Source organism: Yersinia entomophaga (genome assembly GCF_001656035.1).
Classification (GTDB): Bacteria; Pseudomonadota; Gammaproteobacteria; order Enterobacterales; family Enterobacteriaceae; genus Yersinia; species Yersinia entomophaga.
Map to the genome: position 1 here is coordinate 1,471,352 of NZ_CP010029.1, position 57,671 is coordinate 1,529,022.

Consider the following 57,671-nt stretch of genomic DNA (forward strand, 5'->3'; position numbering starts at 1 on the left):
ATTCGTTATAGGTTATTTGCCCGTTATTCTGGCCGCGAATGATTTCCCCGGCGCCGTGACAAACGTGCACTTTACCTTCGGTTAAGCGCGTCAATACGCTCAAACCGTGGTTAAAGGCATCAATTTGCGTGGCAATAATGGCCTGAGGATCGGCAGCCAGCGGTTGGGTATCCATCGCCGTGACAAAAATAGCGCGTGGCTTTGTGCCCGGCTGCGGAGTTTTACTGAATGGACGAGTGCGTAGCGCAGTCCACAGACCTGAGGCCAGCAAATTTTGCTGAACCTGCTCCGCGCTCAGCTGGTTGAGCTCGGCGGCGTCGTAACGATTGAAGGAAACGCTGTCGTCTCCCTCTATTTCAATCACGACAGATTGCAGCACACGCCGTTCACCGCGATTAATCGCAGAAATCTTGCCTGCTGCTGGAGAGGTGAAAAACACGCCGGGGTTCTTTTTATCTTCAAAAAGCGCCTGGCCTTTTTTGACCCTCTCCCCTTCTTGCACCAACATTGAAGGACGCATGCCCACATACTCTTCACCGAGCAGTGCAACATGATGAATAACCGGACCTTCCTGTATGACCTGAGCCGGAGCCCCGGCAATAGGTAGGTCGAGTCCTTTTTTTATTTTAATCATAAGGTTTGCACGATTCTGTCAGGTGTATCAAATGCTGTACGTCATCCAGAGGAGCACAGCAACGCGATGATTAGTTATTTTTAACAGTTCAGTTAATATAATGAGGTATTAACCGGCAGCGCAATTAGCGTGCATTTTACTTGCAGGCATTTACTGATTTAAATAACAACATTAATTTCTGCTAATGTGACAGCGTTGGAAGATACAAAAATTGCGTTTCATTGCTCAACAAAACAACTCAATATCTTTAACACCAATATGCCTTCAGTAGCCGAGGATTTTAGCATTTTAGCCTGTTGCTGTCTGATAAAAGCAGTGACCTGGCTCAAGCAAACGACATTATATTGATCAAGAATCGCCTCTGCACTCGGTAAAAACGTAAGGTTAATTCGCTTTTACCGATCACAGTTTCTTTTTTATACAAATCTATTATTGATAAAAATATTCTGACTGATAATCTGCAAACCTATACTAACAAAAGCAGTGGCTCACCGATCGGCAGATACGATCGGTTCCCAGTAAGAGAAGTAGGAATAATTAATGGGCAAAATCGCTCTGTTACTTGCGATGATCATTTGTTTGCCTGCGGTATCCTTAACCAGCTCAGCCAGTGAGCCCGTTGCGGTTACCAATGCGCTTAAACAGCAATTACTCGGTTCTCCGGTCTATATCCAAATATTTAAAGAAGAGCGAACGTTGGAATTATATGCCCGTTTACAGGGCGAATATCGATTGGTACGAAGTTATCAGATTTGTAATTTCTCTGGCGGTCTTGGCCCCAAACGCCGCGAGGGAGATTTTAAAAGCCCGGAGGGATTTTACAGCATAGATACGCGTCATTTAAAACCCGATAGTAAGTTTTATCGGGCGATCAATATCGGCTTCCCAAATGACTTTGATAAGTCTCAGGGATACTCGGGGAAATATCTGATGATCCACGGTGATTGTAAATCCATTGGCTGTTACGCCATGACCGACAATTACATGGATGAGATATTTAACTACGTGCAAACCGCATTTATGAATGGCCAGAGCAAAGTGGATATTAGTATTTATCCGTTCCGTATGACCGAGCAAAATATGCAGCGCCATCGTAACTCGTCAGATATTAACTTCTGGCGTCAATTACAACCAGGTTATGCCTACTTTGCAAAAAATCGTATGCCGCCTTTGGTCGGTGTCATTAACGGACAATATGTGATTAATCGTCCGTTAATGTCCAGTGCGCCAGCCTCAGAGTACGCGCTCACCAAAACAGAATAGAGCAAACTCGCCTGGCGCTATTTTGTGCCAGGTTTCATTGCCGGTCAGCGGCTGAGTGGCAATGACGCTGACCACATCATTGGGTGTGGTTTGCTGCTGAAAATCTATCTCCACATCCTGATCCAGCAAAGTGGCTTTACCGAAAGGTGCCCGACGCGTAATCCAATAAAGATTGGTTGAGCAATAGGCCATCACAAAACGCCCATCCGATAACAGCATATTAAATACGCCCTTGGCGCGCAGTTGCTCAGACAATGTCGCAATAAAGCGAAATACCGCAGGCCAGTTACCCGGTGTGCGCGGATACCGCTTGGCCAATTGATTTAACAGCCAGCAAAACGCATATTCGCTGTCAGTCTGGCCTATGGGGCGGAAAGTGCCGGTCTCCAACTGACGATACCCTTTCAATTGTCCGTTATGCGCATAAGTCCAATTGCGCCCCCACATTTCCCGAGTAAAAGGATGGGTATTTTCCAACGCCACTTCGCCACGGTTTGCCTGACGAATATGGGAAATCACCGCGCAAGACTTGATCGGGTAATCCTGGACCAGGCGGGCTATCGGGGAGTTAAAGCTGGGTTGCGGGTCTTTAAAGGTACGGCAACCGTGACCTTCATAAAACGTTATACCCCAACCGTCTTTATGCGGCCCTGTGCCCCCTCCGCGCTGAACCAGCCCGGTAAAACTGAAACAGATATCAGTGGGCACATTCGCGCTCATCCCGAGCAATTCGCACATCACCAACCTCCTCTACTGCCTGTGCAGTAGCAATAAAAAGCCAAAACCAATCAGGGCGAAGAAACCGGAGGTAAAGCGTGCGATAAGGAGGCCATGATAGCCTCCGGTGCAGAGCGGTGAACACCCCGAGGCGCGGGAAACTCCACGGCGACCTCAGGTTATTCCATACCAGCCAGTTATTAGGCCTTAACCATCTCTTTTTCAATCAGCTGAATCAAGATATGAATCGCTTTGATATGTATTTCCTGAATACGATCGGCGTAACCGAAATGAGGCACCCGAATTTCGATATCTGCAGTACCCGCCATTTTACCGCCGTCTTTGCCAGTCAGGGTGATCACTTTCATCCCTTTGGCTCTTGCAGCTTCGATCGCCTTAATGATGTTGCCAGAATTTCCTGAAGTGGAAATGCCCAGTAAAACATCACCTTCACGGCCTACGGCTTCCACATAGCGGGAGAAAACATAGTCGTAACCAAAATCATTACTGACGCAAGACATATGGCTGACATCAGAGATGGCGATCGCCGGATAGCCAGGGCGGTTTTCACGATAGCGGCCAGTTAATTCTTCGGCAAAATGCATAGCATCGCAATGGGAGCCGCCGTTACCGCAGGAAAGCACTTTCCCACCGGCTTTAAATGAGTCAGCCAGCAAGATAGCTGCCCGCTGAATGGCGTCGATATTGGCATCATCACTCAGGAAATTAGCCAAAGTATCAGCCGCTTCATTAAGTTCACTTCGAATTAAATCGTGGTACATGGGAGCCTCTTTATATGTCCTGTGGCATCAATAATCTTCCGCAGGCAGTGTACCGGATAGCGCAAACTGCGAGAAGCGCCGTGATGAACTGTTGCAACGGCTTTTGACCTTAAATGCTACGAATTTGTGAACCAAGTTGTAATTGATATGTAATGGCATTGATAAAAACAATGAGATGAACTAAAACCAATACATCACTCAACAGGTCAGACCTCCTACAACTCAGGAGCTTCATTATGATGGTTCTTAGCATTGTTGCCTTGCTGGTTCTTATTGGTGTGTTGTTCTATCACCGGGTGAACCTACACCTTAGTAGTCTGCTTCTTCTGGTATACACCGCCGCCTTGGGTGCGCTGCAAGTATGGTCATTCTGGGCGTTGCTTCCTTTGGTGATTGTGTTGCTGCCACTGAACTTAACGCCGCTGCGCCGCTCTCTGTTCTCAGCTCCTGCGCTGCGTACCTTCAGTAAAATCATGCCAGCCATGTCACGCACCGAAAAAGAAGCGATCGATGCGGGAACCACCTGGTGGGAAGGTGATTTATTCCAAGGCAAGCCAGACTGGAAAAAACTACATAACTATCCAAAACCACAGCTAACCGCTGAAGAACAAGCCTTTATTGATGGTCCAGTGGAAGAAGCCTGTCGTTTAGCAAATGATTTTCAGATTACGCATGAACTGGCTGATTTGCCGCCGGAGCTGTGGGCCTATCTGAAAGAACACCGCTTCTTCGCCATGATCATTAAGAAAGAATACGGCGGGCTGGAATTCTCCGCTTATGCTCAAGCGCGCGTATTGCAGAAGTTATCCGGTGTTTCCGGCATTCTCGCCATTACCGTGGGCGTTCCTAACTCCCTCGGCCCCGGCGAACTGCTGCAACATTACGGCACTACCGAACAAAAAGATCATTATCTGCCACGATTGGCGCGCGGCGAGGAAATTCCTTGCTTCGCACTGACCAGCCCCGAAGCGGGTTCCGACGCCGGTGCAATTCCGGATACCGGCACCGTTTGTATGGGTGAATGGCAAGGTAAGCAAGTGTTGGGTATGCGCCTGACCTGGAACAAACGCTATATCACGCTGGCACCGATCGCGACCGTGCTGGGTTTGGCGTTTAAACTGTCCGATCCCCAGCATTTACTCGGTGAAACCGTAGATTTGGGTATTACCTGCGCCCTGATCCCAACTAACACTCCTGGGGTAGAAATCGGTCACCGTCACTTCCCGCTGAACGTGCCATTCCAGAATGGCCCAACTCGCGGTAACGACATCTTTGTGCCGATCGATTACATCATTGGCGGGCCAAAAATGGCCGGTCAGGGCTGGCGTATGCTGGTTGAATGTCTGTCCGTCGGACGTGGTATTACCCTGCCATCCAATGCAACCGGTAGCCTGAAAAGTGTGGCAATGGGTATTGGCGCTTACGCCTACATTCGCCGTCAGTTCAAAATCTCTATCGGTAAGATGGAAGGGATCGAAGAACCTTTGGCGCGAATCGCTGGCAACGCCTACGTGATGGACGCCGCCGCCACCTTAATCACTAGCGGTATTATGCTGGGTGAAAAACCGGCGGTACTGTCTGCCATAGTGAAATATCACTGTACCCACAGGGGTCAGCGCGCAGTCATGGATGCGATGGATATTGCCGGGGGTAAAGGTATCTGTCTGGGTGAATCCAACTTCGTCGCCCGTTCTTATCAAGGCGCGCCGATTGGTATCACCGTTGAAGGTGCCAACATTCTGACGCGTAGCATGATTATCTTCGGTCAGGGGGCTATCCGTTGCCATCCGTACGTTCTGGCAGAAATGGCCGCGGCACAAAGTAACGATGTTAACGCTTTTGATAGCGCCCTGTTTGGTCACCTTGGCCACGTAGGTAGCAATAAAGTTCGTAGCTTCTGGCTGGGTCTGACCAACGGCCGTACCAGTCATGCTCCGGTAAGCGACAGCACTCGCCGCTACTATCAGCAGCTTAACCGCTTAAGTGCCAACCTGGCGCTGATGTCCGATGTTTCCATGGGCGTTCTGGGCGGCAGCCTGAAACGTCGCGAGCGTATCTCTGCTCGTTTAGGAGATATTCTGAGCCAAATGTATCTGGCTACCGCAACGCTGAAACGTTATGAGGATGAAGGCCGTCAGAAAGAAGATTTACCGCTGGTTCACTGGGGCGTGCAGGATGCGCTGTATCAGGCAGAACAAGCACTGGATGACTTACTGCGAAACTTCCCGAATCGCTTTATTGCTGGCGTGATGCGTATTGGAATCTTCCCGTTTGGCTGCGTACATCGCGCGCCGTCAGATCGCTTGGATCACCAATTGGCTCAATTGCTGCAAGTGCCTTCGGCAACCCGTTCACGTATTGGGCGCGGTCAGTACCTGACGCCGAGTGAATTCAACCCGGTCGGCTTGCTGGAAGCCGCACTGCAAGACGTTATCGCCGCAGAGCCAATCCACAAACGCCTGAGTAAAGAAGCCGGTAAGAATCTGCCGTTCACCCGTTTGGATCAGTTAGCCAAACGCGCACTGGCGGAAGGGAAAATCAGCGCGGAAGAAGCTAACGTGCTGATTAAGGCAGAAGCCAGCCGCCTGCGCTCGATTAACGTAGATGAATTTGAACCGGAGGCGCTGGCTACCCAGTCCCCGGTAAAGCAGCCAGATCGGCCACGTCAAACGGAAGCGGCGTAACTGATAGTACTCATTGATAATTCATGTGTCTAAAACAAAGTCCCGGTCTAATGCCGGGACTTTTTTATCGCTGATTTTTGATAGCGAACTAGCGCTGAACCTGAAAATAGCGAGCAGCCAAGCGCTCAATTATCCGTTTTGACGAATACGGGCAATTAATTCACCCACATTATCAATATGCACCGCTGCCAGTATTAATGTGCGCCCCAGACTCAGAGCCTGACGCTGACAGGCTAAACGCATCCCGTCATCTTCAATGCTGTCCAAATCCGCGACGTGTGCCAACCCGATGGTGCGCCTAATCAATTCGGTTCCACAGTACCCCACGGCATCATTCCACACCTGCCGGAGGAAATACTCGGCATAACCAGCAGTTTTCAACGCTTGATCCTGAGTTTTCTCTGCGCATAGCGTCAGAAAACGCGTGGCAAAAGCCTGCCAAATTTCACGAATGTCATCTAAACGCTGTTCACGGCCTGCCGCTGCGTCTCTCGGCCCGGTCAACCCCGGCAAACCGCAGTAATTTAGCAATACATTTCCTAAAGCCGTACCGATATCAAAACCAATCGGGCCATAAAAACCGAATTCTGCGTCAATAGCTTTCAATTTACCTTCGGCCACAAAAATCGAGCCACTATGGATATCACCGTGTAGCAAAGCTTCCGCTTTACTCAAAAACCGATGTTTAAGGGAAGCTACCGCCAGTTTCAGCCCGTTGTCCTGACGCAGCGCCAGCACCTCCGGCAGTAACGCGGCGTCAAAATTATTGCGTTCATGATCGTGATAAGGATCGGTAAAAAACAGATCTTCAGTGATCTGGCACAGTTCGGGATTGGTATAACGGATCACCGCCGCCTTCTTACTTTGTGCCGACTGATAAAAATCTGAGGTGTGGAATAAAGTCTGCCCCAGATATTCACCCAACTGGCTGGCCGCCTGCGGATAATGGCGGCCTTTCACCAATTCATGCCGCCAGATGTGATGATCGGAAAGATCCTCCTGCACCATCACCGCCAACTCCGCGTCATGGTGCAGTATTTTAACCGTGTGTTCAGGGCAGAACTGGCTGTGAGTTAGCAGGGTTTCCGCTTCGATGCGCGCTCGATCCAAGGTCAAAGGCCAAGATTCTCCTACGCAACGAACGTAAGGCAATGCCTGTTTCACCACCACCCGGCTTCGCCCCGTTTCATCACGGATCTTAAACACCAGATTCAGATTGCCGTCGCCAATTTCATCCGCCGAAACCAACGTGTGCGGTTCAGCAATCCGGCCATATTGACGCGCATATGCAACGGCATCAGCAGCAGTAAACGTGTGATAACCTGACATCTCCCACCCCTTCTCAATTCTCTGGTCGCCCACGGCGCATTAATTATTTAGGCGTAAAAACATGTAGACGTCTATACATCTGTAAAGCATGTTGGCAGAATAAGAACCCAGATGCAATAACGCAACATGGATTTAACTGACGATGCCGACGCTTAACACCACCAGCCTGAAAATACGCGATAACCAGCTTTGGATTCTCGATCAGCAAGCCCTGCCCCAACGCCAAATCTGGCGTTTGGCTGATGACGTAGAATCTTTGGTCGAACATATTCTGACGTTACGCGTACGCGGTGCGCCGCTGATTGGTCTCTCTGCCAGTCTGTTACTGGCGCTGCTGGCGGAGCGAGGTTTATCTCAGGCGCAGTTGGAGCAAGCGCTCATCACGCTAAGAGAATCACGGCCAACGGCAGTTAACCTGATGAATAATCTGGCACGGATGCAGCAAGCGTTACTGCGGCCAGATTGGGTAAATTCCATGATGAAAGAGGCGCTACGTTTGCTGGACGAGGATCGGATTCTGTGCGATAGCATTGCCAATCACGGCGCAGCGTTGGTTAAATCCGGTAGCAGACTTCTTACCCACTGTAATACCGGCGGCTTAGCCACTGTGGGCGTGGGAACGGCAATAGGCGTAATATTACGCGCTCATCAGCAGGGAAAAATAGATAACGTTTGGGTCGATGAAACCCGGCCATTACTACAAGGTGGGCGTTTAACCGCGTGGGAGTTGGGCGAGTTGGGTATTCCCTATCGGTTAATTTGTGATTCCATGGCTGCGACCTTAATGGCTCAGGGCCAGGTAGACTCCATTTGGGTCGGCGCAGATCGTATTGCCGCTAACGGCGACGTAGCGAATAAAATCGGCACCTACAGCCTGGCGGTACTGGCACATTATCACCATATTCCGTTTTATGTTGCGGCACCTCACACCACCGTGGATCCGCAATGTCCAAACGGAGCCGCCATTCCTATCGAACAGCGCGCAACTAGCGAAGTCACCGGCGTATCCGGCAGCTTTGGCGAATGTCACTGGGCACCTCAAGACGCGCAGGTGTATAACCCGGCCTTTGACGTCACGCCGGCAACCCTGATCAGCGGTTGGGTTCTGGACAGCGGCGTAATCACGCCACAGCAGGTTCAGGCCGGATTTTTCCAGCCTGAATAATGTAAATGCACAAGCGACCTTACTGAGCCGCCTGCATTTACATTAATCTAAACGAGGATAAGCATCGGCTATCTTATCGCCGGTAAAATGCGCCACCCAACCTTCCGGGTTATCAAATACCCGAATAGCGGTGAAATTCGGTGCCGATCCCATATCAAACCAGTGACGTGTATCCGCCGGAACGGAAATCAAATCGTTTTTTTCGCAGAGAATCTGAAAGATTTTCCCCTCTAAATGCAGACAAAACAGCCCCGCGCCTTCGACAAAGAAACGCACTTCGTCTTCGCCGTGAGTATGTTCGGATAAAAACTTCTGTCGCAGAGTTTCTCGCTGAGCGTTATCCGGACGCATACTGATCACATCCCAACTTTGATAGCCTTTTTCTGCCACCAGCCGGTCTATTTCATGTTGATACGCCGCAATTACTGCTTCCGGCGACGGATTTCCCCCCAACGCCCGATCCGCACGCCAACGCTCAAAACGCACGCCAATACTTGCCAACTGCTTCTGAATAGCCGTTGCATCAGTGCTTTGCCAGATAGGCTGTTCCGGCTGCTCATCGCTGAAAATAGTCAAGGCACTCATGATGCAAACTCCTCTAAAACGATCTGATCGAAACAGTTAACCTGCCGATGATGGCTTTCTGCATCCGGCAAATCGCGAATCAGCTGGCAAGTCTGCCAACCAGCCTGCTGAGCGGCGTCCAGCTCCTGACGAATATCGGATAAAAACAGGATATCGTGCGGTGCAACGGCTAAGTGCTCAGTAATATTCTGATAAGCGGAGACTTCGCGCTTCGCGCCAACGCGAGTATCAAAATACCCGCTGAATAACGGCTGTAAATCTCCCGCATCACTATAGCCAAACAGCAGTTGTTGCGCCTCAACTGAACCAGAGGAATAAACATATAGCTTTACCCCTTGATGCTGCCAATTAGCCAGCTGCGGAGCCACGTCCGGGTAAAGGTGACCGCGAAAATCTCCGTTTTGATAACCAGTACGCCAGATAATGCCTTGCAGAGCTTTTAGCGCGGTAGACTTACGATCCTCATCCATAAAACCGAATAGTACGCTAATAAGGGTTTCTATATCCGCATCCGGCTGACCAATTTCACGGCGTAAATCTGCCAGCAGAACGGTCACGTCTTCTTCGCTGGCGTGCTGACGCAAAAAATCCGCTAATCGGGCGCGAGCGTAAGGAAAAAGTACCTGATGCACAAAGCGAATATCGCTGGTCGTACCTTCAATATCAGTAACAATAGCCTGAATCATTTGACCTCCAGCAGGCGGCGTTGTAATTCGCACTGGAACAGGAATTCTAATCCTTCCAGATGACGGCGCGCTTCTGCCACTGAGTTCCCCCAGCAATAAAGCCCGTGACCTCGTACCAGAAAACCGTAGCGTAACGGTGCCAACGCTGCGCGGCCTGCCACTCGCTCAGCCAATGCGCTAATATCCTGATCGTTATCAAAAATAGGAATAACCACGGTATCCAAATGGGATTTCTGACCCGACAGGGACTTCTGCATTTCATAACCCTGTAAAACCAATCCATCACTTTTTTCCACGCGAGAAAGTACCGTGGCGTTCACCGAATGAGTGTGTAAAACCACGCTAACATCAGGATATAACCGATACAGCAAAGTATGCAGGCCGGTTTCCGCCGAAGGCGTACGCCCGCTGGGCACGTGATTGGTGGCAATATCTACGCTCAGGAAATCTTTCGCCGTGAGGCGACCTTTATCTTTGCCAGATTCACTGACCAACGCGTATTCACTGTCGGCACGCAGTGACATATTACCGCCAGTCGCCGGACACCAGCCTTTGCCGCCAATCCAGTGGCAGGCCGCAAGTAACGCCTCAAGTTGTGTCTGTTTTGCCATTTCCCTACCTCTGCAATTGTTATTTTCGCCGTGCAACAGGGGAATATTCCACGCTGCCCCCCTATGAGCTGACATTAACACAAAAAATCATTTAGCCGTTTAAACATCTAAGCGTCTTGATTGCCAAATCTTAACATCGTGTTATATTGACAGCAACATCAGCGCCAGGAGTTTCAGCCCAGAATGAGCACTTTATCATTGATTCCAGACAGTAAATTACCTGCCCAAGGCACCACCATCTTTACGCAAATGAGTGCGCTGGCGCACCAGCATCAGGCAATCAATCTGTCTCAGGGATTCCCTGATTTTGCTGGCCCGGAATATCTAAAGCAGCGTCTGGCTTATCATGTTAATCAGGGAGCGAATCAATATGCTCCAATGACTGGCGTTGCAGCGCTGCGAGAAGCAATTGCAGATAAAACCGCCGCCGTTTACGGCTGGCGTCCTCATGCTGATAGTGAAGTGACGGTGACCACCGGTGCCAGCGAAGCGCTGTTTGCTGCTATTACCGCTCTGGTGCGCACCGGCGATGAAGTTATTTGCTTTGATCCCAGCTACGACAGCTATGCGCCAGCCATTAAACTGGCGGGTGGCGAAGTCAAACGCATCGCCCTGCAGCCTCCGGCGTTCAATACTCACTGGGCTGAATTCTCCGATTTGCTGACCGAACGCACGCGGTTGGTGATCGTTAACACTCCGCACAATCCGTCAGCAACCCTATGGCGCGCGGCTGATTTTGAGCAATTATGGCAAGCCATTGCCGATCGCAATATTTACGTCATTAGCGATGAAGTATATGAACATATTTGTTTCGCCGCTGAAGGCCACGCTAGCGTGCTGGCTCACCCTCAATTGCGTCAGCGGGCCGTTGCCGTATCTTCATTCGGTAAAACCTTTCACATGACCGGTTGGAAAGTCGGTTATTGCATAGCGCCCGCCGCCATCAGCGCGGAAGTGCGTAAGATCCACCAATACCTGACCTTTTCCGTTTGTACGCCAATTCAATTGGCCCTGGCCGATATGCTGAACGCCGAGCCTGAGCACTGGCAGCAACTGCCCGATTTCTACCGCGCTCGTCGGGATCGCTTCGTACAGGCGCTGGCCGCCAGCCGCCTCAAAATATTACCCAGTGAAGGAACCTACTTCCTACTGGTCGATTACAGCGCCGTTTCCGATTTGAACGACGTAGATTTTTGCCTGTGGCTGACGGAAAAAATCGGCGTTGCGGCTATTCCGTTGTCAGTATTCTGTGAGGCTCCTTTTCCTCATCAATTGATTCGGCTGTGCTTCGCTAAGCAGGAAGCCACGCTGGACGCCGCAGCGGAGCGCCTATGTCAACTTTAAAACTGACTCTACTACAACAACCGTTAGTCTGGCTGGATGCCGAAGCGAATTTACGCCATTTTGCGAAGCTGCTCGAAGATATCCACCAGCGAGATGTCATTATTCTGCCGGAGATGTTTGTCAGCGGCTTCGCCATGAACGCCGCCGAGTTCGCGCTACCGGAGGCGGAAATCCTCGATTGGCTCCGCCATTGGGCAGGGAAAACCAATGCATTACTCGGTGGAAGCGTAGCGCTGCAAACGCCAGAAGGCGCGGTGAACCGCTTTCTGCTGGTTAAACCCAGTGGCGAAATACATTTTTATGATAAGCGCCATCTGTTCCGCATTGCCGGTGAGCACCATCATTATCAGGCTGGAAAACGACGTAAAGTGGTGGAGTGGCGTGGCTGGCGTATTTTGCCGCAGATCTGCTACGACCTGCGCTTCCCCGTCTGGTCGCGTAACCAGCAAGACTATGATTTAGCAATTTATGTTGCCAACTGGCCAGCAGCGCGAGCCAAACATTGGCAAAAGCTATTGCCTGCCAGAGCCATTGAAAATCAGGTATTTGTCGCAGGATGTAATCGGGTAGGTGAAGATGATAACGGCCATAGTTATCAGGGAGATAGCGTGATTATCGATCCGCAGGGCGAGATTCTGAGCAGCGCGCCTTTGCATGAAAGAGCCAGACTGGACGCCACACTCTCTCTGGCAGCGCTAAGCGACTATCGCGAGCGTTTTCCTGCCTGGCGCGATGCCGATGATTTTCTACTGCACCACTGATATTGAGTCGAAATAGCTACCGAAAAATAGCGATGTTAAAGCGCGTCTCTCACGGCGCGTTTTTTATTAGCTTCATCGTTGGAATAGACAGAAAACAGTGGTTGGGATGACGAAAACGACAAAGCCCTGAGTTATTGCTAACTCAGGGCTTCTGAATATTGGCGGTGCGGACGGGACTCGAACCCGCGACCCCCGGCGTGACAGGCCGGTATTCTAACCGACTGAACTACCGCACCGCGCTGTTGTTCCGGTTAAGAACGGGTTGAATATTACGGTTACCCCGCTATTTCGTCAACACTTTTTCCTGAAAAATAAACCGGTTGCACAGATTTTCACCCAAACGATGAATTATCCCGCATTGACTGCCGTTTCATCTTCAGCAGAAGCCCGCCACAGGCAGCTTCCACCTTTCTTCTGAACCAAATCCAAACGCTGGTTATGAGCTTCCAATTCTTCATCACTGGCGTAAATAATTTTCAGCCCGCTGGCCGGACGGACGATACGTTGAATATCATCGGTAGAATCTGATTGATTCTGATCCCCTTCCATTGAGAAAGACAGCGAGGTTTGCCCGCCGGTCATCGCCAGATAGACTTCAGCCAAAATCTCGGCATCGAGCAATGCGCCGTGCAGCGTTCGCTTAGTATTGTCTATCAGATAACGGTCACATAACGCATCGAGATTGTTCCTCTTACCGGGGAACAGACGGCGCGCCAATAAAAGACTATCGGTTATGGTACAGAAGGTATCCGTATTCGGAATTCCCTGCTGTAGCATTCGAAATTCATAGTCCATAAAGCCGATATCGAACGCCGCGTTATGAATAACCAGCTCGGCTCCGCGAATAAACTCGAGGAATTCCGGGGCGATATCGGCAAAAGTTGGCTTATCTGCGAGAAACTCATCGCTAATACCGTGGACACCGTAAGCTTCTGGATCAACCAGACGATCCGGTTTGACATAGACGTGGAAATTCCGTCCAGTTAACCGGCGGTTGATCACTTCAACAGCACCGATCTCAATAATACGATGGCCTTCATAGTGAACGCCCAGCTTATTCATACCGGTGGTTTCAGTATCGAGAACTATCTGTCTGGTAGGTGTTGGGATCATATTGCAGTGCTCATAGCGCTCGTTTATGTCAGACTTAAGGTTTAAAACTCATTAGGAAGAGTCTACCAGAGATGACCAAACAGGTAGAAATTTTCACCGACGGATCTTGCCTAGGCAATCCGGGTCCCGGTGGTTATGGCGCGATTTTGCGTTACAAACAGCACGAAAAAACTTTCAGTGAAGGCTATCGTCTCACTACCAATAACCGTATGGAATTGATGGCAGCCATCGTTGCTCTAGAAGCATTGACATCACCCTGTGAAGTCACGCTCAGTACCGACAGTCAATATGTGCGTCAGGGCATTACTCAGTGGATTCATAACTGGAAAAAACGCGGCTGGAAAACGGCCGACCGCAAGCCGGTCCGCAATGTGGATTTGTGGAAACGGTTGGACGCGGCAATTTCGGATCATAAAGTGCAGTGGGAGTGGGTTAAAGGCCACGCAGGGCACCCGGAAAACGAACGTTGCGACGTATTGGCGCGCGATGCAGCCAACGCTCCCACTCAGGAAGATACCGGCTATAATCCGGACTAATTCCGAGTCTTAAGGGCGATTACGGTAACTTTTCGTTGCGCCCACGGTTCGGCTTAACCAGGGTTTTCGCGATCCCATTTTCATTGGGTTGAACGTCAGTGGAATCGTGCGTTTTCTGGCCACAATCAGACTGATGCAACCTAATGCATGTAGATGGGTGCTGATAAAGCGCCCGCCTTGTTTATGCCACGGCAGTACGTGGAAACTGGATTCATGCATCACTTCATAGTTCAGCAGGCTGAGCCAATCCAGTAAACGCATTTGCGTAAACATTCTGCTCGCGTAAGGTTGGCGTCGACGTATCACCGGCAGTAATTTTCCAACCCCAAGTAAACTCAACGGATTGAAAGTGCTGATTACCAGCCAACCATCGTTGATCAACACGCGATCCGCCTCGCGTAAAATTCGATGAGGATCGGTTGAATAAGCCAGCGTATGAGATAACAGACAGGCGTCCACCGATTTTTCAGCAAAAGGAAGCTGGTAAGGACTGGCCAGTACCTGCATATTGCTGCCCTTATCCCCAACGTTAACCTGATGGGAAACAGCGCAGCTTTCACTGGCAATCTCCGCACTGAGTTGCCCAATTTTAAGCAGATGAAAACCGAAAATCTTTGGCCACCAGGGCTGTAGCTGTTGCTCAATAGCGGCCCGATAATACTCTCCCCAAGGTAGCTCGGCCCAGGAAGCTGGGGCAGGAATCTTTTGGCGTGTTTGCGCTGGTTTCATGTTTTATTATCTTCTATCAAGCTGTTGCCAACGAGAGGTATCCGATGAATCTTATCAGCATTCCTGCATTTCAAGACAATTACATTTGGCTATTGGTTAACCCGCTGCAGCGCTGCCTGATCGTCGATCCGGGAGAAGCCGCGCCGGTACTGAGCGAACTAAAAGAAAAAGGCTGGATTCCCGAAGGAATTCTGTTGACTCACCACCATCACGATCACGTCGGCGGAGTGACCGAAATACTCCAGAACTTCCCCAATATTCCGGTTTATGGCCCGCAGGAAACGGCACATAAAGGGGCTACGAATATCGTAAAAGACGGCGATAGCCTGTCTTTGTGTGGACAAATTTTCAGCGTAATTGCCGTTCCCGGACACACTCTCGGCCATATCGCATACTACAGCGCACCTTATCTTTTTTGCGGTGATACGTTATTTTCCGGCGGCTGCGGAAGGCTGTTTGAAGGTTCGCCCCAACAAATGTACGCATCAATTCAACGACTCGCACAGTTGGCCGATGAAACCTTAATTTGCAGCGCGCATGAATATACTCTTTCGAATCTTAACTTTGCCCGTGCAGTTTTACCACAAGATCGAGATATTGAAACATATCAACAACAAATCAAGCAATTAAGAGCAAAAAACCACTCAAGCTTACCCTCAAAATTGCAATTAGAGCGTAAAATTAATGTTTTTTTACGCTGTGATGACATTGATTTACAAAGGAATTTAGGTATAGACCTCCCACCTAATGACCTCTCCCTGATTTTTGCTGAATTACGTGCCCGTAAAGATAGCTTCTGAAGCTTTTAGTTGTGTTATTTGTCGAAGCAAAGTATGATTGCTCGTCTTTTAAGCAACTAACATTGACACACACATGAAGACCAAAGCGATATTTCTCGCCTCAGTCTTGCTTGTAGGGTGCCAAGCGTCCAGGCAGGACGTGCAGGTTCCCGTGCAGCATGCACAGAGTTTGTCTTCGGCAGGTCAAGAAAGTGAAGCAGGAAAGTACACGGATAGTGCCCGAGAGGGCTCCGCGCGATGGCTGGAAAGTGATACCGGCGTCGCGCAGAACGATCTGTGGAACTTCATTAGCGACGAGCTGAAGATGAAGGTTCAGGATAATGCCCTGATCCGTGAACAAAAACGAAAGTATTTAAAAAATAAGAGCTATCTCCACGATGTAACATTACGGGCAGAGCCGTACATGTACCTGATAGTCGAGCAAATTAAGCAACGTAAGATGCCGATGGAGCTGGTACTGCTACCCATAGTGGAGAGCGCTTTTGACCCACACGCTACTTCCTCCGCCAACGCCGCAGGGCTATGGCAGATAGTACCGAGTACCGGTCGAAATTATGGATTAAAGCAAAACCAATGGTATGACGGCCGCCGCGATGTGGTTGCCTCGACCAAGGCAGCGCTTGATATGATGGAACGCCTGAACAAAATGTTTAACGGTGACTGGTTATTAACCATCGCCGCTTATAACAGTGGTGAAGGCCGAGTCATGCAGGCAGTGAAAGCCAATAAAGCCAAGGGTAAACCGACCAATTTCTGGGCATTGTCGCTTCCGCGTGAAACGTCAATTTATGTCCCTAAAATGCTGGCCTTGAGTGACATTATCAAGAACAGCAAGAAATACGGTATCAAGTTACCTGAAACCAACGAAAACCGTGCATTAGCGCGTGTGGACGTCGGTCAGCAGATAGAGCTAACTCAGGCGGCTGAGATGGCAGGAATGTCGCTGACCAAGCTGAAAGCTTATAATTCAGGGTATAAGCGCAATGTAACGGCACCTAACGGCCCTCATTACATTATGTTGCCGAAAACCCATGCAGAGCAGTTTAAAGACTCACTGGCTGACACTGATATTGTTGTGTCCAAATCCACTCAAGTGGCTAATAACACAAAAACATCAGCATCAGGTTCGCAGTATAAAGTTCGCCCTGGCGACACTTTATCTACGATAGCCAAGCGACTGAATATCAAGACCAGCGATTTGCAGAGTTGGAACAACTTACGTACCTCGAGTACCTTAAAAGTTGGGCAAACCCTGCAATTGGCAAGCAATACGGCCAGCAAAAGCATCACCTATCAGGTTCGTAAAGGTGATTCATTTGCCAGTATTGCCAAGCGTCACGGTGTAAACACCAACGATGTGATGCGATGGAATTCGGTAGTCAGCAAGGCCAACAGTTTGCAACCTGGTTTAAAATTGACCCTATATGTCAACGGTCAAAAAGCGCCAGATGCGTAATGCATTAAGGTTATAACGGCTAAAAAGCACCCTTCGGGGTGCTTTTTTTATGTCTGCAATTTGTCATTAATGAAGGTTGACGCGAGCGAATTAAGGTTTGAATTCAACCAGTAAGGGATTGTGATCGGAGGCTCTGGTCACCATCACTTCGGCATCAGCAACTTTTAATTCGCGGTAAAAAACATAGTCCAACGGCCGGCCAAAAGCTCGGCTACGATTATCGGCCTGAAACTCGACTTCCTGTAAACCCTGGCTTCTGGCGAATTTCAGTAATGCTCTAATTCGCTGACGACTCCAGGCATTAAAATCGCCAGCCAGAATCACCGGGCCACGATGCATTGAGATTTGTTCACCAATGGGTTCCAACTGCTTGCTGTAAACGTCTACGCCCAAGCTAAAATTCACAGCATGAATATTGGCCACCATCAGCAATCGGCCATCATGAATGGGATAAACTGTTACCAATGCTGATTTAGCCAAGCGTAGCAGGGGTTCACGCTCTCGCAGCGGGCAGCAGTAGACTGGGTGAGCGGCAGCAAGCGTCATTACGCCAGAGGGATGCTGAGGCAGCGCAAAGGCAGGCACCTGATCGGCTGCCTGAAAATTAGACGTCGCAAATCTCACCAGTTCAGGGGTGGTTTGTGCTTCTTGCAACAGCATCAGTTGAGCATCTCTGCCAAAACCTCTCAGCACAGAGAGCCAATCTGGCCGCTGCTGCTTAAAGATATTCCATACCATAATCCGCAGACGCTCAGAAGTCGGTAATGGAACGCCCGGAGGTAGTCCCTGCCCTAGCTGACTGGCAGAGCCCGGAAAGATTTGCTCGACTGGTTGCCCTGCAACATAGCGCATGGCATAGGTTTTTTTCGGCACGCTCTTGCCCATTCCCGTTAAAAACAAACTGGCCAGATGGACCAGCCTGTAATTGAGTATTATACGCTCAGATATTCTTCAGCCAGACATTTCTTTTGCTGGCTATCAACACGTCCAATTGAGGAATACTGTCTGATAGCGCGAACGGACTCAAGTCCGAATAGGCAACGAGGATGATTTACATCATAAAAGAACACGCTTTTCGCGGGCTTAGAGCACGTATAAATTATTTGAATAACATGGTTTGGCCAATCGTTTCAGCTTCCCATGAGTTCTATCCGTGTTGATGATAAATCAGCTGGCTATCGCTGGGCGAAAATGCCGTTTATCCAACCGGCCGCTAACCCTAATCAGCGCCAACGCTCCAATCACTATCACACCGCCAACCCAGGGGGTTTGAGCTAATTCCCATTGGGAAACGATCTGTCCACCGATAAGCGATCCCAAGGCGATCCCCACGTTAAAAGCGGCGATATTCAACCCTGAAGCAATATCCACCGCATGTGGCGTATATTCCTCGGCTTTCTGTACCACATATACCTGCAAGCCAGGCACGTTGCCAAATGCAAAGATTCCCATAGCCATTAAAGTAATTAGAGCGGCAATGCTGTGGCTCGCCGTAAACTGAAAAATAAACAGTAGCGCAGCCAACGCAGTGAAAATAAAGCTCAGTGCCGGTACCGCACCGTACCGATCTGCTAATTTACCGCCCCAAATATTCCCAATCGCGACTGAAACTCCGTATGCCAGCAAGATCCAGCTCACCGCTGGCGCAGAGAAACCGGCCAATTCCTGCATCATCGGTGCCAGGAAAGTGAACATAGTGAAAACGCCGCCGTACCCCAGCGCAGTAATGGCATAAATCAGTAATAAACGCGGATGAGTTAATACCTGCAACTGCTGCTTTAAACCGGCACTGGCTTTATTGGGAATATTACTGGGAATCAAAATAACGCTGGCAACGATCGCCACTGCACCAATCAATGAGACAGCTAAAAAGGTTTCACGCCAGCCAAAATGCTGCCCGATAAAGGTACCTAGAGGCACGCCAGTGACTAAGGCTACCGTCAACCCACCAAACATAATTGCAATTGCAGATGCGGCTTTCTCTTTCGGCACCAGACCGGTTGCGATGGTAGAACCGATTGAGAAGAACACGCCGTGAGCCAGCCCGGTCAGCAGCCGAGCCACTATCAACGATTCATAACCCGGAGCCTGCCATGCCAGCACATTGCCCAGAGTAAATAGTATCATCAGACCAATCAGCAAGGTTTTCCGAGGAATACGCCCTGTTAATGCGGTCAATACTGGTGCGCCAATTGCTACGCCCAGCGCGTAAATAGAAACCAGTAAACCAGCTGATGGTACCGAAACATTTAGCTGTTCAGCAATCGTGGGCACTAGCCCAACAATCACAAACTCGGTGGTACCAATAGCAAAAGCGCTAATGGTCAATGCTAGTAAGGCTAAAGGCATCGTTGACTCCAGATAAAATAAGTATCGACTTGATAAGCCGCATTATGAGCTTCTCTCTGGATGACAAAAATGATAAAAATATCAAAATATTTTTGCTGGATTAGCAATAATGAAAGCTAACTCTGATGAGCTAATTACCTTTGTAACCGTGGTTGAATGCGGCAGTTTCAGCCGAGCTGCCGAGCAGCTTGAACAAGCTAACTCCGTGGTCAGCAGAACCGTTAAGAAGCTAGAAACCAAACTGGGCGTAACATTGCTGAATCGTACTACACGACAAATCAGCCTAACGCAGGAAGGCGAGCATTACTTTAGACGCACGCAGGCGATTTTGCGTGAAATGGCATTGGCGGAAAATGAACTGCTCGATAATCCGCTGAATCCAAGAGGACTATTGCGCATTGATGCCTCTACTCCGGTAATCTTGCATATGCTGGCACCGCTAGTGGCTAGTTTCAGAGTGCGCTATCCGTTAATGGCACTCTCATTAGTTTCCTCGGAGACATTTATCAATCTGATAGAACGTAAAGTCGATATCGCCATTCGCGTAGGCACATTGCAGGATTCAACTCTGCGCGCCAGAAAGCTGATGAATAGTTACCGCCATATTGTGGCTTCTCCTGCTTATCTACAGCGCTACGGCACTCCACGCACTGCGGCTGAACTACAGCAACATGTTTGTCTGGGATTTAACGATCTCCCAGCGCTCAACCGCTGGCCGCTATTAGCTCATGATGGCCAGTTACTGGAGATTAACTCGGATGTAAGTTCAAATAATGGGGAAACCCAGCGGCGGCTTTGTCTTGAGGGGAATGGTGTTGCCTGTTTGTCTGACTTTATGATTCAAAAAGATATTGATCGGGGAGACTTAGTTCCGATATTAAAGGATCTGACGATTCCAGTCGTCATGCCAATCAATGCGGTTTATTACAGCGATCAGGCTGTCAGTAGCCGGTTGCGCTGTTTTATTGACTTCGTCACCGAGCGATTAGCGGAAAATAGCAATGAAGCAACAACCTGACGGCAAATATGCCGTCAGATATAACAGGCTGGCATTAATCCCAATCCGGAGCCAAACCTTCAGGGCTAACCAGACGCTCATTACGATCCAAGGCAGCCATTTGTGCCATGTTTTCGTCGGTCAATTTTAATTCCTGAGCCAATAGATTACTGGCTAAATTAGCTTCTTTGGTTGAGGACGGAATAACCGAATAACCTAACTGCATCGCCCAGGCCAGAATAACCTGCGCCGGCGTAGCATTACGCAGTTTAGCCATTTGCTGAATCACTGGCTCTTGCAGAGCTTTACCGTAAGCCAGTGTCATATATGAAGTAATCGCTATACCGTGCTGGCGAGCAAACTTCACCACTTTGGCGTTCTGTAATAATGGAGATAGTTCGATTTGATTAGTAGCGATAGCTTCGGCTCCAACGGCATCAATCGCTTGCTGCATCAGATCGATAGTAAAGTTTGAAACGCCGATCTGGCGAGTCAGACCTAATTCTTTAGCCTTCAATAACTCAGCCATAAACTCAGCGACTGGAACTTCATTCTTTGGTGATGGCCAGTGGATCAGCGTGAGATCGACATAATCCGTTTTCAGTTTTTGTAAGCTTTCACGCAGAGTGGGAATCAGTTTTTCCGTAGACAGATTGGCGATCCAAATTTTGGTGGTAATAAACAACTCTTCACGCTTAACGCCACTCTCAGCAATGGCTTGCCCAACAGCGGCTTCATTTTCATAGATTTGTGCCGTATCAATTGCGCGATAGCCCAGTTTCAACGCGGTGGAAACTGAATCGATAACAACCTGATCTTGCAGGCGAAAAGTACCCAATCCAAATGCAGGGATGCTCATTTTACTTCCTCATATTTTGTCTGATCGTCATATCTATCATTAGTCATTGTTTGCCTTTCACTGCGGCGACCGATAATCCCGCTGCCGTTGAAAGATGAACTGATTATGGCCTGAGTTTTATCAACAAAAAATGTAGTATTCAGCATAATACTTTTGATAAAAAATCAAATATAGGAAAGTAATTATTGAATCTGATAGTAGCAAGCCGTACATAAAACGTTCTTAAGGCGGCTCAAAACTCTTTATCACCAAAGGCCACACCTATCAAAAGTGATATAATTCTCAGTTATCCCTTTTAAATGACCCATCGCAGTAAAAATAAACATGATTTTCGGAGCACTTAAGCGACTTATTTACGCATGTATAGTCGTTAGCCAAAAGATTCAAAGCAGAGAAAACAACCGAGCTACGGCAAGCAATTGTAAGAGGTTTATGACTAAGTGATTGGCTATAAGGTGTTGAGAATCCATTAAATGAAATCAAAAAGATAAGAATATAGGGATAGGGATAGGGATAGGGATAGAGATAGAGATAGTATTGATGATTAGTATTTACCCGCTCTGCTTATCTGAGCGAAAAATTCTAAAGATTAAAATGCAAAAAACCCTGAATCAAAGATTCAGGGTTATGCAATAAGTGGCGGAACGGACGGGGCTCGAACCCGCGACCCCCTGCGTGACAGGCAGGTATTCTAACCAACTGAACTACCGCTCCACCGATTCTGTTACTTATACTTCCGTATATATTCCCGTTAGGGCCAGCATGTCCTTGCTGTTTAGCCACCAGATGTCACTCTGATAACTTGTGTTTGATGCCTGGCAGTGTCCTACTCTCGCATGGGGAGACCCCACACTACCATCGGCGCTACGGCGTTTCACTTCTGAGTTCGGCATGGGATCAGGTGGGACCACCGCGCTATTGCCGCCAGGCAAATTCTGTTTCAATCAACCCGCCACGTGATTTACACCACACAGCCAGTCAATCCAATCTGTTAACAATGCTGAAAATCAAAACGCTCTCTAAAACACCTTCGGTGTTGTAAGGTTAAGCCTCACGGATCATTAGTACTGGTTAGCTCAATGCATCGCTGCACTTACACACCCAGCCTATCAACGTCATAGTCTTTAACGTTCCTTCAGGGGGCTTAAAGCCCCAGGGAAGACTCATCTTGAGGCAAGTTTCGCGCTTAGATGCTTTCAGCGCTTATCTTTTCCGCATTTAGCTACCGGGCAATGCCATTGGCATGACAACCCGAACACCAGTGATGCGTCCACTCCGGTCCTCTCGTACTAGGAGCAGCCCCTCTCAATCTTCCAACGCCCACGGCAGATAGGGACCGAACTGTCTCACGACGTTCTAAACCCAGCTCGCGTACCACTTTAAATGGCGAACAGCCATACCCTTGGGACCTACTTCAGCCCCAGGATGTGATGAGCCGACATCGAGGTGCCAAACACCGCCGTCGATATGAACTCTTGGGCGGTATCAGCCTGTTATCCCCGGAGTACCTTTTATCCGTTGAGCGATGGCCCTTCCATTCAGAACCACCGGATCACTAAGACCTACTTTCGTACCTGCTCGAGCCGTCACTCTCGCAGTCAAGCTAGCTTATGCCTTTGCACTAACCTCACGATGTCCGACCGTGATTAGCTAACCTTCGTGCTCCTCCGTTACTCTTTGGGAGGAGACCGCCCCAGTCAAACTACCCACCAGACACTGTCCTCACCCCAGATTATGGGGCCGAGTTAGAACATCAAACATTAAAGGGTGGTATTTCAAGGTTGGCTCCACGCAGACTGGCGTCCACGCTTCGATGCCTCCCACCTATCCTACACATCAAGGCTCAATGTTCAGTGTCAAGCTATAGTAAAGGTTCACGGGGTCTTTCCGTCTTGCCGCGGGTACACTGCATCTTCACAGCGAGTTCAATTTCACTGAGTCTCGGGTGGAGACAGCCTGGCCATCATTACGCCATTCGTGCAGGTCGGAACTTACCCGACAAGGAATTTCGCTACCTTAGGACCGTTATAGTTACGGCCGCCGTTTACTGGGGCTTCGATCAAGAGCTTCGCCTTGCGGCTGACCCCATCAATTAACCTTCCAGCACCGGGCAGGCGTCACACCGTATACGTCCACTTTCGTGTTTGCACAGTGCTGTGTTTTTATTAAACAGTTGCAGCCAGCTGGTATCTGCGACTGGCTTCAGCTCCGAGAGCAAGTCTCTTCACCTAGCGCCAGCGTGCCTTCTCCCGAAGTTACGGCACCATTTTGCCTAGTTCCTTCACCCGAGTTCTCTCAAGCGCCTGAGTATTCTCTACCTGACCACCTGTGTCGGTTTGGGGTACGATTTAATGTTACCTGATGCTTAGAGGCTTTTCCTGGAAGCTTGGCATCAACTACTTCTGCACCGTAGTGCATCGTCATCACGCCTCAGGGTTGATGGTTTTCCGGATTTACCAGGAATACCCCCCTACACGCTTAAACCGGGACAACCGTCGCCCGGCTAGCCTAGCCTTCTCCGTCCCCCCTTCGCAGTAACACCAAGTACAGGAATATTAACCTGTTTCCCATCGACTACGCTTTTCAGCCTCGCCTTAGGGGTCGACTCACCCTGCCCCGATTAACGTTGGACAGGAACCCTTGGTCTTCCGGCGTGCGGGTTTTTCACCCGCATTATCGTTACTTATGTCAGCATTCGCACTTCTGATACCTCCAGCAGTCCTCACAGACTACCTTCAACGGCTTACAGAACGCTCCCCTACCCAACAACACCTAAGTGTCGCTGCCGCAGCTTCGGTGCATGGTTTAGCCCCGTTACATCTTCCGCGCAGGCCGACTCGACCAGTGAGCTATTACGCTTTCTTTAAATGATGGCTGCTTCTAAGCCAACATCCTGGCTGTCTATGCCTTCCCACATCGTTTCCCACTTAACCATGACTTTGGGACCTTAGCTGGCGGTCTGGGTTGTTTCCCTCTTCACGACGGACGTTAGCACCCGCCGTGTGTCTCCCGTGATAACATTCTTCGGTATTCGGAGTTTGCATCGGTTTGGTAATCCGGGATGGACCCCTAGCCGAAACAGTGCTCTACCCCCGAAGATGAGTTCACGAGGCGCTACCTAAATAGCTTTCGGGGAGAACCAGCTATCTCCCGGTTTGATTGGCCTTTCACCCCCAGCCACAAGTCATCCGCTAATTTTTCAACATTAGTCGGTTCGGTCCTCCAGTTAGTGTTACCCAACCTTCAACCTGCCCATGGCTAGATCACCGGGTTTCGGGTCTATACCTTGCAACTAGACGCCCAGTTAAGACTCGGTTTCCCTACGGCTCCCCTATACGGTTAACCTTGCTACAAAATATAAGTCGCTGACCCATTATACAAAAGGTACGCAGTCACACCACGAAGGTGCTCCCACTGCTTGTACGTACACGGTTTCAGGTTCTATTTCACTCCCCTCGCCGGGGTTCTTTTCGCCTTTCCCTCACGGTACTGGTTCACTATCGGTCAGTCAGGAGTATTTAGCCTTGGAGGATGGTCCCCCCATATTCAGACAGGATGTCACGTGTCCCGCCCTACTCATCGAGTTCACAGCATGTGCATTTTTGTGTACGGGACTATCACCCTGTACCATGCGACTTTCCAGACGCTTCCACTAACACACAAACTGATTCAGACTCTGGGCTCCTCCCCGTTCGCTCGCCGCTACTAGGGGAATCTCGGTTGATTTCTTTTCCTCGGGGTACTTAGATGTTTCAGTTCCCCCGGTTCGCCTCGTTAGACTATGTATTCATCTAACGATAGTGCAACGAATTGCACTGGGTTTCCCCATTCGGGTATCGTCGGTTGTAACGCTTCATATCAGCTTACCGACGCTTTTCGCAGATTAGCACGCCCTTCATCGCCTCTGACTGCCTAGGCATCCACCGTGTACGCTTAGTCGCTTAACCTCACAACCCGAAGGTGTCTTTCGACATCATCGTGCTGCGATTATTGAGAGACTCTACCTGCAGGTGACTCCTTGTCTCGGTAAATCTACGGAGAGACAAGTTTTAGCTGCAGTGTTTCAATTTTCAGCTTGTTCCAGATTGTTAAAGAGCAATATCTTAAACACGACTCGTTAAAGTCATCTTTAAGATATTCAGTTGATAATGTCTTTCACTCATTATCGGATGGCGTCCCCAAGGGGATTCGAACCCCTGTTACCGCCGTGAAAGGGCGGTGTCCTAGGCCTCTAGACGATGGGGACACAGGAAATTCCGACTAAATCAAAAACTTAATCGTTTCTCGTGTCATCATGAGTCGAAACTCACGACATCAACAGGTGCTCTTGCTCATTACTATTATCAGACAATCTGTGTGGACACTACGCAATGCGTATCATTAGGTAAGGAGGTGATCCAACCGCAGGTTCCCCTACGGTTACCTTGTTACGACTTCACCCCAGTCATGAATCACAAAGTGGTAAGCGCCCTCCCGAAGGTTAAGCTACCTACTTCTTTTGCAACCCACTCCCATGGTGTGACGGGCGGTGTGTACAAGGCCCGGGAACGTATTCACCGTAGCATTCTGATCTACGATTACTAGCGATTCCGACTTCATGGAGTCGAGTTGCAGACTCCAATCCGGACTACGACAGACTTTATGTGGTCCGCTTGCTCTCGCGAGTTCGCTTCACTTTGTATCTGCCATTGTAGCACGTGTGTAGCCCTACTCGTAAGGGCCATGATGACTTGACGTCATCCCCACCTTCCTCCGGTTTATCACCGGCAGTCTCCCTTGAGTTCCCACCATGACGTGCTGGCAACAAAGGATAAGGGTTGCGCTCGTTGCGGGACTTAACCCAACATTTCACAACACGAGCTGACGACAGCCATGCAGCACCTGTCTCACAGTTCCCGAAGGCACCGAAGCATCTCTGCTACGTTCTGTGGATGTCAAGAGTAGGTAAGGTTCTTCGCGTTGCATCGAATTAAACCACATGCTCCACCGCTTGTGCGGGCCCCCGTCAATTCATTTGAGTTTTAACCTTGCGGCCGTACTCCCCAGGCGGTCGACTTAACGCGTTAGCTCCGGAAGCCACGCCTCAAGGGCACAACCTCCAAGTCGACATCGTTTACAGCGTGGACTACCAGGGTATCTAATCCTGTTTGCTCCCCACGCTTTCGCACCTGAGCGCCAGTCTTTGTCCAGGGGGCCGCCTTCGCCACCGGTATTCCTCCAGATCTCTACGCATTTCACCGCTACACCTGGAATTCTACCCCCCTCTACAAGACTCTAGCTTGCCAGTTTCAAATGCAGTTCCCAAGTTAAGCTCGGGGATTTCACATCTGACTTAACAAACCGCCTGCGTGCGCTTTACGCCCAGTAATTCCGATTAACGCTTGCACCCTCCGTATTACCGCGGCTGCTGGCACGGAGTTAGCCGGTGCTTCTTCTGCGAGTAACGTCAATCACTTCACGTATTAGGTGAAATGCCTTCCTCCTCGCTGAAAGTGCTTTACAACCCGAAGGCCTTCTTCACACACGCGGCATGGCTGCATCAGGCTTGCGCCCATTGTGCAATATTCCCCACTGCTGCCTCCCGTAGGAGTCTGGACCGTGTCTCAGTTCCAGTGTGGCTGGTCATCCTCTCAGACCAGCTAGGGATCGTCGCCTAGGTGAGCCATTACCCCACCTACTAGCTAATCCCATCTGGGCACATCCGATGGCGTGAGGCCCTAAGGTCCCCCACTTTGCTCTTGCGAGGTTATGCGGTATTAGCTACCGTTTCCAGTAGTTATCCCCCTCCATCAGGCAGTTTCCCAGACATTACTCACCCGTCCGCCGCTCGCCGGCAAAGTAGCAAGCTACTTTCCGCTGCCGCTCGACTTGCATGTGTTAGGCCTGCCGCCAGCGTTCAATCTGAGCCATGATCAAACTCTTCAATTTAAGATTTGTTTGATTTGCTACCGAAGTAGCGATGCTCAAAGATTACTTTCTGCAAATATGCATTCGAACCGAAGTTCAAATGTTTACTGCTTTGGTCACTCTTCAAGACTTGATATTTCTTCTGCCTGCCGAAACAGGCTTTGATATCGCCTTGCGAGTGCCCACACAGATTGTCTGATAAATTGTTAAAGAGCAGTGAGTTAGCAACCTTTCGGTGGGTAACTCGAGGTGCGCATATTACGCTTTCCTCACTCAGAGTCAACTACTTATTTCGTTGAATTTCTCTGTTCTCTTTGCCGGCCACTCAGTTACTTGATTCGCTGTGTGCCGTCTCGATGGATGCGCATTATAGGGAGTTCCGCGCAGGCCGCAACTGCTAATTTCAATTAAAATGATCGTTTGCTGCATTCCACAGCAAAACCCCGCTTTATACCTTGTTGTGCACAAACTTATCCACAGATGCAATCTGAACTGAAAATTGACGAGCATCACGCAATCGTTTTCGCTACAATTCCCCGCGTCGAAAATGCGTGTCGATATTCATAAAATATTGTCCCCGCGGATCGATTATTGGCAAAAGGATGCAAGCGGAGCTGAAATTAGGTGTGTTTTTCTACTTTTCACGCAATTCCACTCCTTTGTACCCGGCAGAAAACCCATTTCGGGACGTTATCTGAATCTGTTCCTTTCTATATAGATAGAAGTGCAAGGTAGAGATTCACGTAACGCTCTATTTATAGCGAATGAAAAACTGCGATTCCAAAGCCAAGGGATAAAACCATGCAACAACGCCGTCCAATCCGCCGTGCTCTGCTTAGTGTGTCTGATAAAGCAGGTATCATTGAATTCGCCGAAGCGCTTTCTCAGCGTGGCATCGAATTGCTCTCCACCGGCGGCACCGCGCGCCTGCTAGCCGACGCAGGCCTGCCGGTTACCGAAGTTTCTGATTACACCGGTTTCCCGGAAATGATGGATGGCCGTGTTAAAACCCTGCATCCTAAAATTCACGGCGGTATTCTCGGTCGTCGCGATCAGGACGATGCCATCATGGCAGAACATGATATTCAGCCGATCGATATGGTCGTAGTAAATCTGTATCCTTTTGCCCAAACCGTTGCTCGACCGGATTGCTCCTTAGAGGACGCCGTTGAGAATATCGATATCGGCGGCCCAACCATGGTGCGCTCCGCCGCCAAGAACCACAAAGACGTGGCCATCGTAGTGAAGAGCAGCGACTACGCGGCAATTATCACCGAGCTGGATAACAACGACGGTTCCCTGACTTACCCAACTCGCTTCAACCTTGCTATTAAGGCGTTTGAGCATACTGCCGCCTACGACAGCATGATCGCCAACTACTTTGGCTCTATGGTTCCTGCCTATCACGGCGATACCGAGCAGCCTGCTGGCCGCTTCCCACGGACCCTGAATCTTAACTATATAAAGAAACAGGATATGCGCTACGGTGAAAACAGCCACCAGCAGGCCGCCTTCTATATAGAAGAGGAAGTGAAAGAAGCTTCCGTTGCTACCGCAGAGCAACGGCAGGGCAAAGCGCTTTCTTATAACAACATAGCCGACACCGATGCCGCGCTGGAATGCGTGAAAGAATTCAGCGAGCCAGCCTGTGTCATCGTCAAACACGCAAATCCATGTGGCGTTGCTATCGGGGATTCCATTCTGGCAGCCTACAACAACGCATATAAAACCGATCCGACTTCCGCGTTCGGCGGCATTATCGCCTTTAACCGCGAACTGGATGCCGAAACCGCTCAGGCTATTATCAGCCGTCAGTTTGTCGAAGTGATTATCTCCCCAAGCGTTAGCGCGGATGCCCTGAAACTATTAGCAACCAAGCAGAATGTGCGCGTTCTCACCTGCGGTCAGTGGCAAGGACGATCTGTCGGTCTGGATTTCAAACGCGTCAACGGCGGTTTGCTGGTGCAAGATCGTGATTTAGGGATGGTGACTGAAGCGGATCTTCGCGTAGTGTCCAAACGTCAGCCAACGGCTCAGGAGCTGCGTGACGCATTATTCTGCTGGAAAGTTGCGAAGTTCGTTAAATCCAATGCCATTGTCTATGCTCGCGATAACATGACCATCGGTATAGGCGCAGGCCAGATGAGCCGCGTCTACTCCGCCAAGATCGCCGGGATCAAAGCCGCAGACGAAGGCTTGCAGGTGGCCGGTTCCGCCATGGCGTCCGATGCCTTCTTCCCGTTCCGTGACGGTATTGACGCTGCCGCCGCCGTGGGTATTACCTGTGTGATCCAACCGGGCGGTTCGATCCGCGACGACGAAGTGATTGCAGCGGCAGATGAACATGGCATTGCCATGATCTTCACCGATATGCGCCATTTCCGTCATTAATTAACCTCACGGAGTTATCCCGATGAATATTTTGATTATTGGTAACGGCGGTCGCGAACACGCTTTGGGCTGGAAAGCCGCGCAGTCACCTCTGGCGGATAAAATCTATGTGGCCCCGGGTAACGCCGGTACCGCGCTGGAACCGCGACTGGAAAACGTTGATATAGCCGCAACGGATATCGCCAGCCTGGTCGCTTTCGCTAAAAGCCACGATATCGGTCTGACCATCGTTGGCCCGGAAGCTCCGCTGGTGATTGGCGTGGTGGATGCTTTCCGGGAAGCGGGTTTGACTATCTTTGGCCCAACTCAGGCTGCGGCGCAATTGGAAGGCTCTAAAGCCTTCACCAAAGACTTCCTAGCCCGTCATGATATTCCGACGGCGTTTTACCAAAACTTCACCGAAATCGAACCGGCCTTGGCCTACGTTCGTAAGATAGGCGCACCTATCGTCATCAAAGCTGACGGTTTGGCCGCGGGTAAGGGCGTGATCGTAGCGATGACGCTCGAAGAAGCGGAAACCGCCGTTCACGACATGCTGGCAGGCAACGCTTTTGGCGATGCGGGTCATCGTATCGTGGTGGAAGAATTCCTCGATGGCGAAGAAGCCAGCTTTATCGTCATGGTCGATGGTGAAAACGTATTGCCGATGGCAACCAGTCAGGATCACAAGCGAGTTGGCGATGGCGATACCGGCCCGAATACCGGCGGTATGGGCGCTTATTCACCGGCTCCGGTAGTAACCGATGAAATTCACCAACGAGTGATGGATCAGATTATCTGGCCAACGGTGCGCGGTATGGCGGCGGAAGGCAATGTGTATACCGGTTTCCTCTATGCTGGCCTGATGATTTCTGCAGAGGGTCAACCTAAAGTGATTGAGTTCAACTGCCGCTTTGGCGATCCGGAAACTCAGCCGATCATGCTGCGGATGCGTTCTGACTTGGTCGAGCTTTGTCTGGCTGGCGCTCAAGGCAAGCTGAATCAGAAAACCTCCGATTGGGATGAACGACCGTCATTAGGCGTGGTGCTGGCTGCGGGCGGCTACCCTGCCGAATATCGTCAGGGAGATGTCATTCACGGGTTGCCACAGCAGGAAATCGCAGGTGAAAAGGTGTTCCACGCTGGAACCCGCCTAGCTGGCAATAATGACGTGGTGACCAACGGTGGCCGAGTGCTCTGCGTGACCGCTTTAGGCAAAGACGTCGCGGATGCACAGCAGCGGGCATATCAGTTGGCTTCAGACATTCATTGGGAAGGTAGTTTCTGCCGGAAAGATATCGGCTATCGCGCTATCGCTCGCGGTAAATAATCTGGTATTCCAGAGGGCGCAACGCCTGCGCCCTCTTCTTCAGTCCAGGCTACAAACATCCATTTCGATACAAGCATGCTAAATAACGCGGTATTAACGCTACAAACTGCCGGGCTCTGGCTCCCAACGACAAAAATCTTCATTTGCTACTAACAACAACTCTTGCCCTTCCGGCGCATTCAACCAGGCGACACCGAGTGGTTGCTGCGTATTACTCGCCCGTTTAGCCAGCCACGCCTGCGCATAGTCTTCAAACTTAGGCCGCTGAACGCTGCCGCTACAGCTCGTCAGCACGCCATTTTGCAAGCGACCTTGAATCAGATCCACATTACCGGCACGTAGAGTGGTACTCAGTTCCAGAATACGTTTGGCTTCAAACTGATGAAAAGCGATCTCATCCGCCGTCAGCAGCTCGCGGCGCGAGGCCAGTTGGCGCTGCATAAAACTCACCGCACCCTGTTCATCAAAACGAAGTTGGATGGTTTCTGGATTTTGGCCGATATCGTTTCGCCGAATTTGGCGCAGAATTCCGTGCTGATATTCATAGAAGGCCACGCGAGTGACACCGCCCTGGTAAGGGCTGTAAACGCTCATAATCACTTGGGGATGTTGCTGAGAATCATCCTGACGCCAGATGCGAACTACACCGCTATCGGCAATGTAACCGCTGGCACTGAACTGGGGGGAATCGGAATGGCTGCTACAGGCGCTGAGACCAATGGCAAAACCCAAGGTCATCAGCACCCGCCGCATAAACAAAAGGGGCTTTGCCACCCCTCTGCTTATTATTTTCACTGACACACTATTATTTAACAGAGTCTTTCAGTGCTTTGCCAGAAACGAACGCAGGAACGTTAGCTGCAGCAATTTTGATTTCTTTACCGGTCTGTGGGTTGCGGCCAGTGCGTTCGTTACGATGATTCACTTTGAAAGTACCGAAACCAACCAATTGTACTTGCTCGCCTTCTTTCAGAGACTCGGTAATGGCAGCCAGAGTGGACTCCAAAGCAGCTTTAGCTTGGGTTTTGGAAAGGTCCGCTTTGTCCGCGATTACGTCAATCAGTTGAGTCTTATTCATAAGTTATCCTTACAGTGTGTTTATCGTTTGCAAAGCATCGAGTGCGACGGATATGCCGAATGACAGCACTCTCCTGCATACACGCACCGATAGCCACTTTTTTTCGCCCCCCAAATGTAGAACAGACAGGGGGCAGATGTGAAGCCTTAAGGCACGACAAATCAGGCGTTAAATCACGTTTTCTTGCCTTATTGCGTTAAATTTATGCCAATGTTACTCACAGCGGCTTCCCGCAGGTCAGATCGTAACCCTTTGATCAGATCTAAATCGCGTTCTTCACAGTCGGCCAACAGGCGGAAAATCTCCCATTGGATGTCCCATTCTTCTTCAACCGCCGGTAAAACTTTCAGTTCTTCGTCGGTCATTTCTTTGCCAGCCTGAGTCATTTCCAGCATGGCAACGGTGCGAATTGACGTCTCGCTGATAGCAATAGCATGTTCCAGAGTTTCACCGCTTAAACGCGAGTGAATGGCCTCACCTAATGCAATGCAGGCATCAATGGCTGGATACACGCCGTAAATGGCGTAATCGTCAGCGGAAGGAATCGCTTCTTCGAGCTTTTCCAGTTGGCTATCGAAGTTCACTTTGGCGTCTTTTACCACCAGCGTTTCCCAGATCAAATCCAGAATACGTCGATAAACCGCCGGATCGCCAAATTCGGTTTCCAGGCAAAATTTCTGGTAATTCGGATACATACGCTCACATAAGCACGCCATGAAAGTCAGATGTTGCCAGCTTTCCAGCTTTTCGAGACGTAAATGGATTGGGTTACGTAACATGATCAGATCTCATTCTTCATTATCTGCGCGGCAGTGTACCCGAAATTAAATCATATACCTATGAGAGAAAAACCGCCTCGCTCGGTGCTAAATAAGATAATTTCAGAAATGCCAATCGTCCTTCATGTTAATCTGCCAAGGTGACTAATTGGTACAAAGCTAATTATTTACTAGAAAATAAATATACCTACACCTGCTTCGTCCCACTTCCAATCACGCCAACACGGTATCAAATCAAGCCAGATTCATAATCAGCGCAAGATGAAAACCGCCTGATCGATCACAGCAAAACATCTTCTTGCTATTAAGCAGGTCAATGCCAACGGAACCGGAGTGACCCAATGATACGAGCATTATTAAAAAATAAATGGATATTTAGTCTTCTATTCTTCGCTGAGACAGCGCTTTCTGCCGATCTTCTCGATAAGGTATTACGTGAAACTATAGTTTATCAATCTGTTATTGAGGCCTCATCGGGGAAAACATTCACAATCCGGATTAATCTGTACCAACCGGCGGGAAATGGCCCTTTTCCGCTGGTTATTCTCAATCACGGAATTGATCCTGACGGAAACCAAAATGAGCGCACGCGCTTTCACGTTGCGGCTCGCGAGTTTGTGAAACGCGGCTACGTGGTGATGGCGCCACAGCGTTTCGGATTTGGTGGTTCTGAAGGACCTTTTGACATTGTGCCCTGCCAACCTGATAGCTACGCTTCCCGTTCGCTGCAAGAACTGAATGCCACTCTAAGCCATGCCCGCCAGTTGCCCTATGTGGATAATGAGAAAATCATTATTGCCGGTCACTCCGTAGGAGGACTTATCACAATGAAGGCCGGAGAACAGGAGATGCAGGGCGTGAAAGGCCTGATTAATATGGCGGGCGGTTATAAATGGCCTGACTGCGACTGGAAAACACCCTTGAGGGCAACTATGCAGCAGGCAGGACACTCTTCCCTTCCCTCGTTATGGGTTTATACGGAAAATGACTCGTTATTCTCAATTGAGCTGGGTAGGGCCATGTTTGAGTCATATCGGGAGAATTGGTTAAAAACTAATGGTGCTCATGAAGTAATGCCACGTTTTGTTGCGTTAAAGCCCTTTGCCAATGAAGGCCATGCTTTTTTCCAGTGGCAGGATGGAGTCCAGTTCTGGTGGCCTCCCGTGGAGCTATTTTTGACCGAATTGGGTTTACCAACGGCGATTGTCACAGACATCACTGCGCCCAGCCGAACCGAAGCCAGCGGTTTCGCCAGTATCAATGACGTCGAAAGTGTTCCTTTTAGCGAACGCAATAAAGAAAGTGGACAAGAGGCTTATAAACAGTTTTTAGATGCAAAGTCGCCACGGGCTTTTGCATTGAGTGAAGATGGCGATAGCTGGGGCTGGTTTAATAGACAAAATAACGTACTGGAAGATGCGCTGGAGCTTTGTAATAACAATACGCTAAAAGCCTGTCGGATTTACGCCAACGACGGTGATGTGGTTTGGTAATATTTCACGCCGGACTGATATCTGACAACGAATCCGGCGAGTTTTTTTAACCTTTTGTCGCTATTGCCAGCCAACGCTGAAAAGCAGGTCGATTCGACGCGATAGCATCAGCCCAACGTGTTGGCTCCGGTAAACGGTAACCCCGCATACAGTTTTGAACCCAAACCAATGCGCTATCCATACTGATACGGTGCCCTGGCGAAATAAACAGCGGATTACAGCGCGGTTTACTCCGCCATACCCAGCCCAATGGTTCATCCCCATCAATCAATGGTTGCAAGGTATTGTTTTCTAAAGGGGAAAACTGACCGCACAGGCGACTTTTCGCCACGCCAATGGTTGGTACATCCGCCAGCAGGCCAAAATGGCTGGCTACGCCTAATCGACGTGGATGCGCAACACCCTGCCCGTCCACCAGCACTAAATCGGGCCGATGCTGTAACTGCGCCCAGGCCGCCATCAACGCGGGATACTCACGAAAAGAAAGCAAACCCGGAATATAGGGCAAGGAAGTGGCAACTCTGGCTATTTGATATTCCACTAACTCAAGGGAGGGATAACGTAGAATGGCGATAGCCGCTCGCGTTACCGTCCCCTGTTGCTCAAAACCGACGTCGGCACCGGCAATCCATTGTGGCACCCTGAAGTCAGGATCGTCATGGAGGATAATTTCCGCGGCTCGCTGTCGTTGTTCCTGACGCAATCCCTGAGTATCCACCCTGTTTCCTCCGCTTAGACGTGGTTTTATCGATACGTAATATTAATTTATACGCGATCTTGGTTTAAACATGATATTGGCGCGACAGGTTGTGTACCGCTTCAACGAATACGCCCGCATGCTCTGGCGGCACATCCTGATGGATACCGTGGCCCAGATTGAACACGTGGCCTTCGCCATGCCCAAAGCCAGCCAGAATCGAGCTTACCTCCTGCTGAATACGTGCTGCTGGCGCATACAACACCGAGGGATCCATATTGCCTTGTAGAGCCACTTTATCGCCCACGCGACGACGTGCTTCAGCGATATCCAGAGTCCAATCCAACCCTAATGCATCACAACCGGTTGCCGCCATTGCTTCCAGCCACTGTCCGCCTCCTTTGGTGAAGAGAGTGACTGGCACACGACGGCCGTCGTTCTCGCGGATCAAACCGGCGACAATTTTGTGCATATATTGCAGGGAGAATTCGAGGTAGTCACGGCCAGTCAATACGCCGCCCCAAGTATCAAACACCATCACCGACTGCGCACCGGCTTTAATTTGCGCATTCAGATACAAAATCACGCTATCGGCCAATTTATCCAGCAGCAGATGCAACGTAGCCGGTTCGGCATACATCATTTTTTTCAGCTTGGTAAAGGCTTTGCTGCTACCACCTTCGACCATATAGGTCGCCAGCGTCCACGGGCTACCAGAGAAACCGATCAGCGGCACTTGCCCTGCCAGCTCGCGGCGAATGGTGCGTACTGCGTTCATCACATAGCCCAGTTCTTGCTCTGGGTCCGGTATTGGCAGTTTTTCGACGTCAGCACGACAAGTAATCGGTGATTGAAAACGCGGGCCTTCGCCCGTTTCAAAATAAAGCCCCAATCCCATTGCGTCAGGAATGGTCAGAATATCGGAGAATAGGATCGCCGCGTCCAGCGGATAGCGACGCAAAGGCTGCAAAGTGACTTCACAGGCTAACTCTGCGTTCTTACACAGCGCCATAAAATCCCCGGCCTGCGCACGGGTCGCCTTGTATTCTGGCAAATAACGCCCCGCCTGCCGCATCATCCATACTGGGGTAACATCTACGGGCTGACGAAGTAAGGCGCGCAGATAACGATCGTTCTTCAACTCATTCATATGGGGCTCCCTTAATGATCTGGCGCTATTGTAGCATGCCTGATTTAGCTGTCCTGTTCGGTGCGGCACAATGCCACGGTATCTTCGATTAAACGGCGGGCTACAGTACCGGGCGGCGGCAACAGCGGCAGTTGATCGTAACGATACCAATTGGCGTTGAGCAATTCTTTTGGATCGTGGCGCAATTCGCCGCTGTCATACTCCGCCATAAAAGCAATCATCAATGAATGCGGGAACGGCCAGGGCTGCGAGGTCACGTAGTGTAGATTTTTAATACGAATATTGCTTTCTTCCATCACTTCGCGGGCGGTCGCCTGTTCCAGCGTTTCGCCCACTTCGACAAAACCTGCTAATACCGTATGAATGCCGCCACGATGACGCACATGCTGAGCCAGCAAAATTTCTTCGCCGCGCCGAATCGCTACGATTACGCAGGGCGCGATTTGCGGATAATAACGTTCACGGCAATGGTTGCACAGACAGGCCCATTCGGTGCGGCTGGCATGCATTTGATGACCGCAGTAACCGCAAAAACGGTGAGATCGGTAAAACTCCGCCAATTGCACGCCACGACCAGCCAACTGGAATAAACCGCGATCGACATCCAGTAACTGACGCACCGATCCCATTTCGCTGGACATCAGTTGGCGAATTAACCAAACCGCCTGCCCTTGCCATTCGCCGATCTGTCGGGCCGTTTTTCCCTGTAATGACCAAAGTGCCGCGCTACCGTAGGGTAATTCCCCTTTGGGCAGCCACAATTTGTTCTCATGGCTAACGATCCACCAGCCATGTTCCTCACCTGTAAGTTGTAGTTCCATATCGTTGTTGCACAACCTCGACTTCACTGGCAATCTAGAATCTGGCTTGTTACATTTTTGTAACCTACCGTTACTTTTTCTTACTCACGGAGTCAATCATGCTCAACCGACTGGAAAGCCTGACTCAACGCGTTGGCGGCAGTAATGAATTAATTGATCAATGGCTTCATGCACGCAAAGAACTGTTAGTCTCGTATTGCACCGTGATCGGTATTAAACCGCTAAAGGAAAAGCATACCCCGCTCAATCAAAAAGCGCTGGAGAACTTTTGCCATAATTTGGTGGATTACCTCTCCTCCGGCCACTTCCATATTTACGACCGAATAATCAAACAGGCAGAAGGTGCCTCTAGCCCAAAAATGGCGCTGGCAACCAAGTTCTATCCGGCGCTAAAAGATAATACTCAAACTATCATGGCTTTCCACGATCGCTATACCGACAATGAGATCGATCAGGATAGCTGCTTCGAATTCCATCAGGCATTATCGGACATCGGCGAAGCGCTTGACGCTCGTTTTACTCTGGAAGACAAATTGATCCAACTGGCCGCCGAATCCTGGGAAGCCGCTCACCCTGCGGCCACCGAAGATCCGAAGAATTAACGCCATTATTCGCGCGGATCTATTACGCAAACTTGAGCTTACACTGAGTCGCGAGCATTTGGATCACAGCCCAAATTCAAAACGACAAATAAAATAGCTTATAAGACATACTTGTAGTTTTTATTCTCTCTCCTATACTGAGGCTTCTTGTCGGAGTGCCTAGCGCAGGCTTTTTATCCAAGCAACGCGCAGGCTGAGACCGTTAATTCGGGATCCGCGGAACCTGATCGGGTTAGTACCCGCGAAGGGAACAAGAGTAATTTATCGCTATCGCACGGCTTTCACCTTTAATGGATGAGCTCCGTCGCACCTGGCTAACATCGTTACTCCCGCCAAGCTCCAGACAAGCAATTTTCCCAATAAACCACACTGGTAGGAATTTGCTATGTCTAATAATACTCATGCTTCTCCATTGGCTGCATCAGCCAAACCCAAAGCCCGTCCACGCAAAGAACAACGTGAAGATGCCCAACAGTTTATCAATACGCTACAAGGCGTTAGCTTCCCTAATTCTCAACGGATCTACCTGCAAGGCTCAAGATCGGACATTCAGGTGCCGATGCGTGAGATTCAGCTCAGCCCAACCTTAATCGGCGGCGGCAAAGACGATCCTCGCTATGAAGATAACGAAGCGATTCCAGTCTATGACACCGCGGGTCCCTACGGCGATCCTCAGGCCAAACTAGATGTTCACGCAGGATTACCGAAACTGCGCGATAGCTGGATCGCCGATCGTCAGGATACCGAAATGCTGGAGGGCGTAAGCTCCGGTTTCACTCAGCAGCGTTTAGCGGATGAAGGTTTGGATCATTTACGTTTCGAACATTTGCCACGCCCTAAAAAGGCGATTGCGGGCAAATGCGTAACCCAACTGCACTACGCCAGAGCGGGTATCGTCACGCCGGAAATGGAATTTATCGCTATTCGGGAAAACATGGGTCGTGAACGTATTCGCGGCGAAGTGTTACGCCACCAGCACCCGGGACAAGCCTTTGGTGCCCATTTACCGGAAAATATTACGCCGGAATTTGTTCGTCAGGAAGTCGCCGCTGGCCGCGCCATTATCCCCGCCAATATTAACCATCCAGAATCTGAGCCGATGATTATTGGCCGGAATTTCCTAGTAAAAGTGAATGCCAATATCGGTAATTCCGCAGTGACCTCCTCTATCGAAGAAGAAGTGGAAAAGCTGGTCTGGTCCACCCGCTGGGGCGCGGATACCGTCATGGACTTGTCCACCGGCCGCTATATTCACGAAACCCGCGAATGGATTTTGCGTAATAGCCCGGTGCCGATCGGGACTGTACCTATCTACCAGGCGCTGGAAAAAGTGAACGGCGTGGCGGAAAACCTGACCTGGGAAATGTTTCGCGACACTTTGCTGGAACAAGCCGAGCAAGGAGTGGATTACTTCACCATTCACGCAGGCGTACTGCTGCGTTACGTACCAATGACCGCCAAACGCCTGACCGGCATCGTCTCCCGCGGCGGTTCGATCATGGCCAAATGGTGTCTATCCCATCATCAGGAAAACTTCCTGTATCAGCATTTCCGCGAAATCTGCCAAATCTGCGCCGCTTACGACGTTTCATTATCACTGGGTGACGGCCTGCGCCCCGGTTCTATTCAAGATGCCAATGATGAAGCGCAATTTGCCGAATTGCATACTTTGGGCGAGTTAACCAAGATCGCCTGGGAATACGACGTGCAGGTGATGATCGAAGGTCCCGGCCACGTACCAATGCAAATGATCCGCCGCAATATGACAGAAGAACTGGAACATTGCCACGAAGCGCCATTCTATACGCTGGGGCCGCTAACCACCGATATCGCACCGGGTTACGATCATTTCACTTCCGGCATTGGTGCCGCTATGATCGGCTGGTTTGGCTGCGCCATGCTGTGTTACGTCACGCCGAAAGAACATCTGGGTCTGCCAAACAAAGAAGATGTTAAACAAGGACTTATTACCTACAAAATCGCCGCTCACGCTGCGGATCTGGCCAAGGGGCATCCCGGTGCACAAATTCGCGATAACGCTATGTCCAAAGCGCGTTTTGAATTCCGTTGGGAAGATCAGTTCAATCTAGCGTTAGATCCTGAAACCGCACGCGCTTATCACGATGAAACCCTGCCGCAGGAGTCTGGCAAAGTGGCTCACTTCTGTTCCATGTGCGGGCCGAAATTCTGTTCGATGAAGATCTCCCAGGAAGTGCGCGACTACGCGGCAGCGCAGGAGGCAGAGGCCCAAAAAATCCAGATCCAACCCTCATTGGAAACCCAGCAATCCGGCATGGAACAAATGTCCGCCGAATTCCGTTCTCGTGGCAGCGAGTTATATCACAGCGCCAGCATTCGTCAGGTAGAGGTCAATGATGAACAAGCCTGACGCACCTTTTGCTACTACCGAAAATCGGCTAGGACTTTATCCAGTGGTGGATTCACTGGAATGGATCGAGCGCATGCTGGAAGCTGGCGTTACTACGCTGCAACTGCGTATCAAAGACGCAACGGACATGCAGGTCGAGGATGATATTGCCGCCGCAATTGCCTTAGGTAAGCGCTATCAGGCTCGGCTATTCATCAACGATTACTGGCAGTTAGCCATCAAATACGGTGCTTACGGCGTTCATCTGGGACAGGAAGATCTGGAAATCGCCGATTTACCGGCCATTCAACGCGCCGGTTTACGCCTCGGCGTGTCTACTCATGATGAGCAAGAACTGGCGCTAGCGCGGGAACTGCGCCCGTCTTATATCGCTTTGGGACACATTTTCCCAACCGAAACCAAGCACATGCCGTCTTCTCCTCAGGGAGTCGCGGCGTTAACCCGTCAGGTCGCCAAAACCTCCGATTTCCCTACGGTTGCCATTGGTGGCATCACTATGGAGCGCGTGCCGCAGGTAGTCGCCAGCGGCGTGGGTAGCGTAGCTGTGGTCAGTGCCATTACTCGTGCGGAAAATTGGCAGCACACAACCGCGGAATTACTGCGTTTGGTTGAAGGTAAGGAGACAATTCATGCCTTATGAACAGTTGAACGATCAGGATTTCCTGCGCTATAGCCGCCAATTATTGTTGGAAGATATCGGCCCGGAGGGACAGCAGAAGTTCAAGCAGTCTAGCGTGCTGATTGTCGGTCTGGGCGGCCTTGGCTCTCCGGCCGCGCTGTATTTAGCCGCTGCGGGAGTTGGGAAACTGTGGCTAGCCGATGACGATACATTGGATATCAGTAACCTACAGCGGCAGGTTCTTTATTGCACCACCGATATCGGCCAGAGCAAAGCTCAGTTAGCTCAGCGTCGTTTACAGAATCTTAATCCGCAAATTGAAACTATCAGCCTTGATAGACGTTTAGCCGGTAGCGATCTGGCTGACGCCGTTGCCGCCGCTGATCTGGTGCTGGATTGCTGCGATAACATGGCAACCCGCCATCAAGTCAACGCTGCCTGCGTACAAGCTGGAAAACCCTTGATTAGCGGCAGCGCAGTCGGATTCAGCGGCCAATTACTGATTATCGAACCGCCTTACGCCAACGGCTGCTACGCCTGCCTTTATCCCGGAAAAGAAACGCAGCAAAGAAATTGTCGCACTGCTGGCGTCCTTGGCCCAGTTGTCGGCGTCATCGGCACCCTGCAAGCATTAGAAGCGATAAAAATGCTGGCGGGAATGCCATCGGCGCTGAGCGGGAAACTGCGCTTATTTGATGGAAAACAGCAAAGCTGGAGCACTCTACGCTTAAGCAAAGCCTGTCATTGCCAAATCTGTGGAGAAGCCCAGTGAAAGTCTCGATCAATGATGAACTCATCGAGTTGGAAGCTAACCTGACGGTCAATTCCATGCTAAGCCAATTGGGTTATGACCAGCCGGGCACCGCGCTGGCTATCAATCAAACCATCATTCCCCGTGATAACTGGGATCACCATTTGTTACTGAATGGCGATGACATTTTGCTGTTTCAAGCGATTGCCGGAGGCTGATATGTTGAAAATTGCTGATACCACTTTTACCTCACGTTTATTTACCGGAACGGGAAAATTTGCCACGCCAGCCTTGATGCTGGACGCATTGCGCGCCTCCGAATCGCAGTTAGTGACCATGGCGATGAAACGGGTGGATCTGAAATCAGGCAATGACGCTATTCTGGCTCCATTGCAACAGCTTGGTATTCGTTTGCTGCCTAATACTTCTGGAGCAAAAACTGCGGAAGAAGCAGTGTTTGCTGCGCGTTTGGCTCGGGAAGCGCTGGGTACGCATTGGATCAAACTGGAAGTACATCCAGACGTAAAATATCTGCTGCCAGATCCAGTAGAAACCCTGAAAGCGGCAGAGATTCTGGTCAAAGATGGCTTTGTGGTCATGCCTTACTGCGGCGCCGATCCGGTACTATGCAAACGTCTGGAAGAAGTTGGCTGTGCCGCCGTGATGCCGCTTGCTTCCCCGATTGGCTCTAATCTAGGGCTGTTAACTCGTGATTTCCTGCGGATTATTATCGAACAAGCCAAAGTACCTGTCGTAGTCGACGCTGGAATTGGCGCACCTAGCCATGCGTTGGAAGCAATGGAATTGGGTGCAGACGCGGTTCTGGTCAATACCGCCATCGCCGTTGCCCAATCGCCAGTGCGAATGGCGCAGGCATTTAAACTGGCCGTCGAAGCTGGAACGCTGGCTCGTCTGGCCGGTTTAGGCCCTCGCCAACAGCAGGCTAGCGCCACCAGCCCGCTGACCGCTTTCCTTAGCCAAAGTGAGGAACGCCATAATGCCTGAAGACTTTCGTCATCGCTGGCAGCAGTTAGATTGGGATGACATTTCACTGCGCATCAACAGTAAAACCGCCCGTGATGTAGAACGGGCGTTAAATAGCAGCAAGCCGGATCGGGAAGATCTGATGGCGTTGATTTCACCGGCGGCGTTAGCTTATCTGGAACCGATGGCACAGAAAGCTCAACAGCTTACTCGCCAACGCTTCGGTAATACCGTTGGTTTTTATGTGCCGCTGTATCTCTCTAATCTGTGCGCCAATGATTGCACCTACTGCGGTTTCTCAATGAGTAACCGGATTAAGCGTAAGACGTTGGATGAAGAGGAAATTATTCGCGAGTGCGAAGCGATTAAAGCCCTGGGATTTGAGCATCTATTGTTGGTTACCGGTGAGCATCAAACCAAAGTGGGAATGGACTATTTCAGGCAGCATTTACCCACCATTCGCGGCCGTTTCAGCTCGCTGATGATGGAGGTGCAACCGCTGGAAGAAGAAGAGTACGCCGAGCTGAAAACCTTGGGTTTGGACGCGGTGATGGTGTATCAGGAAACTTATCACACCGCCACCTACCACCAGCATCATTTACGCGGGCAGAAGCAGGATTTCCATTGGCGACTCGCCACGCCGGATCGTTTGGGTCGCGCGGGGATCGACAAGATCGGTTTGGGCGCACTGATCGGTTTGTCTCATAACTGGCGTACTGATTGCTATATGCTGGCTGAGCATTTGTTTTATCTACAACAAACTTACTGGCAAACCCGCTATTCCATCTCGTTTCCACGTTTGCGTCCATGCGCTGGCGGAATTGAGCCAGCGTCACTGATGAGCGAATCGCAGTTGGTGCAACTGATCTGTGCTTTTCGCCTGTTTGCTCCTGATGTAGAACTGTCACTCTCCACTAGGGAGTCACCGTTCTTTCGCGATCACGTTATTCCGGTGGCGATTAACAGCGTCAGCGCCGGTTCGAAAACCCAGCCGGGCGGTTATGCCGATGACGAACATCCGGAGTTGGAACAGTTTGCACCCCATGATAATCGCTCGCCACAGCAGGTGGCACAGGCTCTCATTCAAACCGGCTTACAACCGGTCTGGAAAGACTGGGATCGCTATTTGGGGCGTTCTCTCTCATCGCTCGGCTCTACACCCATAGATTAAGTGTTGTAAGGGTGTTGAATTAAATTATTGAGCGGGTAAAGCAGCTCCAGTGCTGGCAGCACTGAAGCTGGCTTTAACTCGATTCGAAAAGTCACAGCCACTTAAAAGTTGGCATTAATCACTGTGTCTATAATTTCGCCCTCTTGCGCATCAACACAATCAGACACAATGATCCCCAAATAACTTTTGGTTCTATATTTATATTCAATAGAAAACCACTTATTAATACCATCATAGTCTGTAAATCCGTTAGCTCCGATAAAAGGAGTAACCAGGTATCCACCTATACTTGTGTAATTAATATATATTTCATCATCTCTTTTACTTTTAGCCAACTCGATTAAGTCATTAATGGGCTTTCTTTTATTTATTATTGATAATACGGTATAATCAGAATATTCGTCCTGCACATGCACTTTACAATAACCATTATCGATAACAAAAGTTTTATTATCTTCCCATGGCATGATATTAATCCCCTGCTCTCCGCCTTGATATCGACGTAATAGGATTATTTTTCCTCGAATTTCCTCAATAGAGGGTATTCTGTTCTCGATAAAAAAATAATCAATATATGCAACTAAGTAACTTTTTAATAAAACGTCGTTAAATATTTCGTTGCTACCCTCCTGTTTTATCGAAAGCATAATAAACTCTGTCGGGTTATTTTTTATAAATACCAAGCAACTAGCTAATACATCGCTGAGGTTCTGATTCAGATAGACGTTACTATGATAGAGTGCTAATACATCCTCAACCAGGCGACATCTTATATCCAAGAAACGAATGCCGTTATTCAATTGGATATCTATATCCCATAGTTGGGTCTGAATCTGTCCCGTTGGTGTCATAAAAGGAAAAAAAACCGCTGAGTTATTTGTTCCAGGAATAGATACGTTACTCAGTAACATTGAATTACCTAACTTCCCCATCCAATTCTTTCTATTCATAAATTACATCCTTGTATGAAGCTTGAAGTATGATTGAGCTTATCCAGTCAATTTCGTACGTTTAATCGATGTCAAAATTTGATCTCAAAATGATATTCATCATTGCTGCATTATTGGTATCGACAAAATCAGAGACTATTATTCCTAATTGACATGTTTTACATTTCCTGTATTCATCAGCAAACCATTTATTAAGTCCATGTATAAAAACATTACCCACCGCCCCTAATTTTGGAGTCACAGTCACATCACTTAAACTGGTAAAGTTAATATATAATGCATTCTTTTCCCTAACCCTGGCACGTTTTATTAATTTAGCCACATATTCTCTTTTGTTATCAAAGTTTGAAAAATTATAGCCAGAGTATTTATCTTGAATATATATATTGTAATTTCTATTTTTGATCGTAAAGGTGTCATTATCTTTCCATTGAGTAGCATTAATACCTAAATCACCTCCGTAATAACGCCGAAAAAGAACAATTTTCCCAGCAATCTCCTTAACAGTCGGAATTTTATTTTTTATGAAAAAAAAGTCATTATGATTTTTTATATATCGCTCAGACATGACCTTGTGAAATGGCATGGTACTATCTTTTTCGGTATATTCTTTTTTAACTGAAAGTATAATAAATTCTGTCGGATTATCTGATAAAAACTTAATACAAGTCGCTAATATATCTCCGAAATTTAAACCTAAATAAACGCTTCCATGGTGCAGAGTTAATACATTTTCAATAAGACGACACCTGATATCGAGAAATCTTATACCATGATCTAATTGCTCTCTTATATTCCATCGCTGCGTCTGAACATATCCAAATGAAATAGGATGATGGGTATATGCAGCGGAATCATGAGTTCCAGGAATAGAGAGTTCACTCAGAAACCTTGATTCATCTACCAATCCGATCCAGTTATTAGTAGCACCTATCATAAATTTATATCCTTATATAAGATAAAACTCCTACGATATATAGCAAATACTCTATTACAATTAACATAATTCAGAAAAACATTCTATCGAGAATAAATGTAAGCATGCAGACTTATTATAGAAATAATAAAATTAAAAATAGAATGTATTGAATATTTAAGGTGTATTCAGATACGACGGTATCATGCCTGGCTGAGAAAGTAAGGGGGATGACAAATAGCATCGTGGAAAGAAATGAGGTCAACATCTTGAAAATCGGCGTAAAAAAAATCCGAGAATGAAAACATTCTCGGATTTTACTCAGTATAAGAATCGTTCAACGGATCCTTATACTGATTGGCATTACCCCCGAAGGAGTATTTTTACGTTACTGGCCAACAAAGAGATTAGTCTTTGCTGTTACCGAAACCTGCGTTAAGCAATTCAGCCAGGTTGGCAGTTGCTTCATCCGCGCTAACCTGCGGAACAACAGGGGTTTCGCCCTGAGCTTTACGACGCATGCGATCCTGATGATAAGCGTAACCGGTACCGGCTGGAATCAGACGACCAACGATTACGTTCTCTTTCAGGCCACGCAGTTCATCACGTTTACCGGCAACGGCCGCTTCGGTAAGAACACGCGTAGTTTCCTGGAACGATGCTGCAGAGATGAAGGACTCGGTCGCCAAGGATGCCTTGGTGATACCCAGCAGGTCACGAGTGAACGTGGCCTCGATTTTGCCTTCAGCTGCCAACTTACGGTTAGCGATTTTAACGCGAGACATTTCTGCCTGCTCGCCTTCCAGGAAGTCGGTGCCACCTGCATCAACGATGGTGCCTTTACGCAGCATCTGACGAACGATAACTTCGATGTGTTTATCGTTAATCTTAACGCCTTGCAGACGGTAAACTTCCTGCACTTCGTTGGTGATGTAACGGGTCACGGCGTGAACGCCACGCAGACGCAGAATGTCGTGTGGAGATTCTGGGCCGTCGGAAACCACGTCACCGCGTTCTACAACTTCACCTTCGAACACGTTGAGCTGACGCCACTTAGGAATCATCTCTTCGTATGCATCGCTACCATCCAACGGTGAAATCACCAGACGACGCTTGCCTTTGGTCTCTTTACCGAACGAGATGATCCCGCTGATTTCAGCCAGGATTGCAGGCTCTTTCGGACGACGTGCTTCGAACAAGTCAGCAACACGTGGCAGACCACCGGTAATATCCTTGGTACCGCTGGATTCCTGCGGAATACGCGCCAAAGTATCACCAGCACCGATCTGAATACCGTCTTCCAGCTGAACAATCGCTTTACCTGGCAGGAAGTATTGAGCAGGCATATCAGTACCTGGGATCAATACATCGTCGCCTTTAGCGTCAACGATTTTCAGTGCTGGACGCAGGTCTTTACCGCTACCGGTACGCTCTGCGGAGTCCAGAACGACCAGAGAAGACAAACCGGTCAGTTCGTCGGTCTGGCGGGTAATGGTCTGGCCGTCAATCATATCCGCGAAGCGAATGAAACCGCTCACTTCGGTCACAACTGGCATGATGTGCGGATCCCAGTTGGCAACGGTCTCCCCGCCCTGGACTTCTGCGCCATCGCCTTTGCCCATTACGGCACCGTAAGGCACTTTGTAGCTTTCTTTAGTACGACCGAATTCGTCGATCAGCTTCAGCTCGGTATTACGAGAAGTAATAACCAGCTTACCTGCTGCATTCATAACGAACTTGGCGTTGCTCAGTTTCAGCGTACCTTTGTTCTTAACCTGAATGCTGGATTCTGCTGCCGCACGAGATGCCGCACCACCGATGTGGAACGTACGCATCGTAAGCTGGGTACCCGGCTCACCGATGGACTGTGCTGCAATAACACCCACTGCTTCACCTTTGTTGATGATGTGGCCACGCGCCAGGTCACGACCATAGCAGTTTGCACACACACCGAAATCGGTTTCACAGCTTACAACTGAACGAACTTTAACGCTGTCGACGGAGTTTTCTTCTAACAGATCACACCATTTTTCGTCCAACAGGGTGTTACGCGGAACCAGAATATCAGCCGTACCCGGCTTCAAGACTTCTTCTGCAGTCACACGGCCTAGAACGCGATCGCGCAGTGGCTCTTTAACATCACCACCTTCGATAACCGGAGTCATCACGATACCGTTATGGGTACCACAATCGTCTTCGGTTACAACCAGATCCTGTGCCACGTCAACTAAACGACGGGTCAGGTAACCGGAGTTCGCAGTTTTCAATGCGGTATCCGCCAAACCTTTACGCGCACCGTGGGTTGAGATGAAGTACTGAAGTACGTTCAAACCTTCACGGAAGTTCGCGGTGATTGGCGTTTCAATGATCGAACCATCTGGCTTAGCCATCAGGCCACGCATACCGGCCAGCTGACGAATCTGTGCTGCGGAACCACGCGCACCGGAGTCGGCCATCATAAAGATGCTGTTGAAGGAAACTTGTTGCTCCACTTCACCTTTACTGTTGATGACGTCTTCCACGGACAAGTTGTCCATCATAGCCTTGGCAACACGTTCGTTGGCTGCGGCCCAGATATCGATCACTTTGTTATAACGTTCGCCCGCGGTTACCAGACCAGATTGGAACTGCTCCTGAATCTCGGCAACTTCGGTTTCAGCTTCTTCGATGATCCCAGCTTTCGCTTCAGGGATAACCATGTCATCGATACCTACAGAGGCGCCTGAACGCGCTGCGTAAGCAAAACCGGTGTACATGATCTGGTCAGCAAAGATAACCGTTGGCTTCAAGCCTAGGATGCGGTAACAGGTGTTCAGCATCTTGGAGATAGCTTTTTTGCCCAGCGGCTGGTTAACGATAGAGTAAGGCAGGCCTTTCGGGACAATCATCCACAAAATGGCACGACCGATAGTCGTATCGATGATGCTGGTTTGCGAAACGGTTTCACCTTCCGCAGTACGGATTTCTTCAGAAATACGCACTTTAACTCGGGCGTGCAGAGACGCCAGGCCAGCGCGATAAACACGCTCAGCTTCTTTCGAGCCATTCAGCACCATGCCTTCGCCTTTGGCGTTAACACAGTCACGGGTCATGTAGTACAGACCCAATACAACGTCCTGAGAAGGAACGATGATTGGCTCGCCGTTCGCAGGTGACAGGATGTTGTTGGTAGACATCATCAACGCACGCGCTTCCAGCTGAGCTTCCAGCGTCAAGGGTACGTGAACTGCCATCTGGTCACCATCGAAGTCGGCGTTATAAGCCGCACAAACCAGCGGATGCAGCTGAATTGCTTTACCTTCGATCAGAACCGGTTCAAACGCCTGGATACCCAAACGGTGAAGGGTGGGTGCACGGTTCAGCAGCACTGGGTGTTCGCGGATAACTTCATCCAGAATATCCCAAACAACCGCTTCTTCACGCTCAACCATCTTCTTGGCAGCTTTGATGGTGGTAGCAAGACCACGCAGTTCCAGCTTACCGTAGATGAACGGTTTGAACAGCTCGAGTGCCATTTTCTTCGGCAGACCGCACTGATGCAGACGCAGGTATGGACCTACGGTGATAACCGAACGGCCTGAGTAGTCAACACGTTTACCCAGCAAGTTCTGACGGAAACGACCTTGCTTACCTTTGATCATGTCTGCCAAAGATTTCAACGGACGCTTGTTCGAGCCGGTAATTGCACGACCGCGACGGCCGTTATCCAGCAATGCGTCTACTGCTTCTTGCAGCATACGCTTTTCGTTACGCACGATGATGTCAGGAGCAGCCAGATCCAGCAGGCGTTTCAGACGGTTGTTACGGTTGATCACGCGACGATACAAATCGTTCAGATCGGAAGTCGCAAAGCGACCGCCATCCAAAGGAACCAATGGACGCAGATCTGGCGGCAACACAGGCAGCACGGTCAGGATCATCCACTCTGGCTTGTTGCCAGACTGTACGAACGCTTCCAGCAGCTTGATACGCTTGGTCAGCTTCTTACGCTTGGTCTCAGAATTCGTTTCGTTCAGTTCTTCGCGCAGGATTTCGCATTCGGCTTCCAGATCCATGTTTTTCAACAAGGCCTGGATCGCTTCTGCACCCATTTTCGCGTCAAACTCATCACCAAACTCTTCCAACGCGTCCAGATACTGCTCTTCAGTCAGGATCTGACGACGTTCCAGGTTGGTCATGCCGCCTTCGATAACCACATAGGATTCGAAGTACAGAACACGTTCGATGTCACGCAGTGGCATATCCAGCAACAAACCGATGCGCGAAGGCAAGGATTTCAGGAACCAGATGTGTGCAGTCGGAGAAGCCAGCTCGATGTGACCCATACGCTCACGGCGTACTTTGGTCTGAGTCACTTCAACGCCGCATTTCTCACAGATTACACCGCGGTGTTTCAAACGCTTGTATTTACCACACAAGCATTCGTAATCTTTTACTGGGCCAAAGATACGGGCGCAGAAAAGGCCGTCACGTTCTGGTTTGAACGTACGGTAGTTAATGGTTTCCGGCTTTTTAACTTCGCCGAACGACCAGGAACGGATCATGTCTGGCGAGGCCAGAGCAATTTTGATCGCATCAAACTCTTCGGTCTTAGTTTGCGCTTTCAGAAACTTTAATAAGTCTTTCACGGATTGGCTCCTGTCGGAGTTAGACCTGATAGGCGCCCAAACCTAGGTTTGAGCGCCCCTGTGACCAGTGCGTACCACCAGCAGACTCCCGGCTGTGAGAGCCTGCCGTCTGGAGAAGATTTACTCTTCTTCCAGCTCGATATTGATGCCCAGCGAGCGGATTTCTTTCAACAATACGTTGAAGGATTCCGGCATGCCTGGTTCCATACGGTGATCGCCATCCACGATGTTTTTATACATCTTGGTACGGCCGTTTACATCGTCGGACTTGACGGTAAGCATTTCCTGCAAGGTGTACGCGGCGCCATAAGCTTCCAACGCCCACACTTCCATCTCACCGAAGCGCTGACCACCGAACTGAGCTTTACCACCCAGCGGCTGCTGAGTAACCAAGCTGTAAGAACCGGTAGAACGCGCATGCATTTTGTCATCAACCAAGTGGTTCAGTTTCAGCATGTACATGTAGCCGACAGTAACCTGGCGCTCGAACTGCTCACCGGTACGGCCGTCAAACAAGGTAATCTGACCAGAAGTTGGCAGGCCACCCAGCTTTAACAGTTCCTTGATTTCAGTCTCTTTCGCACCATCGAAGACTGGTGTTGCGATTGGCATACCTTTTTTCAGGTTCTCAGCCAGACGCATAACTTCGTCATCGGTAAAGGTGTTCAAATCAACTTTCTGACAAACGTTGTCGCCCAGATCGTATGCTTTCTGGATGAACTCACGCAGTTTGGCAACGTCTTCCTGCTTCTTCAGCATGGCGTTGATCTTCTCGCCGATACCTTTAGCTGCCATCCCCAAGTGGGTTTCCAGAATCTGACCGATGTTCATACGCGAAGGTACGCCCAGCGGGTTCAGAACGATGTCTACCGGCGTACCGTTTTCATCGTAAGGCATATCTTCGATCGGGTTGATCTTGGAGATAACACCTTTGTTACCGTGACGACCTGCCATCTTGTCACCCGGTTGAATCTGACGTTTAACGGCCAGATACACTTTAACGATTTTCAGCACGCCCGGTGCCAGATCATCGCCTTGGGTGATTTTACGACGCTTGGCATCCATCTTCTTCTCGAATTCGGATTTCATTTCGTCGTACTGCTCTGCCAGCTGTTCCAGCTGGTTTTGCTTGTCTTCGTCGGTCAGGCCCAGTTCCAACCAGCGGTCACGTGGCAGTTTGCTCAGCTTGTCAGCTTCGATACCACCAGAAACCAGCACGGCGTGGATACGTGCAAACAGGCCAGCTTCCAGAATCTGCAATTCTTCAGTCAGGTCTTTCTTAGCCTGCTTCAGCTGCATTTCTTCGATTTCCAACGCGCGCTTGTCTTTTTCTACGCCATCGCGAGTAAAGACTTGCACGTCGATAACCGTACCGGAAACGCCGTTTGGTACACGCAGAGAAGAGTCTTTAACATCAGACGCTTTCTCACCGAAGATCGCACGTAACAGCTTCTCTTCTGGAGTCAGCTGGGTTTCACCTTTAGGTGTTACCTTACCAACCAGAATGTCGCCGCCGGTGACTTCAGCACCGATATACACGATACCGGATTCATCCAGTTTGGAGAGCGCAGCTTCACCCACGTTAGGGATGTCGGCAGTGATCTCTTCAGGCCCCAGCTTGGTGTCACGAGACACACATGCCAATTCCTGAATATGGATAGTGGTGAAGCGATCTTCTTGAACCACACGCTCGGAGACCAAGATGGAGTCTTCGAAGTTGTAACCGTTCCAAGGCATGAAGGCTACGCGCATGTTCTGACCCAGCGCCAGCTCACCCAGGTCTGTTGATGGGCCATCTGCCAGCACGTCGCCGCGCTCGATTGGCTCACCGAGATTCACACACGGCATCTGGTTGATACAGGTGTTCTGGTTGGAACGGGTGTACTTAGTCAGGTTATAAATATCAATACCTGCTTCGCCTGGGTACATCTCGTCTTCGTTAACTTTAATGACGATACGGGATGCATCTACGTACTGAACGGTACCGCCACGTTTGGCTACGGAGGTTACCCCGGAGTCAACCGCTACAGCACGTTCCATACCGGTACCAACCAGCGGCTTATCAGCACGCAGAGTAGGAACCGCCTGACGTTGCATGTTCGCACCCATCAAGGCGCGGTTGGCGTCATCGTGTTCTAGGAATGGAATCAGAGAAGCACCAACGGACACCACCTGCTGAGTGGAAACGTCCATATAGTCAACCTGATCGCGGCTAAACAGGCTGGATTCGCCTTTGCTACGACAAGTGACTAAGTCTTCGATGAAGCGGCCGTCTTCGTCCAGGTTGGAGTTCGCCTGAGCGATAACGAAGTTGCCTTCTTCAATAGCAGACAGATAGTTGATTTCATCAGTCACCACACCGTCACGCACGCGACGATACGGAGTTTCCAGGAAACCATACTCATTGGTCTGTGCGTACACGGACAAGGAGTTGATCAGACCGATGTTTGGACCTTCTGGCGTTTCGATTGGACATACACGACCGTAGTGAGTCGGATGAACGTCTCGAACTTCAAAGCCAGCACGCTCACGGGTCAAACCGCCCGGGCCCAATGCAGAAATACGACGCTTATGCGTGATTTCAGACAACGGGTTGTTCTGGTCCATAAATTGGGACAGCTGGCTGGAACCGAAGAACTCTTTCACCGCCGCCGAAATAGGCTTGGCGTTGATCATGTCCTGAGGCATCAGCGTGTCGAGGTCGCCAAGAGACAAACGCTCTTTAACAGCACGCTCAACGCGAACCAGACCTACACGGAACTGGTTTTCAGCCATTTCACCAACGGAACGAATACGACGGTTGCCTAAGTGGTCGATATCATCCACTTCGCCTTTACCGTTACGGATATCGATGAGCTTCTTCATCACTTCAGTGATGTCTTCTTTGCTCAGGATACCGGAACCTTCGATCTCGTCACGCAGCAGTGAACGGTTGAACTTCATCCGGCCAACCGCAGACAGATCGTAGCGGTCTTCAGAGAAGAACAGGTTCTCAAACAGATTTTCAGCTGCTTCGCGAGTTGGTGGCTCACCAGGACGCATCATGCGATAGATCTCAACCAGAGCGCTTAAGCGATCGCTGGTTGGGTCAACGCGCAGGGTCTCGGAGATATAAGCACCGTGATCCAGGTCATTGGTGAACAGAGTTTCAATGCGTTTGTGACCAGCCTGGCTCAGTTTCGCCAGCAGATCCAGTGACAGCTCCATGTTGGCTGCACAGATCAGTTCGCCAGTGTTCTCATCGATATAGTCTTTAGCGACCACTTTACCGGCAATGTATTCAACCGGAACTTCGATGCGATCCACACCGTCTTTTTCAAGCTGACGGATATGACGAGCGGTAATACGGCGAGCTTTCTCGACATAAACCTTGCCATTAGCTTCGATGTCAAAGGAAGCTGTTTCACCGCGCAGACGCTCTGGAACCAGCTCCATCTGCAGCTTGTTATCACGAATTTCGAACACAACTTTATCAAAGAACAGGTCAAGGATCTGTTCAGTGGTAAAGTTCAATGCACGCAGAATGATGGTCGCAGGTAATTTACGGCGACGGTCAATACGCACAAAGAGGTTATCTTTCGGGTCAAACTCGAAATCTAACCATGAACCGCGATAAGGGATAATACGTGCGTTATACAGCACTTTACCCGATGAATGGGTTTTACCCTTATCACTGTCAAAGAATACACCAGGACTACGGTGAAGCTGAGATACGATAACCCTCTCAGTACCGTTAATCACAAAGGTACCATTCTCGGTCATGAGTGGAATTTCACCCATGTAGACTTCTTGTTCCTTGATGTCTTTAACCGTACCTTCAGGAGCTTCCCGCTCATAGATAACCAGACGCAGCTTAACGCGCAGCGGTGCTGAATACGTCACGCCACGGATCTGGCACTCTTTGACGTCAAACACTGGCTCACCAAGACGGTAGCTAACGTATTGCAGCTCCGAATTGCCACTGTAGCTCTGGATTGGAAAAACAGAACGGAATGCCGCTTCTAGGCCGTGCTGTCCTTCTGGATCTTGCTCGATAAATTTCTGGAACGAGTCAAGTTGGATAGAAAGGAGATAAGGTATGTCCAAAACTTGTGGACGTTTACCAAAATCCTTACGAATACGTTTTTTCTCGGTATAGGAGTAAACCATAGGGTTCCTCAGCTCGCTGATCAGTGACCCACTCTGTCCGTCCTAAAGGACAGTTCATTCAACACTATTTTCTCGATCGGAAAGTCGAAACACTTTCCGTAATACCTCGTTCTATCACTCTTAAACCATTTCATCGCGTTACCTTGACTACCGAGCTACCCGAGTGGGTCGTAGCTGAGAACGCAGTATATTAAGTCGTCGATAGAAAGAAATATTGGGGTTAGTCAGTATCTAAACAGTGTGAAACTCCACTGACGCCCTACAGCGCAAAAAGGCTGGTGACTAAAAGTCACCAGCCATCAGCCTATAACTTAGGCTGCACAGTTGAAATTAAATTTATTTAATTTCAACTTCTGCACCAGCTTCTTCCAGTGCTTTTTTCAGTGCTTCAGCGTCGTCTTTGCTCACGCCTTCTTTCAGAGCAGCTGGCGCTGACTCAGTCAGATCTTTAGCTTCTTTCAAGCCCAGGCCAGTTGCGCCACGTACAGCTTTGATTACCGCAACTTTGTTAGCGCCGATTGCTTTCAAGATAACGTCGAATTCAGTTTTCTCTTCTACAACTTCAGCAGCAGCAGCAGGACCTGCAGCAACAGCAGCAGCTGAAACGCCGAATTTCTCTTCCATAGCGGAGATCAGTTCAACGATTTCCATTACAGACAGAGCTGCAACGCCTTCCAGAATTTGGTCTTTAGTGATAGTTGACATAACAAGTGTTCCTAAAATACAGAAATAGTTTATACGTTAAAAAGCAGTGTCGGAAAAAACAGAGGGCGATTAAGCCGCTTCAGCTTCTTTCTGATCACGCAGCGCAGCCAAAGTGCGAACCAATTTGCCAGCAGCGGCTTCTTTCATGGTTCCCATCAGACGTGCGATTGCTTCTTCGTAGGTCGGCAGAGTTGCCAGGCGGTCGATTTGAGCCGCAGGGATTAACTCGCCTTCAAAGGCTGCTGCTTTAACCTCGAATTTTGCATTCGCTTTCGCGAAATCTTTGAACAAACGAGCAGCTGCGCCCGGGTGTTCACTAGAAAATGCAATCAAGGTTGGACCAACAAACGTGTCTTTCAGGCACTCGAATGGAGTACCTTCAACTGCGCGTGACAGCAAGGTGTTACGAACAACTTGCATGTGAACGCCAGCTTCACGACCTGCTTTACGCAGTTCAGTCATTTTATCAACGGTTACGCCACGGGAATCCGCAACAACCGCAGACAGCGCACCTTTGGCTACTTCTTTAACTTCAGCAACAATCGCTTGTTTGCCTTGAAGATTTAGTGCCATTAGTTCTTGCTCCTGGATTAACCGGAGAATAATTCCCCGGAACTCACATCACCCAATTACGACAACAATGTCATTAACGGGCGTTGAAACACGGTGAGCAGAATCCAGCAAAGACAATTCTTTAATTAAAAAGAAAAAATTTCTTTAGGCTCTGTCACCGTCTACGCAGGAAATTAAGTCCTTTGCAGAACACCTGCGGTCTTGGACGGAGGCTTGGATAGGCCAAGCTCCAACCGAAAAATTCTGTTGTTCACATGGTACGGTTAAACCGTAGTCAATAGAACCATGGGCGTAAGATTCTAGACAAACCTAACGCCCACGTAAAGCGATAAAAGCAAATAGTGATTAGTTCACTACTGCAGTCAGGCCGCTTTGATCAATAGCAACGCCGGCGCCCATGGTGGTGGACAGGCTGATTTTCTTGATGTAAACGCCTTTCGCTGTAGCAGGCTTAGCCTTCTTCAGCGCAACTACCAGGGATTCCAAGTTTTCTTTCAGCTTGTCAGCGTCAAAGTCAACTTTACCGATGGTAGTGTGGATAATACCGTTTTTGTCGTTGCGATAACGAACCTGACCTGCTTTAGCATTCTTAACTGCTTCAGCAACGTTAGGAGTAACGGTACCCACTTTCGGGTTTGGCATCAGGCCACGTGGGCCCAAGATTTGGCCCAATTGACCAACAACGCGCATTGCATCTGGAGATGCGATTACGACGTCGAAGTTCATTTCGCCTTTCTTGATTTGATCAGCCAGGTCGTCCATACCTACCAGCTCAGCACCAGCTTCTTTTGCTGCTTCGGCGTTGGCGCCTTGAGCAAATACAGCGACGCGAACAGAACGGCCGGTACCGTGTGGCAATACAGTTGCGCCACGGACGTTTTGATCAGATTTACGAGCGTCGATACCGAGGTTAACGGCAACGTCAACGCTTTCTACGAATTTAGCAGTAGCCAGCTCTTTCAGCAGGGCAACAGCTTCGTTGATATCGTATTGCTTAGTCACATCAACTTTGTCACGGATCACGCGCATGCGCTTGGTCAGCTTAGCCATTTATTAACCCTCCACTACCAGGCCCATGGAACGAGCAGTACCTTCGATAGAACGCATCATAGCGTCTACGTCAGCACCAGTCATATCCGCAGCTTTGGTTTCTGCGATTTCACGGACCTGAGCAACGGTCACTTTACCTACTTTGTCTTTGTTCGGCTTGCCGGAACCAGACTTAATACCTGCCGCTTTTTTCAGCAGAACTGCTGCTGGCGGGGTTTTAGTAACGAAAGTGAAAGAGCGATCAGAATAAACAGTAATAACAACAGGGATCGGCAGGCCTTTCTCAATGCTTTCAGTCTTAGCATTGAACGCTTTACAGAATTCCATGATGTTAACACCCTGCTGACCCAGTGCTGGGCCAACCGGAGGACTTGGGTTCGCCATACCAGCTGCTACTTGCAGCTTGACATAGGCTTGTACTTTCTTAGCCATTTACGATTTCCTCGATTTGGGTAGTATCGCCTCGTTGTGAGGCTCCCCGTGTTTTGCCTCGCAAAGTCGGAAGACTGAGCCAGACATCTAAAAACAAAAGGCGCGAAATTATAGTGTAATTTCACGCCTGATACAAGACTCAAAGTTCAACCGGTGGTGAAAATTGAATCAGCCTTTCTCGACCTGGCTGAAGTCCAGCTCGACCGGTGTTGCACGGCCAAAGATGGAAACAGACACTTTCAAGCGGCTCTTTTCGTAGTCCACTTCTTCAACAACGCCGTTGAAGTCTGCGAACGGACCATCGCTAACGCGGACCAGTTCACCTGGTTCGAACAGTGTTTTAGGACGTGGTTTATCACCCACTTGTTGAAGACGATTCATTATCGCATCAACTTCTTTATCACTGATCGGCGCAGGGCGATCGGAAGTACCACCGATAAAGCCCATCACACGCGGTACGCTACGCACTAAGTGCCAGCTTGCGTCATTCATGACCATCTGGACCAGAACGTAGCCTGGGAAGAACTTGCGTTCACTCTTACGACGCAGGCCGCCACGAATTTCCACGACTTCTTCCGTCGGAACCATGACTTCGCCGAATAGCTCTTCCATGCCCTGTAATTTGATATGCTCACGCAGCGATTGAGCTACGCGGCCTTCAAAACCGGAAAACGCCTGAACGACGTACCAACGCTTTTTTGGTGCTTCAGACATCTTAGAACCTCAG

General features: G+C 49.6%; 47 protein-coding genes, 3 tRNA genes, 3 rRNA genes and 1 riboswitch (2 of these 54 running past the window's edge). Of the genes, 19 read left to right on the forward strand and 34 right to left on the reverse strand.

What is annotated here, in order from left to right; translation table 11 throughout:
* A protein-coding gene (locus PL78_RS06680) for a Na(+)-translocating NADH-quinone reductase subunit A (RefSeq protein WP_064514183.1) crosses the window boundary here: on the reverse strand, window positions 1-634 show its 5' end (the start). The gene continues 710 nt to the left of window position 1, outside the view; 634 of the gene's 1,344 nt are visible here — the first part of the coding sequence; its start codon is at window positions 632-634; its stop codon lies off the left edge, out of view.
* Window positions 635-1,174: 540 nt separating this feature from the next.
* Here PL78_RS06680 and dpaA point away from each other — a divergent pair.
* Window positions 1,175-1,897, forward strand: coding sequence for a peptidoglycan meso-diaminopimelic acid protein amidase (gene dpaA / locus PL78_RS06685; RefSeq protein WP_064514185.1), 723 nt, complete (start codon window positions 1,175-1,177; stop codon window positions 1,895-1,897).
* Here the strand turns inward: dpaA and PL78_RS06690 are convergent.
* Window positions 1,868-2,635, reverse strand: coding sequence for a class II glutamine amidotransferase (locus PL78_RS06690; protein ID WP_064514187.1), 768 nt, complete (start codon window positions 2,633-2,635; stop codon window positions 1,868-1,870). The two genes, dpaA and PL78_RS06690, sit on opposite strands and share 30 nt — an antisense overlap.
* 179 nt (window positions 2,636-2,814) lie before the next feature.
* Window positions 2,815-3,396: a D-sedoheptulose 7-phosphate isomerase gene (lpcA, locus tag PL78_RS06695; protein ID WP_064514188.1), complete on the reverse strand. Its 582-nt coding sequence runs from the start codon at window positions 3,394-3,396 to the stop codon at window positions 2,815-2,817.
* Window positions 3,397-3,632: 236 nt separating this feature from the next.
* Between lpcA and fadE the strand changes: the two genes are divergently transcribed.
* Window positions 3,633-6,080, forward strand: coding sequence for an acyl-CoA dehydrogenase FadE (gene fadE / locus PL78_RS06700; protein WP_064514190.1), 2,448 nt, complete (start codon window positions 3,633-3,635; stop codon window positions 6,078-6,080).
* Window positions 6,081-6,209: 129 nt separating this feature from the next.
* Here the strand turns inward: fadE and mtnK are convergent, their stop codons facing one another.
* Entirely contained in the window at window positions 6,210-7,409 is a 1,200-nt protein-coding gene (mtnK, locus tag PL78_RS06705) for an S-methyl-5-thioribose kinase (protein ID WP_064514193.1), read from the reverse strand.
* A 142-nt stretch (window positions 7,410-7,551) separates the two neighbouring features.
* Here mtnK and mtnA point away from each other — a divergent pair, with 142 nt between their 5' ends.
* The gene (gene mtnA, locus PL78_RS06710; RefSeq protein WP_064514194.1) at window positions 7,552-8,574 is read left to right on the forward strand and encodes an S-methyl-5-thioribose-1-phosphate isomerase; all 1,023 of its coding nucleotides are present in this window, start codon (window positions 7,552-7,554) and stop codon (window positions 8,572-8,574) included.
* 42 nt (window positions 8,575-8,616) lie between these two features.
* On the opposite strand, the gene PL78_RS06715 is transcribed toward mtnA, so the two are convergent.
* Genes PL78_RS06715 through PL78_RS06725 form a run of 3 tightly spaced genes read right to left on the reverse strand, consistent with a single transcriptional unit; the run spans window position 8,617 to window position 10,456 of the window.
* Complete coding sequence (locus PL78_RS06715) at window positions 8,617-9,159, reverse strand: 1,2-dihydroxy-3-keto-5-methylthiopentene dioxygenase (protein ID WP_064514196.1); 543 nt, start codon at window positions 9,157-9,159, stop codon at window positions 8,617-8,619.
* The gene (gene mtnC, locus PL78_RS06720; RefSeq protein WP_064514198.1) at window positions 9,156-9,845 is read right to left on the reverse strand and encodes an acireductone synthase; all 690 of its coding nucleotides are present in this window, start codon (window positions 9,843-9,845) and stop codon (window positions 9,156-9,158) included. The genes PL78_RS06715 and mtnC overlap by 4 nt, the downstream gene beginning before the upstream one ends.
* Window positions 9,842-10,456, reverse strand: coding sequence for a methylthioribulose 1-phosphate dehydratase (locus PL78_RS06725; protein WP_064514200.1), 615 nt, complete (start codon window positions 10,454-10,456; stop codon window positions 9,842-9,844). Before PL78_RS06725 ends, mtnC begins: the two co-directional genes overlap by 4 nt.
* A gap of 183 nt (window positions 10,457-10,639) precedes the next feature.
* Here PL78_RS06725 and PL78_RS06730 point away from each other — a divergent pair, with 183 nt between their 5' ends.
* Together PL78_RS06730 and PL78_RS06735 are read left to right on the forward strand one after the other, a co-directional pair.
* Entirely contained in the window at window positions 10,640-11,800 is a 1,161-nt protein-coding gene (locus PL78_RS06730; protein WP_064514202.1) for a pyridoxal phosphate-dependent aminotransferase, read from the forward strand.
* On the forward strand, window positions 11,788-12,561 hold the full coding sequence (locus PL78_RS06735) for an amidohydrolase (RefSeq protein ID WP_064514204.1): 774 nt from the start codon (window positions 11,788-11,790) through the stop codon (window positions 12,559-12,561). Before PL78_RS06730 ends, PL78_RS06735 begins: the two co-directional genes overlap by 13 nt.
* Before the next feature lie 159 nt (window positions 12,562-12,720).
* Here the strand turns inward: PL78_RS06735 and PL78_RS06740 are convergent.
* Window positions 12,721-12,797 (reverse strand) — tRNA-Asp (locus PL78_RS06740).
* Window positions 12,798-12,909: 112 nt separating this feature from the next.
* Window positions 12,910-13,674: a DNA polymerase III subunit epsilon gene (dnaQ, locus tag PL78_RS06745; RefSeq protein ID WP_064514207.1), complete on the reverse strand. Its 765-nt coding sequence runs from the start codon at window positions 13,672-13,674 to the stop codon at window positions 12,910-12,912.
* A 71-nt stretch (window positions 13,675-13,745) separates the two neighbouring features.
* On the opposite strand from dnaQ, the gene rnhA reads away from it, so the two are divergent.
* On the forward strand, window positions 13,746-14,210 hold the full coding sequence (rnhA, locus tag PL78_RS06750; RefSeq protein ID WP_049598416.1) for a ribonuclease HI: 465 nt from the start codon (window positions 13,746-13,748) through the stop codon (window positions 14,208-14,210).
* Window positions 14,211-14,219: 9 nt separating this feature from the next.
* On the opposite strand, the gene PL78_RS06755 is transcribed toward rnhA, so the two are convergent.
* A complete protein-coding gene (locus PL78_RS06755) occupies window positions 14,220-14,939 on the reverse strand; it encodes a class I SAM-dependent methyltransferase (protein WP_064514209.1) in 720 nt (239 codons plus the stop codon).
* Window positions 14,940-14,983: 44 nt separating this feature from the next.
* On the opposite strand from PL78_RS06755, the gene gloB reads away from it, so the two are divergent.
* Window positions 14,984-15,739 carry a hydroxyacylglutathione hydrolase gene (gene gloB / locus PL78_RS06760; RefSeq protein ID WP_064518306.1) on the forward strand — a complete coding sequence of 252 codons (756 nt, stop codon included), beginning with the start codon at window positions 14,984-14,986 and terminating at the stop codon, window positions 15,737-15,739.
* Between the two features lie 73 nt (window positions 15,740-15,812).
* Entirely contained in the window at window positions 15,813-17,195 is a 1,383-nt protein-coding gene (gene mltD / locus PL78_RS06765; RefSeq protein WP_064514212.1) for a murein transglycosylase D, read from the forward strand.
* A gap of 90 nt (window positions 17,196-17,285) precedes the next feature.
* Here mltD and PL78_RS06770 read toward each other — a convergent pair whose 3' ends face one another.
* Window positions 17,286-18,047, reverse strand: a complete 762-nt coding sequence (locus PL78_RS06770; protein ID WP_064518308.1) for an endonuclease/exonuclease/phosphatase family protein — start codon at window positions 18,045-18,047, stop codon at window positions 17,286-17,288.
* A gap of 315 nt (window positions 18,048-18,362) precedes the next feature.
* Entirely contained in the window at window positions 18,363-19,544 is a 1,182-nt protein-coding gene (locus PL78_RS06775) for an MFS transporter (RefSeq protein WP_064514214.1), read from the reverse strand.
* Between the two features lie 109 nt (window positions 19,545-19,653).
* Between PL78_RS06775 and yafC the strand changes: the two genes are divergently transcribed.
* Window positions 19,654-20,562, forward strand: a complete 909-nt coding sequence (yafC, locus tag PL78_RS06780; RefSeq protein WP_064514216.1) for a DNA-binding transcriptional regulator YafC — start codon at window positions 19,654-19,656, stop codon at window positions 20,560-20,562.
* Window positions 20,563-20,596: 34 nt separating this feature from the next.
* Here the strand turns inward: yafC and dkgB are convergent, their stop codons facing one another.
* The 6 genes from dkgB to PL78_RS06810 all read right to left on the reverse strand — a co-directional run bounded on the left by dkgB (window position 20,597) and on the right by PL78_RS06810 (window position 27,328).
* Window positions 20,597-21,400 (reverse strand): 2,5-didehydrogluconate reductase DkgB, encoded by an 804-nt coding sequence (gene dkgB / locus PL78_RS06785; protein ID WP_064514218.1) that lies wholly within the window; start codon window positions 21,398-21,400, stop codon window positions 20,597-20,599.
* Window positions 21,401-22,037: 637 nt separating this feature from the next.
* Window positions 22,038-22,114, reverse strand: a tRNA-Asp gene (locus PL78_RS06790).
* Window positions 22,115-22,213: 99 nt separating this feature from the next.
* A 5S ribosomal RNA gene (gene rrf / locus PL78_RS06795) occupies window positions 22,214-22,329 on the reverse strand.
* Window positions 22,330-22,440: 111 nt separating this feature from the next.
* Window positions 22,441-25,347, reverse strand: a 23S ribosomal RNA gene (locus PL78_RS06800).
* 223 nt (window positions 25,348-25,570) lie between these two features.
* Window positions 25,571-25,646: transfer RNA gene (locus PL78_RS06805), tRNA-Glu, on the reverse strand.
* A 139-nt stretch (window positions 25,647-25,785) separates the two neighbouring features.
* Window positions 25,786-27,328 (reverse strand): 16S ribosomal RNA (locus PL78_RS06810).
* The 16S, 23S and 5S rRNA genes sit together here with 2 tRNA genes alongside, the layout of an rRNA operon.
* Before the next feature lie 780 nt (window positions 27,329-28,108).
* Between PL78_RS06810 and purH the strand changes: the two genes are divergently transcribed.
* Complete coding sequence (gene purH / locus PL78_RS06815) at window positions 28,109-29,698, forward strand: bifunctional phosphoribosylaminoimidazolecarboxamide formyltransferase/IMP cyclohydrolase (RefSeq protein WP_064514220.1); 1,590 nt, start codon at window positions 28,109-28,111, stop codon at window positions 29,696-29,698.
* A gap of 22 nt (window positions 29,699-29,720) precedes the next feature.
* Window positions 29,721-31,007 carry a phosphoribosylamine--glycine ligase gene (gene purD, locus PL78_RS06820; protein ID WP_064514222.1) on the forward strand — a complete coding sequence of 429 codons (1,287 nt, stop codon included), beginning with the start codon at window positions 29,721-29,723 and terminating at the stop codon, window positions 31,005-31,007.
* Between the two features lie 99 nt (window positions 31,008-31,106).
* On the opposite strand, the gene PL78_RS06825 is transcribed toward purD, so the two are convergent.
* The 3 genes from PL78_RS06825 to PL78_RS06835 form a co-directional block, all read right to left on the reverse strand.
* Window positions 31,107-31,760, reverse strand: a complete 654-nt coding sequence (locus tag PL78_RS06825) for a DUF1481 domain-containing protein (protein WP_064514224.1) — start codon at window positions 31,758-31,760, stop codon at window positions 31,107-31,109.
* 52 nt (window positions 31,761-31,812) lie between these two features.
* The gene (gene hupA, locus PL78_RS06830; RefSeq protein WP_049602190.1) at window positions 31,813-32,085 is read right to left on the reverse strand and encodes a nucleoid-associated protein HU-alpha; all 273 of its coding nucleotides are present in this window, start codon (window positions 32,083-32,085) and stop codon (window positions 31,813-31,815) included.
* Window positions 32,086-32,273: 188 nt separating this feature from the next.
* Window positions 32,274-32,864 carry a YjaG family protein gene (locus PL78_RS06835; RefSeq protein WP_049602187.1) on the reverse strand — a complete coding sequence of 197 codons (591 nt, stop codon included), beginning with the start codon at window positions 32,862-32,864 and terminating at the stop codon, window positions 32,274-32,276.
* A 341-nt stretch (window positions 32,865-33,205) separates the two neighbouring features.
* Between PL78_RS06835 and PL78_RS06840 the strand changes: the two genes are divergently transcribed.
* Window positions 33,206-34,357: a dienelactone hydrolase family protein gene (locus tag PL78_RS06840; RefSeq protein ID WP_064514226.1), complete on the forward strand. Its 1,152-nt coding sequence runs from the start codon at window positions 33,206-33,208 to the stop codon at window positions 34,355-34,357.
* Window positions 34,358-34,403: 46 nt separating this feature from the next.
* Here the strand turns inward: PL78_RS06840 and nfi are convergent, their stop codons facing one another.
* The 3 genes from nfi to nudC all read right to left on the reverse strand — a co-directional run bounded on the left by nfi (window position 34,404) and on the right by nudC (window position 37,025).
* Window positions 34,404-35,075, reverse strand: a complete 672-nt coding sequence (nfi, locus tag PL78_RS06845; RefSeq protein ID WP_064514228.1) for a deoxyribonuclease V — start codon at window positions 35,073-35,075, stop codon at window positions 34,404-34,406.
* 64 nt (window positions 35,076-35,139) lie between these two features.
* On the reverse strand, window positions 35,140-36,204 hold the full coding sequence (gene hemE / locus PL78_RS06850; RefSeq protein WP_064514230.1) for a uroporphyrinogen decarboxylase: 1,065 nt from the start codon (window positions 36,202-36,204) through the stop codon (window positions 35,140-35,142).
* A gap of 44 nt (window positions 36,205-36,248) precedes the next feature.
* Window positions 36,249-37,025: an NAD(+) diphosphatase gene (gene nudC / locus PL78_RS06855; RefSeq protein WP_064514232.1), complete on the reverse strand. Its 777-nt coding sequence runs from the start codon at window positions 37,023-37,025 to the stop codon at window positions 36,249-36,251.
* Window positions 37,026-37,123: 98 nt separating this feature from the next.
* Here nudC and PL78_RS06860 point away from each other — a divergent pair, with 98 nt between their 5' ends.
* The 7 genes from PL78_RS06860 to thiH all read left to right on the forward strand — a co-directional run bounded on the left by PL78_RS06860 (window position 37,124) and on the right by thiH (window position 43,541).
* Window positions 37,124-37,627 carry an Rsd/AlgQ family anti-sigma factor gene (locus tag PL78_RS06860; RefSeq protein WP_064514234.1) on the forward strand — a complete coding sequence of 168 codons (504 nt, stop codon included), beginning with the start codon at window positions 37,124-37,126 and terminating at the stop codon, window positions 37,625-37,627.
* A gap of 141 nt (window positions 37,628-37,768) precedes the next feature.
* Window positions 37,769-37,894, forward strand: a riboswitch (TPP riboswitch).
* A 118-nt stretch (window positions 37,895-38,012) separates the two neighbouring features.
* The gene (gene thiC / locus PL78_RS06865; protein WP_064514236.1) at window positions 38,013-40,016 is read left to right on the forward strand and encodes a phosphomethylpyrimidine synthase ThiC; all 2,004 of its coding nucleotides are present in this window, start codon (window positions 38,013-38,015) and stop codon (window positions 40,014-40,016) included.
* On the forward strand, window positions 40,000-40,656 hold the full coding sequence (gene thiE, locus PL78_RS06870; RefSeq protein ID WP_084414301.1) for a thiamine phosphate synthase: 657 nt from the start codon (window positions 40,000-40,002) through the stop codon (window positions 40,654-40,656). Before thiC ends, thiE begins: the two co-directional genes overlap by 17 nt.
* On the forward strand, window positions 40,646-41,407 hold the full coding sequence (locus tag PL78_RS06875; protein WP_064514238.1) for a HesA/MoeB/ThiF family protein: 762 nt from the start codon (window positions 40,646-40,648) through the stop codon (window positions 41,405-41,407). The genes thiE and PL78_RS06875 overlap by 11 nt, the downstream gene beginning before the upstream one ends.
* Complete coding sequence (gene thiS, locus PL78_RS06880; RefSeq protein ID WP_064514240.1) at window positions 41,404-41,604, forward strand: sulfur carrier protein ThiS; 201 nt, start codon at window positions 41,404-41,406, stop codon at window positions 41,602-41,604. The genes PL78_RS06875 and thiS overlap by 4 nt, the downstream gene beginning before the upstream one ends.
* Before the next feature lies 1 nt (window position 41,605).
* A complete protein-coding gene (locus PL78_RS06885) occupies window positions 41,606-42,391 on the forward strand; it encodes a thiazole synthase (protein ID WP_064514242.1) in 786 nt (261 codons plus the stop codon).
* On the forward strand, window positions 42,384-43,541 hold the full coding sequence (gene thiH / locus PL78_RS06890; protein ID WP_064514244.1) for a 2-iminoacetate synthase ThiH: 1,158 nt from the start codon (window positions 42,384-42,386) through the stop codon (window positions 43,539-43,541). The genes PL78_RS06885 and thiH overlap by 8 nt, the downstream gene beginning before the upstream one ends.
* Before the next feature lie 101 nt (window positions 43,542-43,642).
* On the opposite strand, the gene PL78_RS06895 is transcribed toward thiH, so the two are convergent.
* From PL78_RS06895 to secE, 10 genes are all read right to left on the reverse strand, one after another.
* Complete coding sequence (locus PL78_RS06895; RefSeq protein WP_064514246.1) at window positions 43,643-44,491, reverse strand: phosphatidylinositol-specific phospholipase C; 849 nt, start codon at window positions 44,489-44,491, stop codon at window positions 43,643-43,645.
* 61 nt (window positions 44,492-44,552) lie between these two features.
* Complete coding sequence (locus PL78_RS06900; protein ID WP_064514248.1) at window positions 44,553-45,428, reverse strand: phosphatidylinositol-specific phospholipase C; 876 nt, start codon at window positions 45,426-45,428, stop codon at window positions 44,553-44,555.
* Window positions 45,429-45,814: 386 nt separating this feature from the next.
* Complete coding sequence (gene rpoC, locus PL78_RS06905) at window positions 45,815-50,035, reverse strand: DNA-directed RNA polymerase subunit beta' (RefSeq protein WP_064514250.1); 4,221 nt, start codon at window positions 50,033-50,035, stop codon at window positions 45,815-45,817.
* Between the two features lie 120 nt (window positions 50,036-50,155).
* On the reverse strand, window positions 50,156-54,184 hold the full coding sequence (gene rpoB, locus PL78_RS06910) for a DNA-directed RNA polymerase subunit beta (protein WP_064514252.1): 4,029 nt from the start codon (window positions 54,182-54,184) through the stop codon (window positions 50,156-50,158).
* A gap of 336 nt (window positions 54,185-54,520) precedes the next feature.
* Entirely contained in the window at window positions 54,521-54,889 is a 369-nt protein-coding gene (gene rplL, locus PL78_RS06915; RefSeq protein ID WP_064514254.1) for a 50S ribosomal protein L7/L12, read from the reverse strand.
* A 69-nt stretch (window positions 54,890-54,958) separates the two neighbouring features.
* Window positions 54,959-55,462, reverse strand: a complete 504-nt coding sequence (rplJ, locus tag PL78_RS06920; protein ID WP_049602154.1) for a 50S ribosomal protein L10 — start codon at window positions 55,460-55,462, stop codon at window positions 54,959-54,961.
* Between the two features lie 345 nt (window positions 55,463-55,807).
* Window positions 55,808-56,512, reverse strand: coding sequence for a 50S ribosomal protein L1 (rplA, locus tag PL78_RS06925; RefSeq protein ID WP_049602152.1), 705 nt, complete (start codon window positions 56,510-56,512; stop codon window positions 55,808-55,810).
* Window positions 56,513-56,515: 3 nt separating this feature from the next.
* Window positions 56,516-56,944: a 50S ribosomal protein L11 gene (gene rplK, locus PL78_RS06930; protein WP_004722257.1), complete on the reverse strand. Its 429-nt coding sequence runs from the start codon at window positions 56,942-56,944 to the stop codon at window positions 56,516-56,518.
* A gap of 168 nt (window positions 56,945-57,112) precedes the next feature.
* Complete coding sequence (gene nusG, locus PL78_RS06935; protein WP_064514256.1) at window positions 57,113-57,658, reverse strand: transcription termination/antitermination protein NusG; 546 nt, start codon at window positions 57,656-57,658, stop codon at window positions 57,113-57,115.
* A gap of 1 nt (window position 57,659) precedes the next feature.
* On the reverse strand, window positions 57,660-57,671 hold the 3' portion of the coding sequence (gene secE / locus PL78_RS06940) for a preprotein translocase subunit SecE (RefSeq protein ID WP_049602148.1). It continues 372 nt past the right edge of the window; the window shows 12 of its 384 coding nt (coding positions 373-384); the start codon falls outside the window, past its right edge — the gene reads right to left on this strand; the stop codon is at window positions 57,660-57,662.

What these genes read in the sequence shown, in the direction of transcription:
- dpaA (WP_064514185.1), top strand. Translation starts at nt 1,175, where the DNA reads ATGGGCAAAATCGCTCTGTTACTTGCGATGATCATTTGTTTGCCTGCG.
- PL78_RS06690 (WP_064514187.1), bottom strand. Translation starts at nt 2,635, where the DNA reads ATGTGCGAATTGCTCGGGATGAGCGCGAATGTGCCCACTGATATCTGT.
- lpcA (WP_064514188.1), bottom strand. Translation starts at nt 3,396, where the DNA reads ATGTACCACGATTTAATTCGAAGTGAACTTAATGAAGCGGCTGATACT.
- fadE (WP_064514190.1), top strand. Translation starts at nt 3,633, where the DNA reads ATGATGGTTCTTAGCATTGTTGCCTTGCTGGTTCTTATTGGTGTGTTG.
- mtnK (WP_064514193.1), bottom strand. Translation starts at nt 7,409, where the DNA reads ATGTCAGGTTATCACACGTTTACTGCTGCTGATGCCGTTGCATATGCG.
- mtnA (WP_064514194.1), top strand. Translation starts at nt 7,552, where the DNA reads ATGCCGACGCTTAACACCACCAGCCTGAAAATACGCGATAACCAGCTT.
- PL78_RS06715 (WP_064514196.1), bottom strand. Translation starts at nt 9,159, where the DNA reads ATGAGTGCCTTGACTATTTTCAGCGATGAGCAGCCGGAACAGCCTATC.
- mtnC (WP_064514198.1), bottom strand. Translation starts at nt 9,845, where the DNA reads ATGATTCAGGCTATTGTTACTGATATTGAAGGTACGACCAGCGATATT.
- PL78_RS06725 (WP_064514200.1), bottom strand. Translation starts at nt 10,456, where the DNA reads ATGGCAAAACAGACACAACTTGAGGCGTTACTTGCGGCCTGCCACTGG.
- PL78_RS06730 (WP_064514202.1), top strand. Translation starts at nt 10,640, where the DNA reads ATGAGCACTTTATCATTGATTCCAGACAGTAAATTACCTGCCCAAGGC.
- PL78_RS06735 (WP_064514204.1), top strand. Translation starts at nt 11,788, where the DNA reads ATGTCAACTTTAAAACTGACTCTACTACAACAACCGTTAGTCTGGCTG.
- dnaQ (WP_064514207.1), bottom strand. Translation starts at nt 13,674, where the DNA reads ATGATCCCAACACCTACCAGACAGATAGTTCTCGATACTGAAACCACC.
- rnhA (WP_049598416.1), top strand. Translation starts at nt 13,746, where the DNA reads ATGACCAAACAGGTAGAAATTTTCACCGACGGATCTTGCCTAGGCAAT.
- PL78_RS06755 (WP_064514209.1), bottom strand. Translation starts at nt 14,939, where the DNA reads ATGAAACCAGCGCAAACACGCCAAAAGATTCCTGCCCCAGCTTCCTGG.
- gloB (WP_064518306.1), top strand. Translation starts at nt 14,984, where the DNA reads ATGAATCTTATCAGCATTCCTGCATTTCAAGACAATTACATTTGGCTA.
- mltD (WP_064514212.1), top strand. Translation starts at nt 15,813, where the DNA reads ATGAAGACCAAAGCGATATTTCTCGCCTCAGTCTTGCTTGTAGGGTGC.
- PL78_RS06770 (WP_064518308.1), bottom strand. Translation starts at nt 18,047, where the DNA reads ATGCGCTATGTTGCAGGGCAACCAGTCGAGCAAATCTTTCCGGGCTCT.
- PL78_RS06775 (WP_064514214.1), bottom strand. Translation starts at nt 19,544, where the DNA reads ATGCCTTTAGCCTTACTAGCATTGACCATTAGCGCTTTTGCTATTGGT.
- yafC (WP_064514216.1), top strand. Translation starts at nt 19,654, where the DNA reads ATGAAAGCTAACTCTGATGAGCTAATTACCTTTGTAACCGTGGTTGAA.
- dkgB (WP_064514218.1), bottom strand. Translation starts at nt 21,400, where the DNA reads ATGAGCATCCCTGCATTTGGATTGGGTACTTTTCGCCTGCAAGATCAG.
- purH (WP_064514220.1), top strand. Translation starts at nt 28,109, where the DNA reads ATGCAACAACGCCGTCCAATCCGCCGTGCTCTGCTTAGTGTGTCTGAT.
- purD (WP_064514222.1), top strand. Translation starts at nt 29,721, where the DNA reads ATGAATATTTTGATTATTGGTAACGGCGGTCGCGAACACGCTTTGGGC.
- PL78_RS06825 (WP_064514224.1), bottom strand. Translation starts at nt 31,760, where the DNA reads ATGCGGCGGGTGCTGATGACCTTGGGTTTTGCCATTGGTCTCAGCGCC.
- hupA (WP_049602190.1), bottom strand. Translation starts at nt 32,085, where the DNA reads ATGAATAAGACTCAACTGATTGACGTAATCGCGGACAAAGCGGACCTT.
- PL78_RS06835 (WP_049602187.1), bottom strand. Translation starts at nt 32,864, where the DNA reads ATGTTACGTAACCCAATCCATTTACGTCTCGAAAAGCTGGAAAGCTGG.
- PL78_RS06840 (WP_064514226.1), top strand. Translation starts at nt 33,206, where the DNA reads ATGATACGAGCATTATTAAAAAATAAATGGATATTTAGTCTTCTATTC.
- hemE (WP_064514230.1), bottom strand. Translation starts at nt 36,204, where the DNA reads ATGAATGAGTTGAAGAACGATCGTTATCTGCGCGCCTTACTTCGTCAG.
- nudC (WP_064514232.1), bottom strand. Translation starts at nt 37,025, where the DNA reads ATGGAACTACAACTTACAGGTGAGGAACATGGCTGGTGGATCGTTAGC.
- PL78_RS06860 (WP_064514234.1), top strand. Translation starts at nt 37,124, where the DNA reads ATGCTCAACCGACTGGAAAGCCTGACTCAACGCGTTGGCGGCAGTAAT.
- thiC (WP_064514236.1), top strand. Translation starts at nt 38,013, where the DNA reads ATGTCTAATAATACTCATGCTTCTCCATTGGCTGCATCAGCCAAACCC.
- thiE (WP_084414301.1), top strand. Translation starts at nt 40,000, where the DNA reads ATGATGAACAAGCCTGACGCACCTTTTGCTACTACCGAAAATCGGCTA.
- PL78_RS06875 (WP_064514238.1), top strand. Translation starts at nt 40,646, where the DNA reads ATGCCTTATGAACAGTTGAACGATCAGGATTTCCTGCGCTATAGCCGC.
- PL78_RS06885 (WP_064514242.1), top strand. Translation starts at nt 41,606, where the DNA reads ATGTTGAAAATTGCTGATACCACTTTTACCTCACGTTTATTTACCGGA.
- thiH (WP_064514244.1), top strand. Translation starts at nt 42,384, where the DNA reads ATGCCTGAAGACTTTCGTCATCGCTGGCAGCAGTTAGATTGGGATGAC.
- PL78_RS06895 (WP_064514246.1), bottom strand. Translation starts at nt 44,491, where the DNA reads ATGAATAGAAAGAATTGGATGGGGAAGTTAGGTAATTCAATGTTACTG.
- PL78_RS06900 (WP_064514248.1), bottom strand. Translation starts at nt 45,428, where the DNA reads ATGATAGGTGCTACTAATAACTGGATCGGATTGGTAGATGAATCAAGG.
- rpoB (WP_064514252.1), bottom strand. Translation starts at nt 54,184, where the DNA reads ATGGTTTACTCCTATACCGAGAAAAAACGTATTCGTAAGGATTTTGGT.
- rplL (WP_064514254.1), bottom strand. Translation starts at nt 54,889, where the DNA reads ATGTCAACTATCACTAAAGACCAAATTCTGGAAGGCGTTGCAGCTCTG.
- rplJ (WP_049602154.1), bottom strand. Translation starts at nt 55,462, where the DNA reads ATGGCACTAAATCTTCAAGGCAAACAAGCGATTGTTGCTGAAGTTAAA.
- rplA (WP_049602152.1), bottom strand. Translation starts at nt 56,512, where the DNA reads ATGGCTAAGCTGACCAAGCGCATGCGCGTGATCCGTGACAAAGTTGAT.
- rplK (WP_004722257.1), bottom strand. Translation starts at nt 56,944, where the DNA reads ATGGCTAAGAAAGTACAAGCCTATGTCAAGCTGCAAGTAGCAGCTGGT.
- nusG (WP_064514256.1), bottom strand. Translation starts at nt 57,658, where the DNA reads ATGTCTGAAGCACCAAAAAAGCGTTGGTACGTCGTTCAGGCGTTTTCC.